The following is a 50,287-nucleotide window of genomic DNA, read 5'->3' as shown; positions in this document are numbered from 1 at the left end:
TGGTGATTTCTCCAATTGATTTTCCGGTGTAGCGGTTTCCGACGTCTCGGAAAACCAAGTAGTTCTCTCAAAGTTACCTCTATTAACGACACCAAATTCAGAAGCTTTAGAAAAAAGTTTAAAAAAATAACATTGCGAGATTTAGCTAATAAAATTGAAGAAAAGTAAGAAAAAGTGCTCAAGTTTCCACAAATCGAGCCGAGAGGGCCAGATTGTATAGAAAACCAGCAAAAGGAAACAATTGAAGATAAGTTCGCAGACGATAGACGTAAGAATTAGAAAAGAAAAAGCCCCTTTTCCTTTGAGAGAACTGGGGCTAGGTTGGTCGCCAGAGCCTATGTGAAGATCAAGAGAAATGAACACATTTCCGGCATACCGAGTGCAACTTTACATTGAAAATGATTGGCAGGTGAGAGATGAGAGAGCCGCTCATTCTATTGTAAAGTTGCTTGCCAAAAGCCTGCATTCCCATCCACGTCTGAATGTATTGAGTACAGGCTAAGTAAACTACTGCAATAGTGACATTGCAGAGTTTGGCAACTGTTTCGCTTGAGCAAGAATCGATGTACCTGCTTGTTGCAAAATTTGTGCTTTGGTCATTTGCGTGGTTTCTTTCGCAAAATCTGTATCTTTAATTCGGCTGTTCGATGCGTCAACGTTTTCTTGGATATTCGCCAAGTTGTTGATGCTGTGACTCAAACGGTTTTGCTTCGCACCTAAGTCTGCACGTTGCGAGTCTACGTATTTCAGTGCCGAATCCAGCACAGAAATCGCGTTTTGAGAACCTTGTACCGTGGTCATATCAATATCTTGTACTGACGTTCTGATAGGTTCGTCACTCAGGCCAAGCTCAGATGCTAATCCACCAGAAATAGAAATCTCACCCTGAACGTTTGGATGCGCGACAAAAACTTGCAACTTGCCATCTTCACTTACAGACGCATTAATCATATCAGACTGACCATTAATGTAAGTGGCAAGCTCTTCGATGTCGTCGCCCGCTTTGGCATTAATGTTGATTTCTAGATCATCAACATTGCCGTCTTCGTCTTCACCCATACCTGGTAGCGTAATCTTCAAGTCAGATTTAGCTGGGTCAACGCTCCAGTTTTTATCTTTACCGTTCTCAGATAAGAAGGTCACACCGCCCATGCGCGTATCGTCCGCACGAATGCTGGTAAGTCCCATGATCATGGCTTCACCTGAGCTCGCACCAATCTGGAATGCTGCTTCACCGAATGAGCCGTTCAATAGACGACGACCACCAAATGAAGTGGTTTCTGCAATACGGTTTAGCTCGTCAATCAATGCCATTGACTCTTCGTTGATCGCCTGACGCTCAGCCGGAGAGTTAGTACCGTTCGATGATTGAATCGCAAGGTCACGCATTCGTTGCATGACAGAGGTTGCCTCATTCATCGCACCTTCAGCGGTTTGTGCAATCGAGATACCATCGTTCGCGTTACGCATTGCGACATCTAGGCCACGAGACTGTGCAGTTAAGCGGTTAGAGATCTGTAGACCTGCCGCATCATCTTTTGCACTGTTAATCTTATGTCCTGAAGATAAGCGCTCCATCGACGTGTTTAATTCATCAGTCGCTTTGTTTAGGTAACGCTGCGCGGTCATCGCGGAGACGTTAGTACTAACTGTTACAGCCATTTTGCTCTCCTGTTGAGTTCGCAAGCTTTTGCGAAGCGGCCAGCTTTACTCTCATTTGGATAAGCACTGACCGTAAAAGTTACTTGCTAAATCTGCCTTAAACGCAGGGTTTAGAATCTCTAAATCTGTTCTGATATTTTCAATACAATTTGTGTGCCAACTTGCGTAAATTATTTAACTACTTTTAAAAGAATCAAATAAACAATAAGTTAGCTTTATCATTAAGCTATTTCCGGTTTGTCAGACTCATCTTAGCCCAAGGGTATTGAACGCTGCCCTGTTGCCGCCCGACTTGCCTCCCGCATCATTGCCGCTTTGGGTAAAATCGTGCCGCATGACATCTCAGACTCTCAGGTTACGTCGACTTATCGCGCTTAAGGCTTTGCACATAAGGCATCAAAATCAGACAATGTGTATGAGTGTCATACTAGATGTAGTTAAACAACGTTAGATCTTTGGTCTTACCGAATGCTTGTTGCGATGCCTGTAACGCTCGCGAGTTTTCACTGAACTCGATCACGGCTTTAGAGTAATCCAAGTCCTCAAAGTTGCTCTTCGCTTTTGCGAGAGACAAATTAAAGTCTTCATGATTTTGCTCTTGGATATCCAGCGTACTCAATCGAGCACCGGCATCTGTACGCGCTTTATTCAAATGGATAAAAGCAGCGTGGAATTCTTCTGTCATTTGGTGCAATTTGGCGGTCGCCGACGTATCCGAAACCGATTTGTCTGACCATGCCATTGCATCCTTGAAGGTATCGAAAATGCTGAACTCTGCCCGCTTTTCGATCTCAATGCTGTCACCAGGCGTAATTTGACCTTTTACGTGCACTTTCAGGCCTTTGTATTCAATCCCTTTCTCTGGAGAAAACTCATCGGCATCCACTACTTTGCCGTTACGCTCTAATTGGTAACCAAATTTGCCGTTATTCATATCGACAAATGTCACGCGATACGCCGCATCATCCTTCGTATCAACGTTAGTGGCTCTGTTTAATAGCAACTCAGAACCGTTTTGTAGATCGTAATTCGGCTGATAGTCGCCAAATGGGTTTGGTATCTCCATAAACAGCTTGCTGCCAGGATCGTTCATTGGCATCTCAAGCATGCTAGAAACTTTCATTTTGCGCTGATAATCGTCCCCAGCGTATTGCACGCTACCATCTTTATCGCGATAAAATGGTTGGCTTTTTGGCTTAGTGCCAGCAAACACGTAGTTACCAGATTCATCTTGCGAGTTCACCAAGTTAAGGAAGTTGTTCGCAATCTCTTCTAGCTCACGCTTCTTTGCTTGTCGGTCTTCAGCAGAAAAGGCACCGTTAATCATCTCCATCGTTAAGCGCTTCGACTCGTCGGCAAAATTCTCCGCATTGGCGATATTAACTTCGTGGTTTTCTAGACGATTACGCACCAACACTATCGAGCTAAGATATTGTTGTAGCTGTTCTTGTTGCTGACTAATGTTTTGGATGTAATGCGCAGCGAGGGGGTCGTCACTAGGTTTCAGTAACTTTTTCCCTGAAGCAAGTTGCTCTTGGTTGTGGTGAACCTTATTCTCTTGACGACGCAGATCATTTTGTACGGACTGATAGTTATGGAAACTAGAAATTCGGGTTAGCACTTATCTCTTCTCCTTACCTCAGTTGTAAAATGGTATTGAAGGTATCATTCGCCGCTTGCATCACACGTGATGAAGCCATGTACGCTTGTTGAAACTTCATCATGTTGGCCGCTTCTTCATCGAGGTTAACGCCAGAAATAGAAGCAACGCGCTCTTGCGCCGCTTCATGCTCTAAACGAGCGACGGAGGCTAAACGGTTTGCTGTAGAAGATTTCAGTCCAACTTCAGTATTGAGGTTATGATAAACATCGATCAAGGTACTGGATTTTCCATCCATCATCTTGTCTGTTTGGATCTTCTGCATTTTTCTCAAGTTGCCGTTACCACCTTCAGAAGGCACCAAGTTTGCGGTGAATTTATCATTCATCAGTGCGCCTTCGCTCAACTCAAACACGGTTGCATCGCCGTTTTTATACAGCGGATGGCTTTTCGGCACTGAGATTTCAATCATCGGGTTATCTTTATCTAACGGGTATGAGTATTTGTCCGATAGTAAATTACCCTTGTTATCCGTGATCTTTAACCACGGCTTGTCATGCTTCTCGTCGGCTGGTTGTACGGTAACCTCAAACTCTTTAACATCCCCCGCCTCACGAATTTTAAACTTGGCGTTACCTTGGGCAAAAGTGGTTGAGGCTTCATAACTTTGTGCGGCAATAGCTTTTGCGTCATTGGTTTCCATCTTTATGATGGCTGCACCACTTCTCGTTGGGCGGAGCAATACGCGCTCACCGGCGGCAAGGCCTTCACCAATTTGCACTTTCATACCATCCAGAACAAACGACGAATCCGAACGGTCGATGTTCAACGACATTTGCTCACCTTTCGGTGTTGTCACGCTGTATTGGTCGCCATCAAAACGCAGCGAATATTCACCACCTTTGATCGCGGAAATGTCCTCGATGTAAACCGCAACATCAGCTTGTGAGTCAGGCGCAGCAAAAACTCGAGATTTTGCCACCAGCTCAGAGTTCACGTCGGTAAATACGTCTTTACCTATCTTGCCGTTGAGATCCAGACCTTGAGATTGCAGCTGATTAATTTTGTAGGAAAAGCCCGTCGCTAAACGGCCCATTTCATCTTGCAGTTGTGGGATGTGTTTGTCGCGCATTTCAAGTAAAGCGCCGATTTTGCCATCCATATCATCAGACTTGATCGCTTTAATGCCATTCCCTTCCACCATTGCTAATCGTCTTTGATGAACATCCGGATAGCCATCGATCATTTTGAGCTGGCTTGCTTCCGTGCCAGAAACAAGAGTGTGTCCATTGCCGATATGAACATTAAACCCTTCCGCATTTTTGCGTGGGGTTACGGTAACTTTGGTGTACTCTGACAGCTCAGTAACCAGCTTTTCATGCTGATCCATCAGGTCATTATGTGGACCGGGAGTACGCATCATCAGTCGATGAATATCGCGAATTTCCAACGCAAGTTGGTTAACGCGCTCAATGCCCATATCCAATTTTTTATTGGTGACATCAGATTGCAGTCGCACGGTTTCGTGGAAATCATTTAATGTATCAGAGAAGATTTTCGCCTTTTCCAATACCACTTTTCGTGCCCCTAAATCGTTCGGGGTATCTGCCATGGTTTTTACCGCATCGAACCACTCATTCAGGTTCTCAGGAATTTTCTTCGATGCCACAGAGCTCAACATACTAGAGAGCATATCAAGATTGTCTTGGGTATCCGTTTTGTTGGCATTGTTGGTCGACGACAGGTTCAGTTCATTCACGGCAAACTGATCCCACGAGCGGCGAACATTTTCCACATGCACACCCATGCCGTAGGTAGAACCACCAAACATGCGCGGATCATTCGTGCCTTGGATAACAGACTGACGGCTATAACCCTCTGTATTAACATTAGAAATGTTATGACCAGTGGTGTTTAATTGTCTCTGAGCAGTAAGCACACTTTGAGTACCTACATTCAGAAGATCTGACGCCATACATGCCCCCGAAAACGAAATATAAATCGGCAAAACCGATCACCTAGACACATTAAAAGCAAAAGATGTGCCAAGTGATAGAAAGGCGTAGATGTTCAGATAAAGTGAAGGCTTGCACTATGGCAAGCCTTCGAGAACGTCATAAATTGTCGCAGAGACATTACATACTTTCGATTTTATCCTTCACCTGCAGGACTTTATCTGCGTAATTCGGATCGGTCGCGTAACCCGCACTGTGGATACCGCGAATAAACAACTCTGAATTCCCGCGTTTCTGCAATGCTGTCTCGTAACGTGGGTTGTCATTCAAAAATCGTACAAAGTCATTAAAGCTGTCTTCGTAACTTGAGTAGGAGCGAAACGCTGCCGTCTCTTTCACTGGCGTGTTATCGTGGAACTCTAAAGTTTGAGTCGTCACTTTGTCACCCTGCCAGCTTCGATCTGCTTTGATATTAAATAAGTTGTTGCTGCTGCCACGCGCGTTCTTCACGACCTTTTGTCCCCACCCCGTTTCCAAAGCGGCTTGCGCAAGTAGCAGAGATGGCTCGACTCCTAGGGCTTTCGCAGCTTTCTCCGCGTATGGCTTCATCGAGTTAACAAAGGATTCTGGTGAATCGAATCGAGTGGGTTCATTGCTTGGTCGAGATAGTTGACCAGATTCAATCAAGCGCTGTTCAATCTCGCGCGCTTTTTTCGGGTCAACACGACGATATTCCGCAGCATTGTTTGCCGCATCACGCATAGCCGTTTCTTTTTTGTCGTTCCCTTGCCCAGCCGTTAATTGCTTAACAATCATATCGGCCAGTCCCATTGAACCAGACGAACTCAATTCACTCGCCATCTGTTCATCCAACATTTGTCGGTAGAACTTCTCGTTTTGGCTGTTCATCATGTTGGACTCAAAGCCCTCATTGGCTTCACGCATGGATTTCAACATCATGGAGGTGAAGATCGATTCGAACTGACGAGCAGCCGCATGCAATGCTTCTTGCTCGCCATCTTTTCCCTCTTTCACTGCTTTTTGACGCAGAGTGTCCAGAGAACTGATGTCATGGATAAAACCAATGTCGTTAGGATTGTTCATTATACCTACCTCCTAACCATTAAATGATGATCAACTGGCCTTCAATGGCACCAGCTTGCTTCAATGCTTGTAAAATTGCCATCAAGTCCGAAGGCGCAGCCCCGACTTGGTTCACGGCACGGACCAAATCATCCAACGTTAAGCCTGGTTCGAACTTAAACATTTTGCCTTGCTCTTCGCTGACTTCGATATCCGAGTCTGGTACGACTACGGTTTGCCCACCAGAAAAGCCGTTAGGTTGGCTAACATTCAGGTTTTCTTTGATCGCAACCGTCATGCCGCCATGCGTTACTGCTGCTGGTTTAAGACGTACATGCTTACCAACTACAATGGTGCCCGTGCGAGAGTTAACGATGATTTTGGCTGCACCATCTGCTGGGTCGAACTCTAGGTTTTCGATTGCCGATAAGAACGCAACACGCTGGCTGACGTCACGAGGAGCACGCACGCGCACTGATGTCGCGTCAACAGCGCTCGCCATTTGTGGGCCAAGGAAGTTGTTTACAGCATCCGCCATACGTTGAGCCGTTGTGAAGTCTGACTCAAGCAAGTTGAACGTGATGTAATCACCACGACCAAATGGGTTTGGAATTTCTCGCTCTACTGTCGCACCACTAGAGATAAGACCAACGGTTGGATTGTTACCTACGATTTTAGAACCGTCAGCGCCTTCAGCACTGAAGCCGCTCACGACTAAGTTACCTTGAGCAACCGCGTAAACTTGACCGTCGAGACCTTTGAGGAACGTTTGTAGTAGCGTACCACCACGCAAACTTTTAGCACTTCCGATGGAAGAGACAGTCACGTCCACTTGCTGACCCGGTTTAGAGAAAGGCGGCAATTCTGCCGTAACCATGACTGCGGCAACGTTTTTAATTTTTGGCTTTGTGCCCGGCGGCATCTGAATGCCGAAGTTTTGCAGCATGGCGGCGAAACTTTGCTCTGTAAACGGGTTCGCTTCACCCGTACCAGGTAAGCCTGAAACCAAACCATAACCCACGAGTTGGTTGCTTCGTACACCTGCCACTTGCGCGACGTCTTTGATACGTGCGGCTTGGGCTACGGTAGAAAACAGAGCAACGCTCATCAGTACTAAAAGGAGTTTTTTCATGCTTACTTATCTCTTGCAGTCAAATTGCCGTCAGCACGGCGTGTTATAGCGCTACATTAAAGAATCGTGCCAAGAAGCCTGGCTCTTGCATATCTTGTTGCAAACCAGTGCCAGAGTACTGAATTCTTGCGTTAGAAACGCGATTTGATGCAATGGTGTTGTCGAAATTAATATCATCCGGACGAATAGTGCCACTTAAACGTATGTACTCATCACCCGTATTTAGCGTCATCCACTTCTCACCGCGGATCACGAGGTTGCCGTTTGCCAGTACTTCGATCACCTCAACAGTGATGTAACCACTGATGCTGTTGCTCTGCTTTGCAGAAGAGTCACCTGCAAATGAGTTGGAGTTGTTTAAGTCATAAGAGAAATTATATTTTCCGCCAATTTGCAGCTCTTCTCCGCCCACTTGAAGCGGGTCCATTTGCGCTTCATTGGTTTTCGATAAATCGGCATTTGCGCTTTTCGTCGCACTGGTTGTCTCATCCAGTGTTACGGTAATAATGTCGCCAATACCACGTGGTTTAGAATCGTCGTAGAGATCGGTAATGTGCTCGGCGCTAAACAACGAACCTGTTGCAGCAGCATAATGCTCAGGTTTGTTTTTCGGATGAATTGGAGCCCAAGCAGGATCGCCAGCAACCGGATCGCTTCTACCACGTAAAGTATCTACAATACCGCTGCTCTCTTCTTTCGATTTATCGCCTTCTACTGCGTCGACCACAGTGGTTGCTTGTGTCACTTCATCCGTTTCAATCGGTTCCAACATGGCACAGCCCGACATCGTAGCAATCAAAGCGAGTAGGCAAATACGTTTCATCGTGAGCTCCTCAAATCTTGCTCTTAATCGTTACAATTGCTGGTTAACGAAGCTCATCATTTTATCGACTGACGAGATCACTTTTGAGTTCATTTCGTAAACGCGCTGGGCTTCGATCATGTTGACCAACTCTTCCGTTACATTCACGTTGGACGCTTCCAGCATGGATTGACGAATTTCACCCAAACCGTCCAAACCAGGAACACCCTCTTGTGGATCGCCACTGGCACCCGTTGGTAAGTAAAGGTTCTGACCAATTGGCTCTAGGCCGCCCGGGTTAACAAAATCTGTAATGGTTAGCTGACCAACGACTTGGTTGTCTTGCTGACCTCGGACGCGAACCGACACTTCACCATCCGTACCGACAGTAATAGAAATCGCATCTTCTGGAATCACAATTTCAGGCTCTACAGGGTAGCCAGAACCCGACGTGACTAACGTGCCTTCACCATTGAGCGTGAACTGACCGTTACGGGTATAACCGATGTTGCCGTCCGGCAATGTCACTTGGAAAAAACCGTCGCCTTCCACCATCATGTCCAGTGCGTTGGTCGTTGTCTGTGCATTGCCGTGCGTGTGCACTTTTTGCGTCGCAACCACTTTAGAACCCGCACCTAACATCAAACCACTTGGCAGTTCCGTGTTCTGAGATGACTGGCCGCCAGGTTGGTTGATGTTCTGATAGAACAAATCTTCGAATACTGCACGGCTCTTTTTGTAGCCGACAGTAGAAGCGTTCGCCAAGTTGTTCGAAATCGTGGCAATGTTGGTTTGTTGGGCGTCTAGACCTGTTTTACTTACCCATAGTGCTGGATGCATAGTGAACCTCTAACTCTGTTAACTCATACGAAGCAGTGAATCTGAAGATTTATCCATTTCTTCAGCTGTGCTCATCATCTTGACTTGCATTTCAAACTGACGTTGTAAGTCAATCAATGCGGTCATTTCACCTACGGCATTCACGTTACTGCCTTCTATCGCTCCCGTCTGGAGACTAACAGTCGCGTCTGCTTCGTAAGGTTGGTTTGGAGTTTTATGGCGAAATAAGCCATTGGTGTCTTTAAACAAGCTTTGATCATTAGGCTTAACGAGCTTAATGCGATCAGCCGCTTGGAATTCTTCTGCCGGGGCACCTTGAGGAAGTACAGAGATGGTGCCATCCCGACCGATTTCAATTTTGGAGAGAGGGATAGGCAAAGTAATCGGCGCGTCGTTTTCACCCAGCACCAAATGACCACTTGCGTTGGTAAGCATGCCATTTTGATCGACTTTTAGGTTGCCGTTACGGGTCAACCCTTCTTTCCCTGTATGATCGAGTACCGATATCCAACCGCTGCCTTCAATCGTCACATCCAGATCACGCCCTGTTGTAATCACGCTACCTTGAGCAAAGTTATGCCCTGGACGCTCTGTCATGCTGAATACACGTGAAGGATGGCCTTCACCATAAGCCTGCATTGAGCGAGCCTGTGCTAAATCAGCCCGAAATCCGGTCGTGCTTACGTTAGCCAAGTTATTAGCGCGCAATTGTAGTGCCTGCATATTTTGCTTGGCGCCACTCATTGCGAGAAACAGTGCGCGATCCATAAATTACTCCAAAAAATCTCTCTGTACACGGAGTAAAAAGCAATAGTTATGCCAAAACAAAAATAGACTTATTAATCAATACTTTGAATTAAAAATCAACAATGAAAAGAGGTCAATAGAGGCAGAAAACTGTAACGAGAGGCAAGGTTTTGATCCATACGGCGGCAACAGCGGCAAATCGTAGATCAAAGCATGCTTAGCCTGAGTGAGGTGTATTCAGGCTAAGCATCAGATGAATGTCATGATGAAAATGAACAAAGCGGTAATTACTAAGAAGCAATCACACGCCATTGCTTACTCAAGCAGAGTATCGAATGACCCAGCTAGTGCTCTAGCGGATCTGTAAGATATTCTGTTGTAGTTGGTTGTGTACTTCTAGCGAACGTGAGTTTGCTTGGAAGTTACGCTGAGCAGAGATCAGGTCCACCAACTCCTGCGTCATATCAATGTTTGACTGTTCCAGCATACCGTTATTGATGGTGCCGAAAGAGCCTTTATTTGATTCACCCCAGATCTTGTCACCAGAGAACTGCGTTGAATCCCATTGAGTGCCGCCTTTCTTATCCAGACCTTGCTCGTTTGGAACACGTACGAGAGCAACACGACCCAATGTAACGTTTTCACCGTTTGAGTAAGTTCCCAATACGCTGCCGTTTTCATCGAAGTCAACTTTGGTTAGGAAGCCCGTCGTTGCACCGTCTTCGTCAAACTTAGTCAGTTCGAACGGAGCCGCAAACTGTGTTGCTGAGCCTAAGCCGAAGTTAAGCGTCTGCGCAGGATCGGCACCATTCATATCGACTGGTGTCGTGTTCGTCGCCGGATCGCCCAGAGCCACAGAAGTGATTGGCTGACCATTGTTCAAGCTCGCCAACGTACCATCGTTGTTGAACTTCATGGTATGCCCCACATGACCTGTTGGCGTTTGCGCATCACCAGCCGCAACATTTAAAGGCTTTTCACCTTCTTTATCTGTCACGGTGTAGTAAGTGTTCCATGTATTTGGCTGAGTCTGATCTTTCAAGTAATACGTCGTTAGCTTGTAAGACTGACCCATCGAGTCATAAATTGTCGAAGAGGTTGAACGGTTGTATGTATCTGGGTCTGAAAAATCAAACTGCGTTGGATCTTTCAAATCGCCGTTCGCTGGCAAGTTCACACCCACTTCAATGTTTGCTGTTTGTTTTGGCTTACCAAATTCAGCAGGAATATTGATGGGTTGTGGCTCGTATGAAGAAACCTCACCAGAGCTTGGGTCCACTTGGTAACCTAATAAGAACTCATCGTTCGCGGTCACCATGTAGTTTTCTTTATTTAAGTGAAATGCACCATTACGTGTCAGTTCATTCTGTTGTGGAGTTAGACGCTCTTTCGCTACAGCGAAAAAACCTGTCCCCGAAACACGCAAATCCATTGGGTTGTTGGTGTAAATGCTAGAGCCTTCATGGAACTGCTGTGCCACTTGGCTTGCTTGCGCACCACCACCCGGTGTGGTTTTTGCGTTAGTAAATAAAGAGTTAGAGTAGACATCAGCAAACTCAGCACGGGACTCTTTAAAGCCGTAAGTGTTGGCGTTCGCAATGTTGTTACTGGTGGTATTCAAATCCAGTTGGGCGGCGGACAAACCGCTTAAAGATACATATGACATTCCAAAATCTCCTAATCTAGCGAGCTATGACTACGCTTTGCCGACTTCCAATACTTCTGCAAGTCGAACTGGCGATTCAAAACCAGCCAGATTGAGTAATACGTTTCCGTCACCTTTGCCAAGCAATACGCTGTTTACGTTGGCGTATGTCGATACTGGGAACTCTTGCGACTCCCCTTCAACTAAGCCAGACGCTTTCACTTTGTATTTGCCAGCTGGCAGTGGATTTCCGCTTTCATCTTTACCGTCCCAAAGCACACGCGTGTCGCCGGCTGGTTTCGCCCCTACCTCAAAGGTACGAACCAGTTGGCCAGCTTCATCCTCTACACGAACAAACAGATTATCGATAGATTGTGAAAGCTTAACCATTGCCGCCATTGGTGCGTCGTCCTGCTTCACACCTGCTGCTCCTGGGACCAATACGTCACGCCCTACCAAAGAGGAAGCTTGTAACGCTTGATTTGATGTCATTGACGAATTCAAACTCTCAAACTGAGTGTTCATCTTGCCAATGCCATCAACGGTCGCAAATGAAGCCATTTGCGCAATCATCTGGTCATTACTTACCGGCTTAAAAGGGTCTTGCTGAGACAGTTGCTTCGTGAGCAATGATAAGAAGTCTTCCTGTTTTAGGTCCTGCTTACCCGTGCTCTCTTCCGCTTTCTTGTTACTCTCTTGTAGACTTTTAAGCTGGTCGATATAGGACAAGCCGCTTTGACCAACGTTGTTAATTCCGGCCATACGCTACCCCCTTATCCTTATTGACCCATCTGCAGCGTACGCAGCAGCATTTGTTTACTAGAATCAGCGACCTGTACATTAGTTTGGTATGCACGAGAAGCTGAAATCATGTTTGCCATTTCTTCCATTACATTGACGTTAGGCTTGTAAATGTAGCCTTCTTCGTTTGCAAGGGGATGGTCTGGGTTGTACTCCGCACTCAGCGGTTTATCACTTTCTACAATACCCATCACTTTCACTGGCACCGTATCACCGCCACGCATGGCGTTACTTAACTCTGCACCAAACACTGCATGACGCGCTTTGTAAGTGTCTTTCGCAGAGCTGCTGACACTGTCGGCGTTCGCCAAGTTGCTTGAGGTAGTATTCAGACGAACGGATTCAGCGCTCATTGCGGAACCTGTCACATTGAAAACGTTAAATAAGCTCATCTAAATTATTCCCCTTTGATTGCTTTGGTTAAGTTCTTGAATTTGCTGCCTAGAAAGTCGAGTGATGCTTGGTGTCTGATTTGGTTTTGCATAAACAAGTTACGCTCTAAATCCAAGTCTACCGTGTTGCCATCTCCCGTATCTGGTTGCGTAGGAAGACGATATAACTTGTCCCCAACCAACGTCGTAGTGGCAGGAATATGCCGACCATCTGTGCGACTAAGACCAATGCTTGCCCCAGATGTTGCCGCTTGCAATTCCTTCGCAAAGTCTAAACCTCTTGCTTTGTAACCAGGCGTGTTTGCTTGTGCGATATTGGTGGAAATCACCTCTGCATTGCGCTCACGTACGCCCACCGTGTGCTGGTGGATGCCTAGTGCATTGTCAAAAGATATAGCCATGTTTGCCTCTACAATTAAGAACTGACCGTGATTGATAACCAAAAAGCAATTAGCATGCCAAGACCTAAAGCATTACACCAACCTAGTGGTTACCGTGAATTGAAATAGCAATAAGTGAGCCAAAGTAACTGGAATGTCATGTCGTATCACTTTGCTCACTTAATAAAGATACACCGTGTTGAGGGCACAAGGCAAAAACGCGCTTCAACTAATTGAGTGATACATGAAACGCTCGGCGCAGAAAGGTAACAAACAAAAAAGCCTGACACGAAGTCAGGCTTTTCTATCAATGAAGAGATACCGCTATTTAAGCTTGTAAATGATGCCCGGATTACAGCGCACCATTTCAAATTTATCAGTCAGACCAGTTAGCGACTCTGATGCCCCTAACAGCAAGTAGCCACCAGGGTTTAAACTGCTCGCCATTTGGTTAAGCACTTTAGATTTCATTTCTGGAGAAAAGTAAATCAATACGTTACGACAGAAAATGATGTCGAACTTACCCATCAGTGCGTAACTGTCCATCAAGTTTTGTGGACGAAAGTTCACCAAACGCTTGACGTTATCTTTGACTTTCATGCGACCACCGTCCGCATTTTCAAAGAAAGTGCGACGACGTTCTGGTGAAAGCCCGCGACCCAAAGCCAAGTTGTCGTACACCCCTGCACGACACATCTCGAGCATACTTGCCGAAATATCTGTGGCTGTAATGGACACGTTTGGTAACAAGCCCGGCTTGCGCTGTTGCGTTTCCAGGATCGTCATTGCAATAGAATACGGTTCTTGGCCCGATGAACTGGCAGCAGACCAGATCTTAATTGGGCGCTTGCTTGCCGCTACTTCTGGCAATAATTTGTCAGCTAAAACCGTGAACGGATAAGTATCTCGAAACCACAAGGTTTCGTTAGTCGTCATCGCATCCACAGCGGCGACTCGTAATTCTCGATTACGCCCTGTAACAACATCACGTAGCAAATCTGATAACGATGCGAGCTTAAACTTCGTCACTAAAGGACTCAGTCGGCTACGCACGAGGTATTGCTTGCTATCACCTAACACGATGCCACATTGCGATTCTAGAAAACGGCTAAAGTCACGATACTCTTGATCACTGATTGTAATAGCAGTCATTAATGTCTCTTTTATTGTGTTAATGCAGATTTAACCGCGTTACCCAACTCATCTGGGTTAAATTTCGCAATGAAGGTGTTGGCACCTACACGCTCAACCATAGCTTGGTTGAATACACCACTTAATGAAGAATGGAGGATAACATAAAGGTCTTTCAAATCGGCATGTCTGCGAATTTCAGCCGTTAAGGTATAGCCGTCCATTTCTGGCATTTCAATATCGGAAATAACCAACGAAATTTGATCGTAGATATTGCCTTCTTGAGCCATTTCAATCAACTTATTGTACGCTTCTTTGCCGTCTTTGACAGATACGACCTCAAAACCGATGGATGTAATCGCACGCTCTACCTGTTTACGCGCGACCGTCGAGTCATCAGCAATCAGTATGCGGCGTACAATAGGCTTTTCTTGTTCTGCTTGTGCGATTTCTTCGCCAATAGCGGAATCCATCGTTTCATCAACTGGCGCAATTTCTGCCAGGATTTTTTCAACGTCAAGGATTTCAACCAGCTCATTGTCAATGTTTGTCACGGCAGTCAAGTAGTGCGCTTTACCTGCGCCGTCTGGCGGTGGCAAAATCGCTTCCCAATGCATATTGATAATACGCTCAACCGATGATACCAAAAATGCTTGGATCGTACGGTTAAATTCTGCAATAACAACAAAACATTTATCTAAATCAGTGGTTGGGCGGCCACCAATTGCCAGGCTCAAATCAATAACGGACACGGTATGGCCGCGGATATGAGCGATACCTTTAACCAGAGGGTGTAGATTTGGCATTGAAGTCAGCTTAGGGCACTGTAGTACTTCTTTCACTTTGAATACGTTAATGCCGTAGCGCTGTCGGCCCATCAGTCGAAAGGTCAATAATTCCAATCGGTTCTGACCGACGAGTTGCGTACGCTGATTCACCGAGTCAAGAATCCCCGTCATATGCTCATCTCCATCTCAAACTTTTTGTTTTTAAATGATACTCTACCACTGGCAAGCACGATACCAGGGAGACAGTATGGCGTATTTCACTTTCACTTCGACACCATTGACTATGACAATATGTAGAGCGCTAATTACAAAGTACGCTAAGTCTATCGGCATTTTGCTCAGTATGTTTAGCTTTTTTGTTCATTCAGCTTCAGATAATCAGATCGAGCAAATAAAAACAGCAGCAGAACAACATATTCTTGCTACGGTTGATCAGCCTGATGGTGGCGAGCTATCTGTTAATGCGGCAGAGATCGACTCGAGAATAAAAGCAACGGATTGCCCTGTTCCGTTAGATACATCTGCCTCTTCCACCAGCAGCACGAGAAGTAACATCAATGTGTTAGTGGAATGCCAACCGGATGACTGGAAAGTCTATGTCCCTGTGAGGATCTCGGTATCAGTACCAATGATCGTCGCTACACGAACACTAGGGAGAGGAGAAATCGTCAGCGCATCGGATGTTACCACTTCCATGATCGAGCTACAGCGCTTTCGTAAAGATGGATTTTCTAGCTACGATCAAGTGGTTGGGGCAAAGCTAAAGCGTAATGTTCGTTTAGGCGATGTCGTAGAGAGAAATGATGTTTGTGTGGTATGCCGAAATGAAAAGGTCATTATCAAAGCGGTGAATTCTGGCATGACGATCACAACGCAAGGCACAGCATTGCAGGATGGTTCAGCTGGCGATCAAGTAAGAGTGAAAAATGATAAGTCACAACGTATAATAGAAGGCATAGTGACTGACATTGCGGAAATCACTGTTAATTTTTAATACCCACTGGTAGCGTGTTTAAACTGATCAATAAAAATGCAAAAAATGACTAAAGTTATTTTTGCGCTGGTCGATAGTCTGGATACCAGTATTACGATACAAGGCAAAGGTTAAACATGGCAGGTATAGATAATATACGTTCAGGGCAAATGATGACGACAACAAGTCGCGCACCTGCACGTAACGATTCCAATGCTACCAGCACGACAGAATCAAAAAAGGCGCCAGCGCAACAAGACGCAGTATCACTCAGCCAGCAAAGTAAAGCCGTCAGTAAACTCCAGAAGGATATGGCAGCTTCTCCGGCATATGACAGCGCCAAAGTTGCAGCAATCAAAGAAGCTATCACAAACGGTTCATACAAAGTCGATCCTGAAAAATTGGCTGACAACATGATTAAGTTTGAAAACGAATTGCAAGGCAAAAGCTAACTGGCTTAGGCCGAAGGTAAGTGTTTTATGGCAGCATTAGTCGATCTCGTTAATTTCCAGCTAGAAAATGCTAAGGCACTTTCCGCTGTTTTACGCCAAGAAACACAAGCAATCACGGCGCGTGTCTCTACCGAGATTGAGAACATTGCCAAACAGAAGATGACGCTCATTGATCAGCTCAGAACAACTGATCAGCGAATCGCCTCTCACCCGCACGTCAATCAACTTACTGAAGATGAGCACCTAAGTCAGGTTGTTGCTCAGATCCAATCGATCGTCCTCGACTGTCAACAAGTTAACCAAGTAAATGGCGAATCGCTTAGTCGCGCACAGCTGAGCTTCAATAAACTCAACAACATGCTTCAGCGAACTCATGGCAAAGTTGGCATGACCTACAATGCGGGCGGAAAAACCCACACCATCTCGACGCTTGGCACCAATATAAAAGCTTAAACGTCACTCTTACCCTCAATTCCCGCGCTCACGTAGATATAAAAAAGCGACTCATTGTTACCAATCAGCCGCTCAAAAAGATTATCTGTCTAGTGAAATGGTTTAAAACAAGGTTTGCTGACGCTTCTCAGGCACCTGCTGAACTTCTCCATAATCACGTAGCTTATCCATCTTACGGATATCCAGGCGCAGCTCAGTCACATAACTGTCTTCAACAAGATAACTACGCACAACTTCTGCACCACGAATTACACCATCGACGGCACCAGTGGTGCTTTCAATACCCAAACGCTGGTCTTGCAGCTCTGCACGTCCACTAACACGCATGCCATAAACTTGCTCTGCTAGCTCACGATAAGCATCAATTTTTGATGCGCGCATTGCTCGTACACGCTTTTCTTCAACTGTGCGGCCTGTTTGCTCACTGACGCTGGCATAACCCACCGCCACTAAGATTTCATCTTGACGCATCTGTTGTAATGGCTGACACCCAACCAATATCAGTGTGGCAACAATAAATAATAACTTCTTCATGCTTCTATCCTATGGACGGAGAATCACAGTGTACGGCTGACGAATAGTAGGGTCAGAACGAATCAACACACCATCTTGTGTGCGGATGCTATTTAACGTATCTAAGTCACGCCCAATACGGTCAGCCGGAAGGAAACCTTGCGCTGTCGCTACAACTACACGGCTTTGCATGCCAACCACGCGTGCATTGACAAGCACTCCGCCCTCTTGGCGCAGCATTGTTCCGGTCAGTACATACTGAATTTGCTGCTCTTGAGCTAAATCTTGCCAATCACGACTTAAAGCAAAATCGCCCTGCTGCGTCACTTGAATAGAGCCCGTAGTTTTGAAATCAACCACTTTAAACCCTCGGCGCTGAAACTGATGGATAAAACCTTCAGAGACCGAGTTACCTAACCAGTTTGTTGCATCCATATTTTGTAGATCAACAAACGAGGTAATCGCAATCGGTGTCCGCGCTGATACTGCCACATTAGAAACCATCAGGTCTTCTGTCATGCTCTCAATGAAAAAGTCCATCGTATGACGCGGACTATCCATCAGCATGAACTGGCTTCCCGAGTACGGTTCTTTACCATTGTAAATCGGTGAGTACGCGCACGATGTCAGAAGCGTCATCATCGATGCGGCGACAAGCCACTTTTTCATGGTTTGATTCTCCAGATAATCTTAGGTGATACCGTTCTTTATTAATTCCTTTCCAAGAAAGTGAATATTGGAACAGTCTTTGCTTTTCTTTGTTTGCCTAACGAAGAAAAACCCACCAAACTTCACTGAATTTGTTAAAGCAATATTTATACCCGAACGGTTGTAACCAATGAAAAAAATATTAAACAGTCTGTTTTCAATCACTTTAGTGATGCTTGTGCCTTTTAAGGTAATGGCATCTTGGTATGAAGTCACAGGCGTTGCCACCATCGTTTCTTCAGAAGAGACGGCAAGGCTCCATGCGTTGGAAGACGCGCTGTTCAAAGCCGTCAATTTTTCGGGCGCAGATATTGGCAGTATTAGCAACTTGATGCCGCTGTTAGAAGAAAGCCGCAACGAATACCAGTTTACCAATCATGAAGTCCGTTACATTTTGGTCGAATCTGAACGCAAACGTCGCGGTAAAGTCGAGGTAAAAATCCGCGTTGATATTTATCCATCGGCAACGGGTTGCCACACCGATCAATACAAAAAGACAATGCTGGTCGGCAATATTGAGGTCGCATCACCACAACAAGCAGTGATGGGACAAATTTATCAAGTTGGTGACGATTTTAGCCACGTAGTGAACCGTCAACTTGATCAAACCTCACGCAGCTTTGTGTCTGTTGGTACAACGGACTACTCAATAAGCAGCAACTATCCTGCTCGCACTCAAATGATCGCGCAAGACAATGGCGCACAATACATCATTGGAGGGGTCATCACCGATCTCACTGCAACGGTCGAATCTCAACTATTGCAAGATGACATCATCAATCGTCAGTTTGCGTTAGAAATGAAAGTATTTGATGGTAAAACTGGCCATGAAATCTTCAACAAAGCCTACCGTGAGGTCGCGCGTTGGCCATTTGCTAAGACGAGTCAAGTGGACACTCGTAGTGCACGTTTTTGGGCATCGACCTATGGCGAGATGATGCTTCGCGTTAGTCGCAATATTATGTTGGATCTGGAGTCGGAGCTATCTTGCAAAATTACACTGCCAGAGGTTGTGGCAGTCTTCGGTAATACCGTAACGATGGATCTCGGCCGTATGCACGGCGTAAAAGAGGGAGACAAATTGCAGCTTTGGCACACCGCGTCGTTTATCGACCAAAATGGATTGCCAAGAAACAAAGTCTCGCAAAGCGAAATTACATTAACGGTATCACGCATATACGAACACGAAGCGGAACTGACGATTGATCAGCCAAATTTAGCGTCTAGCGTTCAAATTGGCGACGTAATGAACAAGATCCTATAAAAGCAAACATTAAGTCTTGAGATATGCTCACTTTTGAATATTATAGGCAGCGCATCTTATTTGATTATACCAATGACCGTAGCGAATCGTTCAACGTGATGCTGATACAGATCTAAGTAGATTGCTAGATTTGAACTCAGTAAAACAGTGCAATGAACTGCAACTATTGGTATTACGCCCCCATGGCACAGCTGGATAGCGCAGTCCCCTCCTAAGGGACAGGTCGTAGGTTCGAATCCTACTGGGGGCGCCATATCATAGCCTTAGCTCCCACTTGAGCTAAGGCTTTTTTGTATCTTCAATTTCAAGCCTCGCACTGCTCCCCCTAGTACACCGTGTTAGATAATCTTCCCAGTAATCAATATGATCGGATCGGGTGTTTCGGTTACGGGATAAAGCCTTCTACTGATCTGACTTCTTCCCCTTGAAATCATTTCAACAAGCCCTATTTACAGTTTTGTATTTTATTACTTTAATTATCTATGAGTTTTGCTTACCCTTTTAGCTATTAATAAAATTATTAGTTAGCACTATGTCTAAGAGCAATTTAATAACTAACACTGGACACCGCTTTATTTCTAAAGGCAAGACAGCCTTTAAGATACATATCCATACCCCCGAGGATACGGTACTACACCGCTCGGTAGGATTTGTTCGTATTGGAGAAAAGAAAGGCTTACAAAAAGCCATTAAGCTGAGAAACGAGTTAGGCCGGCAAATGTGGGGCAAATTCTGGCGACGTCTTTTGAAAGACCCTTACCTAATGACTAGGCTTCCACATAGCGTTGAGCCTAAAATCGTTCACAAGCCTAACCCTACTCTTGAAAACCCTGACAACCGAGATACGTGTTACATCGCCAAGTGGCGAGAGTTCAATGATGACGGTGAGTATAAATATAAAACGGTGGTTCGCTCTATTAGTAAGTACGGCAAACTTGCCGCCTACATGCAAACCAAAAAAGCGTTGTTAGAAGCACATAAAGATAACTTGGAGATCCTGACATTCATGGGGCGTTTAAACAGCATTGATCTTAAGTAATACCTAGCCACTTTGAACATTTCAGTCAGTTTTTAAAGAGAAATAAAAAGCCCCAAAGAGCGAACTCTTTGGGGCTTTCAGCTTCAGTCTTCTATACTACGGTCGAATAGGAGCTTATTGCTGAACTTGGTATTCAAATTTTGGAACAACGACTTCTACGCGACGGTTTTGTTGACGACCTTCACGAGTGTCGTTTGAAGCGATTGGGTTATTTTCACCTTCGCCACGAGCTTGGATACGTGATGAATCAATACCTTTTTCAACGAGTGCGTTAGCAACAGACTCAGCACGTTTTTCAGAAACCTTTAGGTTGTAAGCTGCTGGACCAGACGTATCTGTGTAACCTACAACTTCAACGTTCGCTTGTGGGTGCTCGTTTAGGAAAGCAACTAGGTTATCAAGTTTTGCAGCGCTCTCTGGTTTTAGAGTTGTGCTGTTTAGATCGAAGCTACCTGTGCCAATTGTTTGAGTTTCGAATGTTTTCGTAACTACAACTGGCTCTTCTACCACTTCTTCTACAACCACTTCTTCAACAACAACTGGCTCTTCTACGATTACTGGCTCATCGTTGCCGCCGAATTTGAAAGAAACACCTAGTGTTGCAGTGTTACCTGTCGCACGAGTTACATCGTTGCTGATGTCAGTCAGTGTTTGGTATTCCGCACGAGCTGTTACGTTTTGGCTTAGGTTGAATTCAAGACCAGCTGCGCCTAGGTAAGAGTAATCATCTTTGCCATCAAACATTACGTAAGCGCCACCCACTTTACCGTAAAGTGCGATGTCTTCAGTGATTGGTAGGCTAAATTTAGGAGCAAGAGTGATTGCTTCTACGTGGCCACCGAAAGAAGTTTGGTTAAAATCACCGATGTTGTCGAAACCCGCTTCTACTGCGAAGTATTTATTCATTTCGTAACCAACAAAAGCGCCAAGAGTAGAATCGTCTTTGTCACAAGCCTGGCCCGCTACACACGCGTCTTCCATCCATGACTTACCCATCTTACCACCAACGTATACTTCTGCTTGTGCTGCTGAAGCCATAAGTAGAGACGCTGAAATTACCGCTGCTAATTTTTTCATTATTGATTCCTCTAAAGAAGTTCTTTTGTTAGATGCCGAAATGCGCCGTCTGACTGACGTTGTATTTCAATTCTTTTTATTCATTCCTTGAGTGAGATACTTAGTCAGCTTCTTTTTATGCACATGCATTTTTTTTATGGAAGCAACTTACGTACATTTCCTGTTCAGAGATACATATCGCCATCTCGGTATCGCTGACGGGATGAACTATAACGCTAAGAAATCGCGAGAAAAATCCCAATTCTGTCAATTTATTGTCATCAAAAATCTCGACAACATGTGATCTTAAGCAAAAAAATCCCCACGCAACCACGACGCAAACGTTTGCTTTAATTTTTGGAACAACATAGCTAAAGCAAAGATTTTTCTTAAAAATGAGACAAATAAAATGGAACTTTAAGGAACATGGATAAAAATCAATCAGATATTTGATATGTAATCGCTCATTTTTTATTCATGCCAACGATATTTGGATTAAAAAATCTTATCCATATTGAGGTAAATTACAGGTGAAACCATCTCTTCATTCACCAATATGAGAGAAAGTTTCTCGTTATCTAAATTGAAGATACAAAAAAGCCGCGGTTGCTCACCGCGGCTTTGTGACTATTTATTCAAAAGAACGTTCAGTTCAAAGCAATTATGCGTTTGCTTCACGCTCAGCAATGAACTCAAGCGCCATCTTAATGCGAGCAATACAACGCTCTTTTCCAACCAGCTCCATTACTGCATCGACAGAAGGAGACTGACCCCCGCCTGTTACAGCAACACGTAATGGCATACCGATTTTGCCCATGCCGATTTCCAACTCTTCACATACTGCTGCGATAACGCCATCTTTGATGTTCGCTGTCGTCCATTCAGTTAGTGCTTCCACTTTCGCTAATGCAAGTTCTAGAGGCTCTTTAGCCACGCCACGCAGGTGTTTCTTCGCTGCGCCCGCTTCAAACTCAGAGAAATCTTCATAGAAGTAACGGATTTGCTCAGCTAGCTCAACTAGTGTGTTGCAACGCTCACCCACCAGCTTGATCACGTCAGTAATAGCAGGACCATTCGTTACGTCTAGTTTTTGTTGGTCTAGATGCCATTGTAGATGCTCAGCAACGTACGCAGGATCTGAGTTCTTGATGTAGTGGTTGTTCAACCATTGCAGTTTGTCAGTGTTAAAAGCAGACGCTGACTTAGATACTGCGTTTAGGCTAAATAGATTGATCATCTCTTCTTGAGAGAAGATTTCTTGGTCCCCATGAGACCAACCAAGGCGCACTAGGTAGTTGTTTAGTGCCGCAGGCAGGTAGCCCATATCGCGGTATTGCATGACTGATACAGCGCCGTGACGTTTAGACAGTTTCGCGCCGTCATCACCCAGGATCATTGCACAGTGTGCAAATGTAGGTACTGGCGCACCTAGTGCTTCGTAGATGTTGATTTGACGAGGCGTGTTGTTGATGTGGTCTTCGCCACGAACAACGTGAGTGATACCCATGTCCCAGTCATCCACTACTACACAGAAGTTGTAAGTAGGTGCACCGTCTGTACGACGAATGATTAGGTCATCCATTTGATCGTTGCGGATTTCAATGCGACCACGGATTTGATCATCAAATACTACGCTGCCTTCTTTCGGGTTACGGAAACGGATAACACATGGATCGCCATCTTTTGCCGCTTCGTTTGCTGCTTTGATTTTTGGATGGTTAGCATCGTAGCGAGGCATTTCTTTATTTGCTTCTTGCTCTGCACGGATTTCATCTAGCAGCTCTTTAGACGCGTAACATTTGTAAGCTTTGTCTTCAGCAAGAAGCTTATCAACCATTTCGTTGTAACGGTCAAAACGTTGAGTTTGGTAGTAAGGACCTTCATCCCACTCCAAGCCTAGCCATTCCATGCCTTCAAGAATTGCATCAACCGCTTCCTGAGAGTTACGCTCAAGGTCTGTATCTTCGATACGTAGAACGAATTCACCACCTTGGTTTTTAGCGTATAGCCAAGAGTAAAGTGCAGTACGCGCACCACCAACGTGTAGATAGCCAGTTGGGCTAGGAGCAAAACGAGTTTTAACCGTCATTTGAGTTCCTTAGGGGTAATGAGCAACGAGAGATCTCTCGTTGTAATGTCAAGGATAAAAGTGGCGACATTTTACCACCGTAAGTCAATTCTACAATCGGTTTGACAACAGAAATAAAAACAGGGCAGAACCAAAAAGGCACAGCCCTGCTATTTACTGTTAAAGCACGAGACGAAATTACTTCAGGTTACGCATTGCCCATTGCATAAATTCTTGCTGCTCTTCACGGCTCAATTCATTAAACGATGCTTTGATTGTTTTGGTTTCCGCTGGAGAAGACGCAATGCTTGCCTTAGTCGATTCTTTATTCATTGCGTTATTATAGTCGGCAACTTCTCGTTCATAATCACGAAAACCTTGCAAACCACCTTTACGAAGTTGAACCATAGAGAATGCCACTTCTTTTCCGTTTTTGTCTTTCAATACCACTTTAGGATCGAGTTCGAAGGCTCTCGCCTCTTCAATAGTACGGAATGTTTGATAAGTCAGAGAAAGCTCGGTGTCTTTTTCTGCATCAAACTCTAATACCAGCGGCTGCGAATCGAATTTACGGCGCTTTCCATCTTCAAATACGATTTGTCCAACCGTTACCGCCAATTGGTTTTCCCCATCCTTTAACTCGATGCTGTTGTTCTTGGATATCCACTCAGGGTAGACGAACTCGCCGTTGAGAACGCGAGGAACTAATTCAGATTGCAGAGTGAGTTGAGCAGCAAAAGCTGGCGCCGAAAGCATTGCGCAAAGTCCGAGAAGTGTCGTTGTTTTTTTCATCATGGTTTCTCACTTTATACCAATTTAGATAAGCCTCTAAAATTTACAGGCCAGTCATTTCAAAGGCTTATTTGAATAAGTATCAAGATAAAAAGGGCGTTTCCGCCCTTTTAGCTGCTTCTTTAGTTAGAAGTAGTATTCAACACCTACAGAGAACTCGTCGTAGTCAGCAGACTTCCAACGTGCTTCTGTTGGTTTATCTAATTGAGACGCACCGTCGCCAAAGTCTAGAGTACGAGCACGTACGTACAGCACTGCCGATGGGTCTACGAAATACATAACTTGTGCTGATAACACATCGTCCGCTGTATCGTTAATTTTCTTACCATCACGCTCGAGATCAAAGTTAGCGGCGTAAGCCAGTTTGTATTGCCAATCACCCGTGGTGTACATGATAGCGGCAGACATTGCATCTTGCTTTTCACTCACACCATTGCTTGCGTCCGCTTCCATATATTTGTATTGCGCGAAGAAAGAAATACCGTTATCAAACCAGCCTTGTGCCCCTACCAAGTACGTGTTGTTTTCCCACGTTTGGCTTTCCATCTTGATATTACGGTTACCTTCATATGCCGCATCTAACTGGATAGGACCAATTTTGTAGTGTGCTGCGATACCACCCCAGTAGTCATCCCCTTCACCTAGACCTGCTTTATCACCTGCACCAGCTGCGATATCTAGGGAAAATTTGTCAGCAAACATTGGAGAATCCCAGCGGATAGTGTTTGATTGACGGTCTTGGTACTTGGCGCCACCAATAGCACCACCCCAGTCGTATACATCGCCCAGGCCAGGGTTAGATGCTGGCCAGTCAACCAATTCGTACATAGGTGTCAAAACGCGACCCAGGCGAATTTGCCCCCAAGATGCACTTTCAAAACCGACGAATGTGTCACGTTCACCAAGACCTGCGCCCTCGCCACCAAAGCTAGGGTCTACATAACCGCCTTCGATTTGCCAAATAAAAGTAGGGTCGAAGTTAGCAAATTGTTTTTTACCACGGAAACCGATACGAGATTCGTTGTTTAGCTGCATGCCACCCAAGTCATCGTCCGTTGCTTTGCTGCCAGAATCGTAATCGCGGTACGCGGCCTGCATCGCGATGATTCCGTAAACTTCATAAGAAAATGAATCTTTGGTTAGAAACTCTTTTGCTGCGTCACTGTTTGCACCATCAGCAAATGCAGCACCACTGAACATCATGCCGGTAATTGCCGTGGCAAGTAGGCTTTTCTTTAGGTAAGACATTATAAACCCCTATATTTTTAGTTTTTTCCATTTTCAAATTCACTAACTAGGACATGGCAGGAACTTGAAACAGTGTTTGGACGGGGCAAATATGACAAACTTTTTTCGCACTAAAAAACTTTCCCTACAGCAATCTGAGCGACTTCAAAATGAGAAGATCAAAAATAAAATAAATCAATAAAAAACAATCATTTAACATCAAATATAAAAAATAAAAAACGTTAAAAGTACGTTTTAACACTGAACTGACATTGAGAGTATCTAAAAAACGTGAGCGACTTCATTCATCTTTTAGGTGTTTTAACGGAACTTTATATTCAAAGAGAAAAAACCTTGAGATCACTCGCAAGTAAAATGACCGTGCACTTGTGGGATTCGAGAGATTTTGACGAAATTGTTGTGAGTAGCAAATGGGTATTGACCTTACCCTTGCAGGAAGGTTTAAGCTCATAGCATCACTACTATTGAGGTGCAGATTATGTATCAGTTAGTTATACCTTTATCAGGGCTCAACTGCATGGGCTGTGCGAGAAAAGTTGAGAATGCTTTACATGCGAATCACGATGTGGAGATCCTCAACTTGTCCCCGACGCAAGTAGAGGTCAAAACCGAGTCTTCTCTTAAAGAGCTCGTCTCGTCGATTGAATCTCTTGGTTACCAAGCAGGAAATCACTACGAACTAAACCTTTCAGGCTTAAGCTGTGGCGGCTGCGTCAAAAAACTTTCATCTTTATTAGAATCTAATCAAGACGTTATTTCTTTTGAGGCTTCAACAACGCACTTAGAGATTCGTACCCTCCTCTCCGAGCAACAAGTGATCGACTTAATAGCAACACTCGGCTATACCGCCAACCTTGATTCTGTTGAAGTAGAGAACGAAAGCTCACCAGAGACCGAACAGGTAGAAAAGCAAAGCAATATTAAAGATACGCAGGTGCCACCAGCGAGTGTTCAATTGCAAATGCTGATTCAAGGCATGACGTGTGCGAGTTGCGTCTCTTCAGTAGAGAAAGCACTTACTAACGTAGAAGGCGTTGAGAAAGCACAGGTCAACCTCGCAGAACAAAGCGCACTAGTATTCGCAAGCCAAGACTCTGATGACCTCCTTAACGCAATTGTTGAATCGGTAAAACAAGCCGGTTACCAAGCAGAGATCCTACAAGACGCCGCAACCCAGCAAGAAAAGCAAGCACAGCAACAACGTCAGCAACAAAAATGCTTTAAGCTGGATGCTATTGCTGGCCTTGTCGTCGGTACCCCTTTAATGATTTGGGGCGTTGCTGGCGGCAATATGATGATTCGCAACACCAACGACCAATTAGCTTGGGGCGCGATCGGTATCGTATGTTTACTCCTTCTTGCCACAGCAGGGAAACACTTCTTCAGTAACGCTTGGTTAGCGGCTACTCACAAGCGAGCCACCATGGACACGTTAGTCGCGCTCGGTACTGGCGCAGCGTGGTTCTATTCGATGCTTGTGGTGATTTTCCCAGACTGGTTCCCTCTTGCTTCACGCCACGTGTACTTTGAAGCGAGTGCAATGATCATCGGCTTAATTTCTCTTGGTCACTATATAGAAGCAAAAGCCAAAGCAAACACAACACGTTCCTTACAAGCGTTGATTAACCTGCAACCTCAGCAAGCTACGGTAATTACGGAACAAGGCGATCAACAAATCGCGGTTGAGCAAATCACGCTAGGCATGAAACTGCGTATCAAACCAGGCGAGAAAGTGCCTGTTGATGGTGTTGTGATTCAAGGTGAATCATACATTGATGAGTCGATGCTCACTGGTGAACCAGTACCAGTGTTAAAAGCGCAAGAGGCTCAAGTGTCTGCTGGGACATTAAATACCGATGGTGGATTAGTCATTGAGGCAACGGGCATTGGCGCAAATACCATGCTGGCTCGTATCATCCGCATGGTGCGCACAGCGCAAAGCAGTAAGCCAGCCATCGCGAAACTGGCAGACCAGATTTCATCGGTGTTTGTCCCTGTCGTTGTTGGCATAGCAATACTGGCCGCGCTCGTTTGGTTTGCCGTTGGCCCAGAGCCAAAAGCGAGTTATATGCTGGTGGTCACCACAACCGTCCTGATCATCGCATGCCCTTGCGCTCTAGGCTTAGCAACCCCACTTTCTGTCACGGTGGGAGTGGGTAAAGCCGCAGAGCTCGGCATTCTGATCAAAGACGCCGACGCCCTGCAATTGGCAAGCAAAGTCGACACGGTTGTGTTCGACAAAACTGGCACGCTTACCCAAGGTAAACCTAGCGTTCAGCAAGTGTTTACTCACGCCACCAGCCAAGAAGATCTATTGGCTTTAGCGTATGCGGCAGAGCGTCAGTCTGAGCACCCACTGGCAAAAGCGGTATGTGATTACGCCAAACGACACGACGCAAAAGACGTCTCATTAGACAAGTTTGAGAACGTTCGCGGGCGCGGCATTTTGGCGACGTATCAAGATAAACCGCTGCTCATTGGTTCGCTTCAATTTATGCAAGCAGAGAACGTCGAGACTAGCGCACTAAAACCTGCCATCGATGAATGCGCAAAAAATGCGTGGACTCCGGTAGCTGTGGCATTGAACGGCGAACTGATCGGTCTGATCGCCATTGCCGACCCGATCAAATCAGATGCGAAACAAGCGCTCTCTGCATTAAAATCGCAAGGCATCAAAACGGTAATGCTGACGGGCGATAACCAACACGTTGCCAATGCTATCGGCCAAGAACTTGGTATTGATGAAGTGATTGCCCAAGTAATGCCAGATGAGAAAGCTCAGCACATTGAGCAACTTCAATCTCAAGGACATGTCGTGGCAATGGTGGGGGATGGCATTAACGACGCCCCTGCTCTCGCGTTATCCAACCTCGGTATTGCTATGGGTAGCGGCAGTGATGTCGCCATTGAAAGTTCGCAAATGACCATCCTGAACACGTCACCAATGGCGGTAGTACATGCGATTGAACTCTCTCGCGCTACACTTAAGAACATGAAGCAAAACCTATTTGGTGCCTTTGTTTACAACTCGTTGGGTATTCCAGTTGCCGCTGGTGTGCTTTATCCAGCGTTTGGCTTTTTGCTCAGTCCTGTTGTCGCAGGAGCGGCAATGGCACTGTCTTCAATTACTGTCGTTAGTAATGCAAATCGACTACGACTGTTTTCAGTAAAATAACCACTTCTTTTTGAGGGTATTATGAAGTTGAAACTATTGACCTTTGCAATGCTTGCGACCGTGTCCGCCAACGTATTGGCAGCCGATGTCATTAACCATAAATCACCATACTGTGGCTGTTGTGGAGAATGGACAAAACACATGGAAGAGAACGGCTTTACGGTCGAAGAAAAATTGCACGATGATATGAACGCCATCAAACGCGATCTAGGCATCAAGAATGAACAGCTTTACTCTTGCCACACGGCAGAGATCAACGGCTATCTGTTTGAAGGTCACATTCCAGCCGAAGACATTAAAGCGTTTTTGAAAAATCCACCACGTAACGCAAAAGGCTTATCAGTACCGGGCATGCCAATGGGCTCCCCTGGTATGGAATATGGCGACAAAAAAGACAGCTACACCGTTTACGCCTTTAACGAAAAAGGCCAAGTGTTCGAATATAGCCACCACGAAGGCAACGACCAATAAAAACAAAGCCCAGCGAGATAAACCGCTGGGCTTTTTCTTAATGGACAGTTAAGACAAATATAAAATTAGAAGCCGTAAGAGGCACCAAATACAAAAGCGTTATTCACTAGGCTGTCACCACTCGCGTTTTCTGCACCGTGTGCTTGACTACGGAACTCAAAGTAAGGTTGAACACCTTTACGAGTCCACGTTGCACGAAGCTCGTGGTCCATGGTTTCCGCTTCAATCATGTAGACGTTGTTGTAGCTTAGCGTCACATCCTCATTCATCACGTAACCGATGCGGTTGTCCATGCGGTAATCTGTATCCGCATCTGCGTCTGTCGCATCAATGTGCGCACGAGTACGGTTACTTAAGGAGATGCCGTTATCGAAGTTGTAACCGATCTTAACCAATGGACGGTACTGTACATTCTCGCCAGCAGAGAACAGGTGTTGATAACCCGCGGCAACCCATAAATGATCGGTAATATTAAATGACTGCTCACCACCCACAGTGATTGCTGGTGTTGTGTTACCTGCGCCACCGTTTTCTGTTTCCAGTTTACCCAACTGAATACCATCAAATTCGGTGTAAACCGTAAAGCCGCCGAATTGGTTATCAAAAGTATGACCAGCTTCCAGTGTAGACGTAACGTCCGAACCATGAATTCGACCATCATCGTGGAATTGAACATTACCTGTTACGTAAGAAGAACCAGCAAAAGCGCTAGAAGCGAAAGCGAGAGAAAGAGCACTCAGTGCAAAAATGTTTTTCATAATTACTGCCTTTATTTATTCACGTTATGCGATAGTTTTAGAGGGCATCTCTTCCCTTTTATCGCAAACTTTGGAATGTGCCTCCTTGGCGTTCGCAATATTGTTTTAATTAATTCGCGATGGAAAATAAAACATTTTAAAAAGTGATCTTGTTCAAACCGAAGCTCAACAACCCTGATAAAAACATGGGAAATACAGGCACTTATCGTATTTTTATAAAATTATTCAAAAAATAGAAGTGTGATCATAAACAGGTTGTTTATTGATATTTAGCAGATTAAGTCGATCCAGTTCACAATAACCTTGACCATTACAACCAAAAACTTATTTATCAATGAAAAATAATTAGACATCGATCACGCTTAATTTCCTCAAAAAATAAAGAAAGCCCCAACATGATGTTGAGGCTTTGCCAAAAAATTAACTTACAAGAATCGAGTTATTTCACGCTGGTCACTCGACTTGCTTTCTCACCGGTTGCTGACACAGAACGGATAAACACTTCACCTTTCACATTTGGACGAGCATTATCTGCGTAAGTTAGCCAGTTCTTGCCGTCTAGAGAGTATTGAAGCTTCACACCTGGGAACTGAACGTTCATTGCCAGTTTACCCTCTTCAACTTTCGCGCCTGGTACAGGTAGGCGGTAGTCGATACCTGATTTTTCTAGCTTAGCCAGTTCGCGTTGGCCAAGTACGTTCGCAAAGCGGTTGTAGTCTTGGTTTAGCGCAGCTTTGTTTACTAGATTAGAGTTTTGCGAGTATTCAACACCCACTTTGTAGTCGTTTTCCCAATCAGCGCGGTGCCATGCACGTTCAGCGGCTGCCAGTACGCGAGGGAATACCATGTACTCGTATTGCTCGTCGTTACGTACTGTCTCAGACCACAGCTGTGCTGATAGACCATAGAAAGGTTTCGCTTTGATTTCACCTTTACCAGTGAAGCCGTTACCATCGCGGTCTACAGAGGTTTCTGCGTTCTGAGGCATGTTCTCTGGTGCAAAACCAAACATCTTACGAGTATCTGTTGCACGCGTCGCCCAGTAGTAACCACGCTCTTTCGGGTCAACTTCGTACGGCATGTCCATGTATACGTAGTCTGGGTTAGAAACGATAACGTCGTAACCTTTCTTAGACCATTCGTACACTGATGATGTGCCACCCCAGTAAAGAACGTCCCAGAAGTTAACACGTGTGTTTTCTGTTGCGAACGCTTTCTCACCTTCACTGTACTTAAGGCCATCTTGCCAAGCTTGGAAGTTTGGAATGCCTTTCTCTGCCACCATCTTCGACACTTCTTCTGCAAAGTGGCTTGGTAGATGAGCAAAATCGCTTACCGTACCGTCTGCAATTAGCGTCTGACATTGTGGTGACTGTGCGAATGGCTTGTCTTGCTTAGACAAATCAATGTTACCCTTCCAGCTTACTTTGTCTTCTGCGTTGATGTCTTGCAGACCAGCGCCTAGCTTGATGTTCTTCGCTTCGTCACCACCAAAGTGCCATGTTGTTAGCGGCGTGCCCGCTTCTTGGTGCATTGCTGCTACTTCTGAAATCACTTTATCAACAAAGCGAGTTGAAGATTCCATACATGGGTTGATGAAGCTTTGCTTATTGTAGAACTGAACCGTCGTTACGTTCGATGTATCTTGAGGATCCATCAGGCGGTACTCGTTCGCTTCTGCTTCTTTACCTTCTTCCATTAGACGGTCGTAACGTGCTTCCATTGATACCACTGCTGCACGAGCGTGTGCTGGCATATCGATTTCAGGAATCACTTCGATGTTACGCGCTTTCGCGTACTTCAAGATGTCCACGTAGTCTGCTTTGCTGAAGAAGCCAGAACCAAAGTTGTCTGTCGTTGCACCTGAGCCAAGCTGAGGCAGTAAACAGCTTTTCTCTTCCAAATCGAAACAACGGTTAGCACCCACTTCAGTCAGCTCAGGCAGACCCGGGATTTCTAAACGCCAGCCTTCATCATCCGTTAGGTGAAGGTGTAGTTTGTTCATCTTGTACGCGGCCATTTGGTCAAGCGTTGCAAGAATCGCGTCTTTAGAGTGGAAGTTACGAGCCACGTCCACCATCACACCACGGTAATCAAAACGCGGCGCATCTTTAATAGACAGTTGTGGTAGAGAATCAGCATTTTGGCTATCTACCAGGCCAAAGATAGATTGTACTGCGTAGAAAGCACCTGCTTGGTCAAACGCTTTAATCGCAATACCGTCGCCTTTGATGCTCATTTCGTAAGCACCAGATTTTGCCAATTCACCGGTGAAGTCTGCAGGAACAACAGTGATGCTTACAGGAAGATCACCACGAACATCCACACCTACCACTTCTGCACGACCTTGAATTGCTGCGTATTGAGCCGCATCGAATGCGTCTTTAGGCAGCGCAATACCCGCCGCGATATCTACCGTACCTTTACCTGCTTCAACAGACATTGGCGTTGGTAGTAACGTGGTTGATACGTCTTGTTTTGCTAGATCTTCGTTCTTCTCGAAACGAGACACAGCGCTCGCAAATACGTTGTTGTCATCTGGCGTACGTTTTAGGTTGTTACCCTCAAGGCCAGTCACGAAAGATGCAACGTCTTCTGTGTTAAGAGAAGCGATCATCTTAGGCTCTGCATTTGGTGCAGCAACGAAAGCGCCTGGCATGAAGTCAGTTTCAAATAACTGCCAGTATTCAGCAACAAGAGGAAGCACAACCTCTTCACCCGCAGCAAAACCATCAAACTTATCTGTTGGTTCTAGTTTGTGTAGATCACCCGTTACGCGAGAGATTTTAAACTGTTCGTTTTCAACATCCAGAATCAGACGAATGCTATGGAAGTAAATAGCCCAATCTTTTGAGTCAACCGCTTCACCTTGGTTAACCAGCGTCATGTTTACCTTGTTACAAGACGCCCACTCAGCCCCTAAGTCCTGACAAGCAAGACCTTCGTTTGCACCGTGGTTAGTCAACACTTGGTATTGAATATCAAGATTATTAGCCAACGAATTTACAACTTGTTGTTCAGAGCTTTGCAGCGCAGAGCAACCTGCTAATGTAGTGATAACAGAAACAGCAATCAGACTAGGTTTAAACATCTTACTTCCCCAAAAAAGTCAGTGGTTCAAAACGACAATGATAAAAATCTCGGCCCCTCAAATGCGAGGTACCTAACCGTTACATTCAACATACAACCTGTTATTTCTAAGCGTAAAATAAATAGAAATAGGAAGTGATCCAGCTCAAAAAATGACACTCAGCAAAAACAATAAAAACCTAATTTTCATGGAGTTACAATACACGTCAAAATCGAACAACTTGTTTTGACGAGTTTGCTGCGATCTAGGTCACTTATATTCATGAGTTACGACTGATTTTGTAAGATTTGGATCACGCCTAATTATTTTGTGAACCATTAGTAAGCGAATTACCTATTTACCTTTCGTGAAGTGACTCTCATTTATTCGTCGTCAAAACTCGTCAATATTTTTAGAAATGACGATTTTGTCGAATACCCCACTGGAGAAATTGCACTTAACCTCACGCTATTTTGCGTATAAAGTTTAAAGGTATCTTATCTGAGGACCATTCTATGTTTCGTCTCTTGACGCTCATATCATCTCTACTTGTTACTTTGACTCCTTTTTCCTCTTATGCAGAGCCACAGCATTGGTTAGCGAAAAAAGGGGAAACCGAACTTATGATTATTGGCTCGGTACATGTGGGGGATAAAACGATGTACCCACTCCCTAGAACGGTCATCCAGCATTTAAGCCAAAGCGCAGGGTTGATTATTGAAGCAGACGTCAGGAATTCTGAAGGCTTGGTTTACCCACAAACAACCATTCTTTCTAAAGATGTTTTAGACAGAGCTCAACGTCGCCACTTAATTGAAATTGCCCAAGATTTAGGTTTGCCAGAAACTCAACTCCTAAATTCCCCACCTTGGATGGCAGCATTCACCATCCAACTCGCTTTAGTCAACAAACTGGGGTATGTCTCTGATAAAGGGGTCGACATGCACTTAATAGGACTCGCTGATAAAAAGCAAATCCCGGTCATTCCACTGGAGTCCGTGCAATTCCAAATCGATTTAATCGCAGGTCAATCAGAAGGCGGTAAAGAGATACTTCTCTCATCAATTGAAGAATATGATGGCGGAGAAGAGTTGGTTCAATGCTTGATAGAGAGTTGGAAGAGTGGTGATGGTAGCATGTTGGTCGAAGCCTCTTTGACCGATCATACAACAGAAGAGTTTAACCAAGCCTTTTTATACGAGCGTAATCGAGATTGGGCTAAAAAACTCGACACTGGCAGTGTTCTACCTCAGCAATCGGGTCGTTACACCGTTGTTGTTGGTGGCTTGCATTTAGTAGGTAAAGATAACCTGATTGAACTGCTTAAAAATCGGGGATTTAACATCAAACCACTGGGTAAGACGCGCCAAGCAAATTGTGATATCTAGTGATTGTTTGAAAAATGCCATTTAAATACAATTATTTAAATACAACCATTTAAAATTCATTCAAACTTTCTTATAAAACGCCGTTAAGCTAAGTGGATACAAAACAACTCATATGAAATTTAAATATTTATTCCTATACACGATTGGAATTATGCTCACTTCTTCGCTGTCTTATGCTAAACCGCCATGCAACGTAGAAGCTTTTCAAGCTATTGATATAACTCCGGAAGTAAAAGGCGGTGTTTTAGATAAAGAGAGTGGTCAATTTCTTATTACCGAAAAACCAATGATGCGTTGCGCGAACATCACGTTTTCAACAGCCCACACTAGAAATCGCGTTGCACATATGATGAACCAAGGCTTTGAAGCGGTTTACTATGATGGAAATACAAGCAAATCTCACTCAGTAACGTTTGATGAAGACGATTTAAAAGCGGGTTACGTCAAGATTGGGCCAAATCACCCAAAGACCGCTTATGTCTGTTTCACTACTTCTGAAACTCCTATCAATACTATCTCGTGTGACATCAAGTAATAAATTTACTCGCTCTAAAAAATGAAAAGGCCCTACATTTCTGTAGAGCCTTCCTCTCAATATGTGTCGATGAAGAGCCATATTCTAACTTCAGGCGAACCCCATTTGGTTCGATACTATTGAAGTCTAAAATTACTAGCACTAAAAACGACGAAAGCCTGCTCATTGAGCAGGCTTTCTAAAAGTGGTCGGTGAAGAGGGATTCGAACCCCCGACCCTCTGGTCCCAAACCAGATGCGCTACCAAGCTGCGCTATTCACCGAGATGTTTAACTGAGGAATTGTCCCCGTCAACGAGTGCGTATATTACGGATTCTGAACTGTGGCGCAAGTGCTTTTTACAAAAAAACCTTAGGTCTTAATTCGTTTGATGAATAACTGAACACTAGCACGTAAAATGTGACTGATAACTCACAACAAAATACAGTTTATTAACCTTAGCAACATAATTGATCCAGATCAGTGTGCAACAAGACACCGCCATTTAGTTTAATCCTGTCGGGAACATCTTGGAGGAAACGTATGGACTTTTGGCTTGATCTCCTATTTGGTAATGCAGTGGGTCTATCGTCAATGATAGTAATTTTTGGGGCAATTGGTCTGATGTTATTTTACGGCGGTTTCTTCATATACAAGATCATGAACGACAAATCTCCTCACTAGATCTCGCTTAGCTCTAGAAACGCTTTGCACCGGAGTCGGTTACTTGCCTACTCCGGTTTTTTATTTGATCTCAATGCACCACTCATTGATATAATCCTATTATTCTTCCCTGTTCTTAATGAGATTACTGCTATGTCTCACGACGACGATTTTGATCTATTTCAACAGATGATGGGCGATGTAAAGCCAATCACTCAAGACACCACCGAACACAAAAAAGTACACCAAGTAACAGAAGCACAGCTCGCAAAACGAGAAGCAGCAATCTGGTTAACGGAAGATGACCCAGAATACCTATCACTTGATCACGCTGAAATGCTCAAGCCAGAGGACTTTGTTGAGTTCAAACGTGATGGTGTACAGGACGGGGTTTACCGCAAACTTCGCCTTGGTAAGTATCCAATCCAAGCTCGCTTGGATTTGCACCGTAAAACATTGAAAGAAGCACGTGATGAAGTCGTGACGTTTTTAAAGCAATGCCTATCAATGGACATTAGAACGGTCGTTATCGTCCATGGTCGAGGAGAACGCTCAAATCCACCTGCAATGATGAAAAGCTTTGTTAGCAGTTGGCTACGACAAATAAAGGAAGTCCAATGCGTCCATAGTGCGCAACGCTTTCACGGTGGAACTGGAGCCGTTTACGTCCTACTTAGAAAAAGTGCGGAAAAGAAATTAGAAACCCGCGAACGTCACCAAAAACGGTTAGGCTAAATTTCACCCTAATGCTAGAATGCCCGCCCTTATTCTTCCTTCCCCTTAAAGGAAGGGAGCTTCATTCGCCGTTGTGAAACGTTAGGAGACAAAAATGTCACAAGACAACGCTAAACGATTAAATAAATTCATCAGTGAAACGGGGTTTTGCTCACGCCGTGAAGCAGACAGACTAATTGAGCAAGGCCGTGTCACCATTAATGGCAACAAACCTGAAATGGGGACAAAAGTGCTACCTGGTGATGATGTTTGTGTGGATGGTAAGCCAGTGGCAGCAAAAGAGAAGCCGATTTATATCGCTCTCAATAAACCAACAGGCATCACCTGTACAACTGAGAGAGACGTCCCTGGAAACATCGTTGATTTCATCGGCCACCAAAAACGTATCTTTCCGATCGGCCGCTTAGACAAACCCTCTGATGGTCTGATCTTTTTGACCAACGATGGCGACATCGTGAACAAAATCCTTCGCGCAGGCAACAGCCACGAAAAAGAGTACGTCGTACGCGTGGACAAGCCAATTACAGGCGAGTTTCTCAAACAGATGTCGAGTGGCGTTAAGATTCTCGACACAGTCACCCTACCTTGTAAGGTAACGAAAGAAACTAAATTCTCTTTCCGTATTGTGCTCACTCAAGGACTTAACCGTCAGATCCGTCGCATGTGTGAAGCGCTGGGCTATGAAGTATTCAAGCTGCGTCGCGTACGCATCATGAATATCTCTCTTGATGGTATTCCCAATGGGAAATGGCGTTATCTAAGTGACGAAGAAGTGGCAGAGATCCTAGCAATGTGTGAAGGCTCGGTAGGTACAGAAGAAGCATCAAAAACAGACTCTAGAGGTCGCAACATTCGTAAAGCGACCGACGCGAAGCTGTTTGATAGCCGTGAAGAAAACCAAGATTCTACTGCTCGTCGTAACCAGAAGACACGAACTTTCCGTGGTAACAATGCTGATCAATTCCGTCATGCACCAAACTCGAAAAAAGGTCAACAAAAGCGTCGTCAGTGTGATGATGAAGGCGGACGTCCAGCTAAAGAACATTACAAAGCGAAACCACAAGGTGAACGCAGCAGACCGCAAGGCGAGCATGGTAAATCACACCGTAAACCAGATGCATCGAGCAATACGCATTCAGTAAACAAGCCTCAATCACCGAGTAAGCCCAAGCAGCATTACATGAACCCAAATGCCGCGAAACCAAGTAAACCAGCTAAACGCACTGGTGGTACATTGAGTCTGAAGAAGTAACGCTTCACTGACAGGCAAGATCAAAAAAGGACGCTCATGAGCGTCCTTTTTATTTGTCATGAGTTTACAAACAAAGAGGTGCAAACTGACCGCGAGTTAAGCTCAGCAAATCTCTCGGGGCTAACTCAATTTCTAAACCACGTTTACCAGCACTCACACAGATTGTGTCTTGCTCTGCTGCGCTTTCGTGCAAAAAAGTAGGTAAGGCTTTCTTCTGCCCTAGTGGGCTAATTCCACCAACGACATAACCTGTGGTCTTTTGGGCGATTTCCGGATCAGCCATATCGGCCTTTTTGCCCTTCGCTGCTTTCGCCGCCAGTTTTAGGTTCAGCTTTTGATCAACAGGGATAATCGCAACCGCAAGGTTCTTTGGCTCCCCGTTCAAGCAGAACAACAAGGTTTTAAATACTGTTTTCGGATCCTGCCCCAGTACTTCAGCAGCCTCCAAGCCATAACTATCGGCTCTAGGGTCATGCTCATACTGATGAATCGTGTGTGGAATTTTTTTCTTTTTCGCAAGATTAATGGCCGGAGTCATCAAGATTCTCCTCATAAAAACAAAAAGCGCAGATTGAATTGGATCTGCGCTTTTAGTTAATGATATCAGCGAGTTTGAGTCAATCGCTTTTTCTCTGTTGGGTTACTGATCAATCGCCGTATCAACTAAATACGTGATTTCACCTGAAGGGGCATACTCATTAACATCAATAGGGCTGTGTGTTTCTAAATAATCCTTCAAAACCTCAGCATCGGTAAAACCTGTATTTACATACCCTGGATGATCGTCGATTTTAGGGTAACCATCACCACCAGCAGCATTATAGCTTGGTACGGTAAAGCGGTAATTACCATCTAAGCGAAGTTGCTTATTACCAATGAACACATTGGTTACCTCACCATTATTGATACTCATCGCAATACCCGCAAACTGCGCGTAAGCTCCAGAGTCGACAGGTTTAGTTGCAACGACATTTAGGTAATCCAATACTTCTTTGCCCGTCATATCAACGTAAGAGACCATATTGCCAAATGGCTGAACAGTCAGCACATCTTTGTAGGTAATCTCACCTGCTGCAATCGAATCGCGAACGCCGCCAGAATTCATTACGGCGAAATCTGCTTTCGCACGTTCCATGTGAGCCGTTGCAATTAATCGACCTAAGTTTGTTTGCTGGTAACGAACCACATTGCGGTCACCCTCAAGCTTACCGTTAGATTCTGCAATCTTCACGTTTAGTTTGCCCTGACCTTTTTCTTGATAAGGACGAAGAAACTCAAGCATCATTTCGTCTTGTTTAATCTCATCTTGGATCAAGACTCGTTGCGACTGACCATCAACTTTAACTTTCTTTTTCAAGTTTACAGGGATTAGATCGTAGCTCACCATCGAGAGTTCGCCATTACGAAACTCGTAATCGGCGCGTCCCACATATTTCCCCCACTCATGTGCCTGAACAATAAAGGTACCATTTTGTTTATCGGGCTGACATTCATCACCTGGTTTAAAGTTCTTTTTGATAACGTTTGGACCTTCCATGCACACAGGTTCTTGTGAGTGTCCTCCAACTATCATGTCGAGATCGCCGTCATTCAAATAACGAGCTAACGCCACATCGCCAGGAGCATTGATGCCTCTATTACCATTTTCATAGTGTCCCATATGCGTGACAGCAAAAATCAGATCTGGATACTCTGTTTCTTTAAGTTCTGCAATCAGCTTCTTGGCTTCTTCTTTTGGGTCACGGAAGTCAATTTGTTCAATGAATTCAGGGTTGCCAAGTTTCGCTGTGTCTTCGGTTGTAAGGCCAATGACCGCAATTTTAATGCCCTGCTTTTTAAACATCGCATATGGTTGGAATAAACGCTTGCCAGTATTTTTATCGTAAATATTGGCAGACAACATCGGAAAGTTTGCCCACTCTTGCTGCTTGAATAGCACGTCCAATGGATTATCAAACTCATGATTACCTAGAGCCATCGCATCGTAACCAATTTTGCTCATGCCTTTAAAATCCGGCTCGGCATCTTGTAAATCAGACTCAGGTACTCCTGTGTTGATGTCACCACCAGAAAGCAGTAACACGCTGCCCCCCTCAGCCTGTATTTCTTCGCGCAAATCATCGATTAACGTTTTACGCGCCGCCATGCCATATTCACCGTATCGATTTTGCCAAAAGCGACCATGATGATCGTTAGTGTGCAACACGGTCAATTTATAGGTTGTATCGGCATTCCATTCTGGTGCAGGTTGCGTAGCACACCCAGCTAACGAGGCCAAGATAGCGGCACTCAAAACAGTTTTGATCATCAGACGCTGATTCATTTATTTACCTTTTTCTTATTGGGATTACTGAAGCACATTTTAAGCATTCGATCTATTTGAAAACCACGTGCACCCTAACACATTGATTTAATAATTATGATGCATTGTTTAGCAATAACAAATTCATCAGTAACAAGTTTGAGAATTCACGGCTTTTCAGATAAAAAAATAGCCAACACTCGGTTGGCTATAGTATTTGTTACCACCAGTCATCTGGCGTTTACTTGATATCTATATCTGCAAAGCTCTTGATCAGATCATCAAGCGATTTCATTTGTGCTAAGAATGGCTCTAACTTGTCTAGAGGCAGTGCAGATGGGCCATCACAACGCGCTTGGTCTGGGTTTGGGTGCGCTTCGATAAATAGACCTGCGATGCCTGTCGCTAGACCCGCTTTTGCAAGCTCAACTGTCTGCTCACGACGGCCGCCAGATGCTGCGCCTGATGGGTCACGCATTTGTAGTGAGTGCGTTACGTCAAAGATGATTGGGCTACCTTTCGAAGCATTTTTCATCACACCAAAACCAAGCATGTCTACAACTAGGTTATCGTAACCGTGGCAAGAACCGCGCTCACATAGGATGATCTTGTCGTTACCGCACTCTGCGAACTTCTCAACGATGTTTCCCACTTGACCAGGGCTCATAAATTGAGGTTTCTTCACGTTGATAACCGCACCTGTTTTGGCCATAGCTTCAACAAGGTCAGTTTGGCGAGCTAGGAATGCAGGAAGCTGAATAACGTCTACCACGTCAGCGACAGGTTGAGCTTGCGCTTCAGTGTGAACGTCCGTGATGATCTTTACACCAAAAGTGTCTTTCAGCTCCTGAAGGATTTTCATACCTTCTTCCAGACCTGGACCGCGGTATGAATGAACAGAACTGCGGTTTGCTTTGTCAAACGACGCCTTAAATACGTAAGGAATACCAAGTTTTTCCGTTACTTTTACGTAGTGCTCACAGATCTGCATCGCAAGATCACGAGACTCAAGAACGTTCATACCTGCAAATAGGGTGAATGGCTTGTCGTTAGCAACCTGAATGTCGCCGATATTAACGATTTTCTGTTCCATTTTGATTCTCTTTTTCTGTCCACGATACGCCACAGTTCGGCACATCGATAAAATTAGTGAAGTGTGACGTGCGTTTCACTCATCACATTAACTTGTGATTTTAGTAGCTCGGAAGCCGGATCGTCAGGGCATTGGTCAATAAAGTACTGAAAATCTGATACCGCTACTTGAGGGCACTCTAGCTGTTGGAAAATAAAACCACGGTCACGAATTTCGTATGGGTCATCTGGCACAAACGTTAGAGCAAGGTTTGTACAACGTAATGCCAGCGTATAATGCTCTTCACGCAACATCGCACTTTTAATCAATGCCAACCAGCGACCAATAATTGTTGGGTTGTCAGCTTCCTCAAAATGTTCAGCCTTTAGCTGAGCTAGCGGTCCTTCCTGGCCAATAAGCCAAGCTTGAAGAATCCTTTCACCTACATACTCACCATTAAATGGGTTGATGTAGTCTGGCTTCTTATGCATCCAGTCGACTTTTAACAGGAACTGAGTAGGGAAAGTAACTCCCTTCAACGGGAACCCCAGCTTTTTGCCTAGGTATAACAAAATCGAACCTAAGCTCACAGGAATACCTTTTCTGCGCTCCAACACTTTATCGATGAAGCTGTTGTCCGAAATAAAGTATTCCTGCTCGTCGCCTTTGAATCCCCACTCGTGGAAAAACAGTCGTAGGAATGCATCAAATCGTTGCTCTTCATCGGTTTCATGAACAAGCGTGGCTTCTGCATCTTTGTAAAGACGCTCTAACTCTTGTTTCGCCCAATGTACTTTGGTTTCTGGGTTAATCGCTTTGTTTAGCTCAAGCGCACCTTCCACCAACGGTATATTGTCAAAATCTTCGTCAAAAAACTCTAACATGACGTCTATCCAAATAACGTAGGGCTCTTAGACACAGCAATGTTTGCAGCCATGACCAACCAACCTAATGCGCCGAAAAAGCCAAATATCTTCAGTAGGTTGTTTTTCGCAAGTTTCAATGAGAAGAATCCAAGCGCAATGTACGCCAGTACGCAGGTGATTTTGTTTGTTAACCACGGTGCGGCATCGGTAAACGGGATGAAACCCGTAATGAAAATAAGCGCGATACCTGACACTAGCAATGCAGTATCAACGATGTGGGGAAACACTTTCAAAAAGCGATTATTTCGCTTCGGTGAGTTCATCATCATTAACACGAATCGGATCGATAGTAGCGTCGCGCTGAGAGCGATCGTCACTAAGTGTATGTGTTTTAGAGCTACGTACATTTTTCTTCTCTTTTTAGTTAGTGTTTGCTGACTTCCATGATTAACTGGCCAGACAACCAAGCGTTACTCGATCGTTACCGCCATAATCTTTTTCCGTAGCGACCTGTTGGTAACCAAAGCCACGCATTATCTCACGCACCGCCTCACCTTGATCATAACCATGTTCAAATGCCAGCCAACCGCCCACTTCAAGATACTGACGAGCAAGATCCGAGATATGACGAATATCAGCTAAGCCATTCTCTTTAGCAACTAATGCAGATTTTGGCTCAAAGCGCACATCACCTTGGGATAAATGTGGATCTTTTTCATCAATATATGGCGGGTTGGAGACAATTAAAGCAAACTTCGTACCTTCTGTAATAGGCTCAAACCAACTGCCTTGAGCAAAGGTCACATTTTTGATGTTTAGCTGCTCAGCATTGTACTCTGCAAGTGCTTTCGCTTCTTGTTTGAGATCTACGCCCATCACTTGACGTTTTGGCATTTCAGATGCGAGTGCGATAGCAATTGCCCCCGTCCCCGTTCCAAGATCTAAAATAGGTCCTGTTTGCTCATAGGTCTTATCGAGTGCAACCTCGACCAAACGTTCTGTATCCGGTCTTGGGATCAAGGTAGAGGGAGAAACTTTGAACGGTAAAGACCAAAACTCTCGCTCACCAATAATATAAGCGACGGGTTCACCAGTTAAACGTCGTTCAAGTAGAGCGTCGAATTTCGCTTGTTGCTCTGCTTCTAATGCTTTTTCTGGCCAGGTCAGTAGATAAGTTCGTGGTTTGCCAAGGACATGGCAAAGGAGTACAGCTGCATCGAGAGAAGGCGACTCTTTGCCGCCTTCTGCCAGTTTCGCCGTCGCACTTTTCAGTGCTTGCTCAATCGATTGAACTTGGTTCATCGATTAGCCGTTCTCTGCAAGCGCCGCAAGTTGGTCTGCTTGGTGCTCTTGAATCACAGGATCAATCAAGCTCTGCAGGTCACCTTCCATCACTTCGTTCAAACGATAGATGGTTAGGTTGATACGGTGATCAGACACACGACCTTGTGGGTAGTTGTATGTACGAATACGATCACTACGGTCACCAGAACCTAGAAGGTTACGACGTGTATCAGACACTTCTGCGGCACGACGCTCTTCTTCCGCTTGAACGATACGAGCAGCAAGAACCGCCATTGCTTTCGCTTTGTTCTTGTGCTGTGAACGCTCATCCTGACACTCTACTACCGTACCCGTTGGTAAGTGGGTAATACGGATTGCAGAATCCGTGGTGTTAACGTGCTGACCACCTGCGCCAGATGCACGGAACGTATCGATTTTCAGGTCTGCTGCTTTGATTTCTGGCAGATCCGCTTCAGGGATTTCCGCCATTACTGCTACTGTACAAGCAGAAGTATGCACACGGCCTTGAGATTCAGTTGCAGGAACACGCTGTACACGGTGACCGCCTGACTCAAATTTCAACACGCCGTATGCACCGTCGCCGCTTACTTTCGCGATCATCTCTTTGTAACCACCGTGCTCTGCCTCGTTAGAAGACATGACTTCGATGCGCCAGCCACGCTTTTCTGCGTACTTGCTGTACATACGGAATAGATCACCCGCGAAAATGCCCGCTTCGTCGCCACCCGCACCTGCACGAATTTCTAGGAAACAGTTACGATCATCGTTCGGATCTTTTGGCAGAAGAAGAATCTGTAACTCATCAGTAAGACGCTCAATCGTCGCTTTCGCTTCTTTGATTTCTTCTTGCGCCATTTCACGCATTTCTTCGTCGTCTTCGTTTGCCATCTCTTCAGCGGCGACAAGATCTTCTTGTGCTTGTTGATAAGCTTGGAAGCACTTGGTTACTTCTTCTAGCTGAGAGTACTCTCTTGATAGAGCACGGAATTTGTCCTGATTTCCAATTACATCAGGATCACCAAGAAGATGTTGAACTTCTTCGTAACGTTCTACTAGCGTTTCTAGCTTAGTCAGAATAGAGGCTTTCATAGTGTCGTTTTCTTAATAAAAAGCGTGAGTTATAGATCATCCAAGCCAAGTGTTTGGCGGATAATCGTTAATTTTGCTGGTTCGCCTTGCTCAGCTGCACTTTGCAATGCGCGAGTTGGAGCGTGAATCAGTTTGTTGGTGAGTTTATTACTCAGCTCGCGCAGCACTTTCTCCGGATCTGCGCCTGCCGCTAAAGATTGCAAACTTTTGCTCAGTAACTCTTCACGAATTTCGTTGGCTGATTTGCGATAGTCGCGAATACTATCGACGGCTTGCAGTGAACGCAACCATGTCATAAATGCAGCGCTTTCTTCACTAACAATCGCTTCAGCTTGAATCGCTTCGACTTTACGCTGCTCAATGTTGCTGTCGATGATAGATTGCAAGTCATCAACAGAATACAGATATGCGTCGTTCAGTTCACCGACTTCCGACTCTACATCTCGCGGCACCGCAATATCGACTAACAAGATAGGTTGATGTCGGCGCTGCTTTAGAGCCGTTTCGACCATACCTTTGCCAATAATAGGCAATGGGCTCGCCGTTGAGCTAATCACAATGTCCGCTTTCGCCAAATGTTCAGGAATTTCGTTCAAACTGATCACTTCTGCGCCAAATTGGTCCGCTAAGCCTTGCGCGCGCTCTTTAGTGCGGTTCGCGACAATCATTTTTGTGCAACCGTTGGACGCTAAATGCTTCGCGACCAATTCAATCGTCTCACCCGCACCAACTAAAAGCACGGTTGAATCTGATAACGACTCAAAAATATGTTTTGCCAGTGTACATGCCGCATAAGCCACGGACACGGCATTACCACCAATATCTGTCTCTGTTCTCACCCGTTTGGCGACTGAGAACGTCTTTTGAAACAGTTTATCAATCGAGGCATCGACAGCTTGATGATCTCGCGAGTCAGAAAATGCTTGCTTTACCTGCCCCAGAATTTGAGGCTCACCCAACACCAGAGAGTCAAGACCGCACGATACGCGCATCAAATGCTTTATTGCAGCTTGTTCTTCATGAACATACAAACTCGGCATTAAATCTTCGCGGCTCACTTGATGAAATTGAGCAAGCCAATCGATCAACTTGTTTCGCGCTCCTTGCTTAACATCGCAGTACAACTCAGTTCGGTTACAGGTTGAAACAATCACACTGCCGTTAACTGCTTCGTGCTCTCTAAGTTGCTCGAGTGCAGGGCCGAGTTTATCCGGACCAAACGCCACCTTCTCTCGCAAGTCGACAGACGCTGTATTGTGATTAATTCCAATAGCAAGCAAGGACATCTAACGTGGTATCTCTGGGATAGGTTATAAAATAGGTCCAGAATTTTACTGTAAGCACGCATTTATTGAAAGGGTAAGCCGGATTTGTTTTCCTAAGTGCGACTTTTCAATGCTATAGTTGTGAGCGATTCCCGATGAAACTGATTAATAAGCCATCAAACATGACGTTACGCTCCTTTATTCTTTTTTTCTTGTCGAGCTTACTGCTCGCTGGTTGTTCGTCCGTTCCTGAAAGTGTTACCAGCGTTGAATGGCAAGCTCATGAGCAGCGACTCGAAACCATCCAAGATTTTCAAGCAACGGGGAAACTTGGTTATATTGGCCCAGACCAAAGACAAAATTTAAACTTCTACTGGAAACATTCTTCAACACTAAGCCAGTTGCGTTTAACAACGATTCTCGGACAAACGGCATTAAAGCTCACCATCACCCCACAAGGCGCCACAGTAGAAACTTACGACGATCAGGTCCTTTCTTCTCGCAGTGCTAACCAGCTGATTTACCGTCTTACAGGGTTAATGATGCCCGTCGATCACATGCCTGACTGGCTATTAGGTCTACCTACCGATGCCGACAAATTCCAACTGTCTCCAACCAATACACTGCAAGCGTTAAACAAACAAATTGGTTTAAATGATTGGAGTATCGCTTATCAACGATATGGCGACGTTCAATGGCATGAACAGTCTCTCCCTCTGCCAAATAAGCTGAAACTCACTACAGCTGATGTCAAAATAAATCTAGTGATCACAAAATGGAACATCACCCAATGATTGAACTTTCAACACGCTGGCCATCACCAGCGAAATTGAATCTCTTTCTATATATCAACGGCCGTACAGAGAATGGCTACCACGAGTTACAAACCTTATTCCAATTCGTCGATCACGGCGATGAGCTCACCATTCAAGCGAACCATTCTGGTGATATTACGATTTCTCCAGAGATAGAAGGTGTGCCTCTTCAAGACAATTTAATTTGGAAAGCAGCAACCGCGCTTCAAGCTTACTCAAACTGCCCTTTTGGCGCGCATATTGAGCTACAGAAAGTGCTGCCTATGGGTGGAGGCATTGGCGGAGGCTCATCGAACGCAGCTACAGCATTAGTGGCACTGAATTACTTATGGCAACTGAATCTAACTGACGACGAACTGGCTGAAATAGGTTTAAAACTAGGCGCAGACGTGCCCGTATTTGTGCGCGGATTTGCAGCTTTTGCTGAAGGTGTTGGTGAAAAACTCTCTCCTGCTTATCCCGAAGAAAAGTGGTATTTAGTCGTCAGACCGAATGTATCTATCGCAACCGTCGACGTTTTTTGTCATCCAGATCTGACGCGAAACACCCCAAAACGAGATCTAGAAACACTTTTAAATACGCCAAGCGTAAACGATTGCGAAAAAATTGTACGAATGCTCTACCCAGAGGTTGATAAGCAACTTTCTTGGCTGCTACAATACGCGCCGTCAAGATTGACGGGGACAGGATCTTGCGTTTTTGCTGAATTTTCGAGCAAATCTGAAGCAGAAACTATCCTTGCACAACTCTCTGATAAAGTCTCGGCATTTGTCGCTCAAGGGCGCAATATTTCGCCATTAAAAGAGACTTTGGCTGAATACCAATCAGCCTCACACCGACCTATTTAAACTGGACGCAAACCCGAGGTTTCCACCGTGCCTGATATGAAGCTATTTGCTGGTAACGCAACACCTGAACTAGCCCAACGTATTGCTGATCGTCTTTACATCTCTCTTGGTGATGCATCTGTTTCTCGCTTTTCTGATGGCGAAGTTGCAGTTCAAATCAATGAGAATGTTCGTGGTAGCGATGTTTTCATCATTCAATCCACTTGTGCACCGACTAACGACAACCTAATGGAATTGGTTGTTATGATTGATGCAATGCGCCGTGCTTCAGCAGGCCGTATCACTGCAGTTATCCCTTACTTCGGCTACGCTCGCCAAGACCGTCGTGTACGTTCTGCGCGTGTGCCAATTACTGCAAAAGTTGTTGCTGATTTCCTATCTAACGTTGGTGTTGACCGCGTTCTAACTATCGACCTACACGCAGAGCAAATTCAAGGCTTCTTCGATGTACCTGTAGACAACATCTTCGGCACGCCAGTGCTACTTGAAGATATGCAGGCTCGCGGTCTAGATAACCCTGTTGTGGTATCTCCTGACCTAGGTGGCGTTGTTCGTGCTCGTGCAACAGCAAAAGCACTAGGCGACATCGACATCGCAATCGTAGATAAGCGTCGTCCACGTGCAAACGTTTCTGAAGTAATGAACCTAATCGGTGATGTTGAAGGTCGTGACTGTGTGATCGTTGATGACATGATCGACACAGGTGGCACACTATGTAAAGCAGCTGAAGCACTAAAAGAGCGCGGTGCTAAGCGTGTATTCGCTTACGCTACTCACGCAGTATTCTCAGGCAACGCTGCGGATAACATCAAGAACTCAGTTCTTGACCAAGTTATCGTGACTGACTCTATCTCTCTGTCTAAAGAGATGGCTGCAACAGGTAAAGTGACAACACTAAGCCTATCTCGCATGCTAGCTGAAGCGATTCGTCGTATCAGCAACGAAGAGTCAATCTCTGCAATGTTCAACTAATACGAACATTTCAGTTAAACTGATTTCAAAAGCACCCCTCTTTGGGGTGTTTTTTTATTTGTATCGATAGGCAGAAAATCCCTTGGTCGCCCACTGCGAGAATTCTGTGCTATCATACTGCGCTTTTTGAGATTCCAGAGAGATCCTAACCTTGACTCAACCAATCAAACTTCTTGTTGGTCTTGCTAATCCGGGACCAGAATACGCCAGAACTCGTCACAATGCGGGCGCTTGGGTTGTAGAAGAATTAGCACGCGTTCACAACGTTACACTGAAGAACGAACCAAAGTTTTTTGGTCTAACAGGACGCATTATGGTCAATGGCCAGGATCTCCGTTTGCTTATCCCAACCACCTTCATGAATCTATCAGGTAAATCGATCGCAGCGCTTGCGAAATTTTATCAAATTAAACCTGAAGAGATCATGGTTGCTCATGACGAGCTAGACTTACCGCCAGGTGTCGCTAAGTTTAAAAAAGGTGGGGGTCACGGTGGACACAACGGTCTGCGTGACACCATTAGCAAACTGGGCAATAACAAAGATTTTTATCGTCTTCGTATTGGCATTGGTCATCCGGGACACAAAGATAAAGTGGCGGGTTTTGTATTAGGTAAAGCGCCAGCTAAAGAGCAAGAGCTTTTAGATGCAGCAGCTGATGAGGCTGTTCGTTGTCTAGATATCCTGATTAAGGATGGCCTATCTAAAGCACAAAATCGCCTCCACACGTTCAAAGCTGAATAAGGTTACTATCATGGGTTTTAAATGTGGCATCGTTGGTCTACCTAACGTAGGTAAATCAACTCTGTTCAACGCACTAACTAAAGCGGGTATCGAAGCAGCAAACTTCCCGTTCTGTACCATTGAACCAAACACTGGTGTGGTTCCTGTGCCGGATCTACGTCTAGACGCACTAGCTAAGATCGTTAACCCACAGAGAGTTCTTCCAACGACGATGGAGTTCGTGGACATCGCAGGTCTTGTTGCTGGTGCATCACGTGGTGAAGGTTTAGGTAACAAATTCCTAGCTAACATCCGTGAAACAGACGCGATTGGCCACGTTGTACGTTGTTTTGAAAACGAAAACATTGTTCATGTTTCAGGTAAAGTTTCACCTATCGAAGATATCGAAGTGATCAACCTCGAACTTGCAATGGCTGACCTAGATTCTTGTGAGCGAGCGATTCAACGTAACGCGAAGAAGGCAAAAGGCGGCGATAAAGACGCAAAATTTGAACTAACCGTACTAGAGAAACTGTTACCAGTACTAACTGAAGGCGGCATGGCACGCACAGTTGAGCTATCTAAAGAAGAGTTAGCAGCGATCGGCTACTTAAACTTCCTAACACTGAAGCCAACTATGTACATTGCAAACGTAAACGAAGATGGCTTCGAAAATAACCCATATCTAGATGCGGTTCGTGAGTTCGCTGAAAAAGAAAACAATGTCGTTGTACCTGTATGTGCAGCTATCGAATCTGAACTATCTGAACTAGAAGATGAAGATCGCGAAGAATTCCTAGCAGATATGGGGATCGAAGAGCCGGGTCTGAACCGTGTAATTCGCTCTGGTTACGAACTACTGACTCTACACACCTACTTCACAGCAGGTGTTAAAGAAGTACGTGCTTGGACAATCCCTGTTGGTGCAACTGCGCCTCAGGCGGCAGGTAAGATCCACACTGACTTCGAGAAAGGCTTTATTCGTGCAGAAGTAGTCGGTTACGACGATTTCATCCAATTCAATGGTGAAAATGGCGCAAAAGACGCAGGTAAATGGCGTCTAGAAGGTAAAGACTACATCGTAAAAGATGGTGATGTTGTACACTTCCGCTTCAATGTTTAATTAAATGAATGAATTCTAAACACTTCATTTACACTAAAAGCCAGCTGTTAAGCTGGCTTTTTTAATACCTTAAGTAAATGAACAAAAATAAATTACGCAACTGCAAGCTAATTTATTTCCAGTTTTAGATCATAAACACGCCTCTTTGTTTAAAAAGGAAGCGAACGAGGTTTTTTCCGAAATTTATTAAAAAAAACTGTTGACGGATCTCACTCAACTTCGCATAATGCGCGCCGTTCCCAACGACAAGGCAACAAAGCGTTGAGAACAAAAAATATGGTTTTGGCTACGTAGCTCAGCTGGTTAGAGCACATCACTCATAATGATGGGGTCACAGGTTCGAATCCCGTCGTAGCCACC

Annotated in this window: 47 protein-coding genes and 3 tRNA genes; 19 read left to right on the top strand and 31 right to left on the bottom strand. The window is 44.9% G+C overall.

What is annotated here, in order from left to right:
- Positions 1-507 precede the first annotated feature (507 nt).
- The 14 genes from R7P72_RS21655 to R7P72_RS21590 all read right to left on the bottom strand — a co-directional run bounded on the left by R7P72_RS21655 (position 508) and on the right by R7P72_RS21590 (position 15,129).
- Positions 508-1,662 carry a flagellin gene (locus R7P72_RS21655; RefSeq protein WP_005382038.1) on the bottom strand — a complete coding sequence of 385 codons (1,155 nt, stop codon included), beginning with the start codon at positions 1,660-1,662 and terminating at the stop codon, positions 508-510.
- A gap of 427 nt (positions 1,663-2,089) precedes the next feature.
- Positions 2,090-3,283, bottom strand: coding sequence for a flagellar hook-associated protein FlgL (gene flgL, locus R7P72_RS21650; protein WP_047102907.1), 1,194 nt, complete (start codon positions 3,281-3,283; stop codon positions 2,090-2,092).
- Between the two features lie 13 nt (positions 3,284-3,296).
- Positions 3,297-5,237: a flagellar hook-associated protein FlgK gene (flgK, locus tag R7P72_RS21645; protein WP_136976123.1), complete on the bottom strand. Its 1,941-nt coding sequence runs from the start codon at positions 5,235-5,237 to the stop codon at positions 3,297-3,299.
- A 160-nt stretch (positions 5,238-5,397) separates the two neighbouring features.
- Positions 5,398-6,324 carry a flagellar assembly peptidoglycan hydrolase FlgJ gene (gene flgJ, locus R7P72_RS21640; RefSeq protein ID WP_042522768.1) on the bottom strand — a complete coding sequence of 309 codons (927 nt, stop codon included), beginning with the start codon at positions 6,322-6,324 and terminating at the stop codon, positions 5,398-5,400.
- Between the two features lie 16 nt (positions 6,325-6,340).
- Entirely contained in the window at positions 6,341-7,432 is a 1,092-nt protein-coding gene (locus tag R7P72_RS21635; RefSeq protein WP_005393118.1) for a flagellar basal body P-ring protein FlgI, read from the bottom strand.
- A 43-nt stretch (positions 7,433-7,475) separates the two neighbouring features.
- Entirely contained in the window at positions 7,476-8,255 is a 780-nt protein-coding gene (flgH, locus tag R7P72_RS21630) for a flagellar basal body L-ring protein FlgH (RefSeq protein WP_005382033.1), read from the bottom strand.
- 30 nt (positions 8,256-8,285) lie between these two features.
- The gene (gene flgG, locus R7P72_RS21625; protein ID WP_005382032.1) at positions 8,286-9,074 is read right to left on the bottom strand and encodes a flagellar basal-body rod protein FlgG; all 789 of its coding nucleotides are present in this window, start codon (positions 9,072-9,074) and stop codon (positions 8,286-8,288) included.
- A gap of 18 nt (positions 9,075-9,092) precedes the next feature.
- The gene (locus R7P72_RS21620) at positions 9,093-9,842 is read right to left on the bottom strand and encodes a flagellar basal body rod protein FlgF (RefSeq protein WP_136976124.1); all 750 of its coding nucleotides are present in this window, start codon (positions 9,840-9,842) and stop codon (positions 9,093-9,095) included.
- A 331-nt stretch (positions 9,843-10,173) separates the two neighbouring features.
- Positions 10,174-11,487, bottom strand: a complete 1,314-nt coding sequence (flgE, locus tag R7P72_RS21615) for a flagellar hook protein FlgE (protein WP_005382030.1) — start codon at positions 11,485-11,487, stop codon at positions 10,174-10,176.
- A gap of 30 nt (positions 11,488-11,517) precedes the next feature.
- The gene (gene flgD / locus R7P72_RS21610) at positions 11,518-12,228 is read right to left on the bottom strand and encodes a flagellar hook assembly protein FlgD (RefSeq protein WP_005382029.1); all 711 of its coding nucleotides are present in this window, start codon (positions 12,226-12,228) and stop codon (positions 11,518-11,520) included.
- 17 nt (positions 12,229-12,245) lie between these two features.
- Positions 12,246-12,659: a flagellar basal body rod protein FlgC gene (gene flgC, locus R7P72_RS21605; RefSeq protein WP_005393132.1), complete on the bottom strand. Its 414-nt coding sequence runs from the start codon at positions 12,657-12,659 to the stop codon at positions 12,246-12,248.
- Positions 12,660-12,664: 5 nt separating this feature from the next.
- Positions 12,665-13,060 (bottom strand): flagellar basal body rod protein FlgB, encoded by a 396-nt coding sequence (flgB, locus tag R7P72_RS21600; RefSeq protein WP_005382026.1) that lies wholly within the window; start codon positions 13,058-13,060, stop codon positions 12,665-12,667.
- A gap of 303 nt (positions 13,061-13,363) precedes the next feature.
- Entirely contained in the window at positions 13,364-14,191 is an 828-nt protein-coding gene (locus R7P72_RS21595; RefSeq protein WP_005382024.1) for a CheR family methyltransferase, read from the bottom strand.
- An 11-nt stretch (positions 14,192-14,202) separates the two neighbouring features.
- A complete protein-coding gene (locus R7P72_RS21590; RefSeq protein ID WP_005382022.1) occupies positions 14,203-15,129 on the bottom strand; it encodes a chemotaxis protein CheV in 927 nt (308 codons plus the stop codon).
- A gap of 76 nt (positions 15,130-15,205) precedes the next feature.
- Here R7P72_RS21590 and flgA point away from each other — a divergent pair, with 76 nt between their 5' ends.
- The 3 genes from flgA (at position 15,206) to R7P72_RS21575 (ending at position 16,836) form a co-directional block, all read left to right on the top strand.
- Positions 15,206-15,952 carry a flagellar basal body P-ring formation chaperone FlgA gene (gene flgA / locus R7P72_RS21585; protein ID WP_005382020.1) on the top strand — a complete coding sequence of 249 codons (747 nt, stop codon included), beginning with the start codon at positions 15,206-15,208 and terminating at the stop codon, positions 15,950-15,952.
- Positions 15,953-16,068: 116 nt separating this feature from the next.
- A complete protein-coding gene (gene flgM / locus R7P72_RS21580; protein ID WP_005382018.1) occupies positions 16,069-16,383 on the top strand; it encodes a flagellar biosynthesis anti-sigma factor FlgM in 315 nt (104 codons plus the stop codon).
- 27 nt (positions 16,384-16,410) lie between these two features.
- Positions 16,411-16,836 carry a flagella synthesis protein FlgN gene (locus R7P72_RS21575; RefSeq protein WP_005382015.1) on the top strand — a complete coding sequence of 142 codons (426 nt, stop codon included), beginning with the start codon at positions 16,411-16,413 and terminating at the stop codon, positions 16,834-16,836.
- Positions 16,837-16,938: 102 nt separating this feature from the next.
- On the opposite strand, the gene flgP is transcribed toward R7P72_RS21575, so the two are convergent.
- Together flgP and R7P72_RS21565 are read right to left on the bottom strand one after the other, a co-directional pair.
- Entirely contained in the window at positions 16,939-17,370 is a 432-nt protein-coding gene (flgP, locus tag R7P72_RS21570; protein WP_005382014.1) for a flagellar assembly lipoprotein FlgP, read from the bottom strand.
- A gap of 9 nt (positions 17,371-17,379) precedes the next feature.
- Positions 17,380-18,018 (bottom strand): FlgO family outer membrane protein, encoded by a 639-nt coding sequence (locus R7P72_RS21565; RefSeq protein ID WP_005382013.1) that lies wholly within the window; start codon positions 18,016-18,018, stop codon positions 17,380-17,382.
- Positions 18,019-18,187: 169 nt separating this feature from the next.
- Here R7P72_RS21565 and R7P72_RS21560 point away from each other — a divergent pair, with 169 nt between their 5' ends.
- The 3 genes from R7P72_RS21560 to R7P72_RS21550 all read left to right on the top strand — a co-directional run bounded on the left by R7P72_RS21560 (position 18,188) and on the right by R7P72_RS21550 (position 20,360).
- A complete protein-coding gene (locus R7P72_RS21560; protein ID WP_005382012.1) occupies positions 18,188-19,321 on the top strand; it encodes a flagellar assembly protein FlgT in 1,134 nt (377 codons plus the stop codon).
- 176 nt (positions 19,322-19,497) lie between these two features.
- A tRNA-Arg gene (locus tag R7P72_RS21555) sits at positions 19,498-19,574 on the top strand.
- A gap of 279 nt (positions 19,575-19,853) precedes the next feature.
- Positions 19,854-20,360, top strand: coding sequence for a hypothetical protein (locus R7P72_RS21550; RefSeq protein WP_005382011.1), 507 nt, complete (start codon positions 19,854-19,856; stop codon positions 20,358-20,360).
- Between the two features lie 114 nt (positions 20,361-20,474).
- Here the strand turns inward: R7P72_RS21550 and R7P72_RS21545 are convergent, their stop codons facing one another.
- The 4 genes from R7P72_RS21545 to chiP all read right to left on the bottom strand — a co-directional run bounded on the left by R7P72_RS21545 (position 20,475) and on the right by chiP (position 25,524).
- Positions 20,475-21,437 carry an OmpA family protein gene (locus R7P72_RS21545; protein WP_285437741.1) on the bottom strand — a complete coding sequence of 321 codons (963 nt, stop codon included), beginning with the start codon at positions 21,435-21,437 and terminating at the stop codon, positions 20,475-20,477.
- 640 nt (positions 21,438-22,077) lie between these two features.
- Positions 22,078-23,505 carry a glutamate--tRNA ligase gene (gene gltX, locus R7P72_RS21540; protein ID WP_238972138.1) on the bottom strand — a complete coding sequence of 476 codons (1,428 nt, stop codon included), beginning with the start codon at positions 23,503-23,505 and terminating at the stop codon, positions 22,078-22,080.
- A gap of 177 nt (positions 23,506-23,682) precedes the next feature.
- On the bottom strand, positions 23,683-24,279 hold the full coding sequence (locus R7P72_RS21535; RefSeq protein ID WP_005382008.1) for a DUF2057 domain-containing protein: 597 nt from the start codon (positions 24,277-24,279) through the stop codon (positions 23,683-23,685).
- A gap of 123 nt (positions 24,280-24,402) precedes the next feature.
- Complete coding sequence (gene chiP / locus R7P72_RS21530) at positions 24,403-25,524, bottom strand: chitoporin (protein ID WP_005382007.1); 1,122 nt, start codon at positions 25,522-25,524, stop codon at positions 24,403-24,405.
- Between the two features lie 478 nt (positions 25,525-26,002).
- Here chiP and R7P72_RS21525 point away from each other — a divergent pair, with 478 nt between their 5' ends.
- Together R7P72_RS21525 and R7P72_RS21520 are read left to right on the top strand one after the other, a co-directional pair.
- On the top strand, positions 26,003-28,699 hold the full coding sequence (locus R7P72_RS21525; protein WP_213907455.1) for a heavy metal translocating P-type ATPase: 2,697 nt from the start codon (positions 26,003-26,005) through the stop codon (positions 28,697-28,699).
- A gap of 21 nt (positions 28,700-28,720) precedes the next feature.
- On the top strand, positions 28,721-29,170 hold the full coding sequence (locus R7P72_RS21520; RefSeq protein WP_005382005.1) for a DUF411 domain-containing protein: 450 nt from the start codon (positions 28,721-28,723) through the stop codon (positions 29,168-29,170).
- Between the two features lie 65 nt (positions 29,171-29,235).
- On the opposite strand, the gene R7P72_RS21515 is transcribed toward R7P72_RS21520, so the two are convergent.
- A complete protein-coding gene (locus R7P72_RS21515) occupies positions 29,236-29,928 on the bottom strand; it encodes an oligogalacturonate-specific porin KdgM family protein (RefSeq protein ID WP_005382004.1) in 693 nt (230 codons plus the stop codon).
- Positions 29,929-30,367: 439 nt separating this feature from the next.
- Positions 30,368-33,019, bottom strand: a complete 2,652-nt coding sequence (locus R7P72_RS21510) for a beta-N-acetylhexosaminidase (RefSeq protein WP_213907456.1) — start codon at positions 33,017-33,019, stop codon at positions 30,368-30,370.
- Between the two features lie 494 nt (positions 33,020-33,513).
- On the opposite strand from R7P72_RS21510, the gene R7P72_RS21505 reads away from it, so the two are divergent.
- Complete coding sequence (locus R7P72_RS21505; protein WP_005382001.1) at positions 33,514-34,386, top strand: TraB/GumN family protein; 873 nt, start codon at positions 33,514-33,516, stop codon at positions 34,384-34,386.
- A 151-nt stretch (positions 34,387-34,537) separates the two neighbouring features.
- Positions 34,538-34,921, top strand: coding sequence for a hypothetical protein (locus R7P72_RS21500; RefSeq protein WP_005384085.1), 384 nt, complete (start codon positions 34,538-34,540; stop codon positions 34,919-34,921).
- Between the two features lie 185 nt (positions 34,922-35,106).
- On the opposite strand, the gene R7P72_RS21495 is transcribed toward R7P72_RS21500, so the two are convergent.
- A tRNA-Pro gene (locus tag R7P72_RS21495) sits at positions 35,107-35,183 on the bottom strand.
- 259 nt (positions 35,184-35,442) lie between these two features.
- Here R7P72_RS21495 and R7P72_RS21490 point away from each other — a divergent pair.
- From R7P72_RS21490 to rluF, 3 genes are all read left to right on the top strand, one after another.
- Complete coding sequence (locus R7P72_RS21490; RefSeq protein WP_005382236.1) at positions 35,443-35,583, top strand: DUF3149 domain-containing protein; 141 nt, start codon at positions 35,443-35,445, stop codon at positions 35,581-35,583.
- A gap of 132 nt (positions 35,584-35,715) precedes the next feature.
- The gene (gene smrA, locus R7P72_RS21485; protein WP_005382233.1) at positions 35,716-36,297 is read left to right on the top strand and encodes a DNA endonuclease SmrA; all 582 of its coding nucleotides are present in this window, start codon (positions 35,716-35,718) and stop codon (positions 36,295-36,297) included.
- Between the two features lie 94 nt (positions 36,298-36,391).
- A complete protein-coding gene (gene rluF / locus R7P72_RS21480) occupies positions 36,392-37,549 on the top strand; it encodes a 23S rRNA pseudouridine(2604) synthase RluF (protein ID WP_054729763.1) in 1,158 nt (385 codons plus the stop codon).
- A 64-nt stretch (positions 37,550-37,613) separates the two neighbouring features.
- On the opposite strand, the gene ybaK is transcribed toward rluF, so the two are convergent.
- The 8 genes from ybaK to hemA form a co-directional block, all read right to left on the bottom strand.
- Positions 37,614-38,087, bottom strand: a complete 474-nt coding sequence (ybaK, locus tag R7P72_RS21475; RefSeq protein ID WP_005382231.1) for a Cys-tRNA(Pro) deacylase — start codon at positions 38,085-38,087, stop codon at positions 37,614-37,616.
- A gap of 102 nt (positions 38,088-38,189) precedes the next feature.
- A complete protein-coding gene (ushA, locus tag R7P72_RS21470; protein WP_005382230.1) occupies positions 38,190-39,872 on the bottom strand; it encodes a bifunctional UDP-sugar hydrolase/5'-nucleotidase UshA in 1,683 nt (560 codons plus the stop codon).
- Positions 39,873-40,092: 220 nt separating this feature from the next.
- Positions 40,093-40,944 (bottom strand): 3-deoxy-8-phosphooctulonate synthase, encoded by an 852-nt coding sequence (gene kdsA, locus R7P72_RS21465; protein ID WP_005382229.1) that lies wholly within the window; start codon positions 40,942-40,944, stop codon positions 40,093-40,095.
- Between the two features lie 53 nt (positions 40,945-40,997).
- Positions 40,998-41,807: a SirB1 family protein gene (locus R7P72_RS21460; protein ID WP_042524122.1), complete on the bottom strand. Its 810-nt coding sequence runs from the start codon at positions 41,805-41,807 to the stop codon at positions 40,998-41,000.
- A gap of 5 nt (positions 41,808-41,812) precedes the next feature.
- A complete protein-coding gene (locus R7P72_RS21455; protein WP_005382225.1) occupies positions 41,813-42,196 on the bottom strand; it encodes a SirB2 family protein in 384 nt (127 codons plus the stop codon).
- A gap of 40 nt (positions 42,197-42,236) precedes the next feature.
- A complete protein-coding gene (gene prmC, locus R7P72_RS21450) occupies positions 42,237-43,091 on the bottom strand; it encodes a peptide chain release factor N(5)-glutamine methyltransferase (protein WP_005384102.1) in 855 nt (284 codons plus the stop codon).
- 3 nt (positions 43,092-43,094) lie between these two features.
- Positions 43,095-44,183: a peptide chain release factor 1 gene (prfA, locus tag R7P72_RS21445; RefSeq protein WP_005382222.1), complete on the bottom strand. Its 1,089-nt coding sequence runs from the start codon at positions 44,181-44,183 to the stop codon at positions 43,095-43,097.
- Positions 44,184-44,212: 29 nt separating this feature from the next.
- Positions 44,213-45,469 (bottom strand): glutamyl-tRNA reductase, encoded by a 1,257-nt coding sequence (gene hemA, locus R7P72_RS21440; protein ID WP_005384104.1) that lies wholly within the window; start codon positions 45,467-45,469, stop codon positions 44,213-44,215.
- A gap of 134 nt (positions 45,470-45,603) precedes the next feature.
- Between hemA and lolB the strand changes: the two genes are divergently transcribed.
- The 6 genes from lolB to R7P72_RS21410 all read left to right on the top strand — a co-directional run bounded on the left by lolB (position 45,604) and on the right by R7P72_RS21410 (position 50,285).
- Positions 45,604-46,242, top strand: a complete 639-nt coding sequence (gene lolB, locus R7P72_RS21435; RefSeq protein ID WP_005384106.1) for a lipoprotein insertase outer membrane protein LolB — start codon at positions 45,604-45,606, stop codon at positions 46,240-46,242.
- On the top strand, positions 46,239-47,111 hold the full coding sequence (ispE, locus tag R7P72_RS21430) for a 4-(cytidine 5'-diphospho)-2-C-methyl-D-erythritol kinase (protein WP_005384108.1): 873 nt from the start codon (positions 46,239-46,241) through the stop codon (positions 47,109-47,111). Before lolB ends, ispE begins: the two co-directional genes overlap by 4 nt.
- Before the next feature lie 27 nt (positions 47,112-47,138).
- Entirely contained in the window at positions 47,139-48,083 is a 945-nt protein-coding gene (locus R7P72_RS21425; protein ID WP_005393176.1) for a ribose-phosphate pyrophosphokinase, read from the top strand.
- A 151-nt stretch (positions 48,084-48,234) separates the two neighbouring features.
- On the top strand, positions 48,235-48,825 hold the full coding sequence (pth, locus tag R7P72_RS21420; protein WP_042524127.1) for an aminoacyl-tRNA hydrolase: 591 nt from the start codon (positions 48,235-48,237) through the stop codon (positions 48,823-48,825).
- 10 nt (positions 48,826-48,835) lie between these two features.
- Positions 48,836-49,927, top strand: coding sequence for a redox-regulated ATPase YchF (gene ychF, locus R7P72_RS21415; protein ID WP_005393178.1), 1,092 nt, complete (start codon positions 48,836-48,838; stop codon positions 49,925-49,927).
- A gap of 284 nt (positions 49,928-50,211) precedes the next feature.
- A tRNA-Met gene (locus R7P72_RS21410) sits at positions 50,212-50,285 on the top strand.
- Positions 50,286-50,287 lie beyond the last annotated feature (2 nt).

Source organism: Vibrio sp. Vb0888, assembly GCF_033338835.1.
Lineage (GTDB): Bacteria > Pseudomonadota > Gammaproteobacteria > Enterobacterales > Vibrionaceae > Vibrio > Vibrio alginolyticus.
This window is presented reverse-complemented; position numbering and strand designations above follow the sequence as displayed.

Bases quoted from the DNA above. Each gene is read 5' to 3' on its own strand.
- R7P72_RS21655 (WP_005382038.1), bottom strand. From the start codon at position 1,662: ATGGCTGTAACAGTTAGTACTAACGTCTCCGCGATGACCGCGCAGCGT.
- flgK (WP_136976123.1), bottom strand. From the start codon at position 5,237: ATGGCGTCAGATCTTCTGAATGTAGGTACTCAAAGTGTGCTTACTGCT.
- R7P72_RS21635 (WP_005393118.1), bottom strand. From the start codon at position 7,432: ATGAAAAAACTCCTTTTAGTACTGATGAGCGTTGCTCTGTTTTCTACC.
- flgH (WP_005382033.1), bottom strand. From the start codon at position 8,255: ATGAAACGTATTTGCCTACTCGCTTTGATTGCTACGATGTCGGGCTGT.
- flgG (WP_005382032.1), bottom strand. From the start codon at position 9,074: ATGCATCCAGCACTATGGGTAAGTAAAACAGGTCTAGACGCCCAACAA.
- R7P72_RS21620 (WP_136976124.1), bottom strand. From the start codon at position 9,842: ATGGATCGCGCACTGTTTCTCGCAATGAGTGGCGCCAAGCAAAATATG.
- flgE (WP_005382030.1), bottom strand. From the start codon at position 11,487: ATGTCATATGTATCTTTAAGCGGTTTGTCCGCCGCCCAACTGGATTTG.
- flgD (WP_005382029.1), bottom strand. From the start codon at position 12,228: ATGGCCGGAATTAACAACGTTGGTCAAAGCGGCTTGTCCTATATCGAC.
- flgC (WP_005393132.1), bottom strand. From the start codon at position 12,659: ATGAGCTTATTTAACGTTTTCAATGTGACAGGTTCCGCAATGAGCGCT.
- flgB (WP_005382026.1), bottom strand. From the start codon at position 13,060: ATGGCTATATCTTTTGACAATGCACTAGGCATCCACCAGCACACGGTG.
- R7P72_RS21595 (WP_005382024.1), bottom strand. From the start codon at position 14,191: ATGACTGCTATTACAATCAGTGATCAAGAGTATCGTGACTTTAGCCGT.
- R7P72_RS21590 (WP_005382022.1), bottom strand. From the start codon at position 15,129: ATGACGGGGATTCTTGACTCGGTGAATCAGCGTACGCAACTCGTCGGT.
- flgA (WP_005382020.1), top strand. From the start codon at position 15,206: ATGGCGTATTTCACTTTCACTTCGACACCATTGACTATGACAATATGT.
- flgM (WP_005382018.1), top strand. From the start codon at position 16,069: ATGGCAGGTATAGATAATATACGTTCAGGGCAAATGATGACGACAACA.
- R7P72_RS21575 (WP_005382015.1), top strand. From the start codon at position 16,411: ATGGCAGCATTAGTCGATCTCGTTAATTTCCAGCTAGAAAATGCTAAG.
- flgP (WP_005382014.1), bottom strand. From the start codon at position 17,370: ATGAAGAAGTTATTATTTATTGTTGCCACACTGATATTGGTTGGGTGT.
- R7P72_RS21565 (WP_005382013.1), bottom strand. From the start codon at position 18,018: ATGAAAAAGTGGCTTGTCGCCGCATCGATGATGACGCTTCTGACATCG.
- R7P72_RS21560 (WP_005382012.1), top strand. From the start codon at position 18,188: ATGAAAAAAATATTAAACAGTCTGTTTTCAATCACTTTAGTGATGCTT.
- R7P72_RS21550 (WP_005382011.1), top strand. From the start codon at position 19,854: ATGTCTAAGAGCAATTTAATAACTAACACTGGACACCGCTTTATTTCT.
- R7P72_RS21545 (WP_285437741.1), bottom strand. From the start codon at position 21,437: ATGAAAAAATTAGCAGCGGTAATTTCAGCGTCTCTACTTATGGCTTCA.
- gltX (WP_238972138.1), bottom strand. From the start codon at position 23,505: ATGACGGTTAAAACTCGTTTTGCTCCTAGCCCAACTGGCTATCTACAC.
- R7P72_RS21535 (WP_005382008.1), bottom strand. From the start codon at position 24,279: ATGATGAAAAAAACAACGACACTTCTCGGACTTTGCGCAATGCTTTCG.
- chiP (WP_005382007.1), bottom strand. From the start codon at position 25,524: ATGTCTTACCTAAAGAAAAGCCTACTTGCCACGGCAATTACCGGCATG.
- R7P72_RS21525 (WP_213907455.1), top strand. From the start codon at position 26,003: ATGTATCAGTTAGTTATACCTTTATCAGGGCTCAACTGCATGGGCTGT.
- R7P72_RS21520 (WP_005382005.1), top strand. From the start codon at position 28,721: ATGAAGTTGAAACTATTGACCTTTGCAATGCTTGCGACCGTGTCCGCC.
- R7P72_RS21515 (WP_005382004.1), bottom strand. From the start codon at position 29,928: ATGAAAAACATTTTTGCACTGAGTGCTCTTTCTCTCGCTTTCGCTTCT.
- R7P72_RS21510 (WP_213907456.1), bottom strand. From the start codon at position 33,019: ATGTTTAAACCTAGTCTGATTGCTGTTTCTGTTATCACTACATTAGCA.
- R7P72_RS21505 (WP_005382001.1), top strand. From the start codon at position 33,514: ATGTTTCGTCTCTTGACGCTCATATCATCTCTACTTGTTACTTTGACT.
- R7P72_RS21500 (WP_005384085.1), top strand. From the start codon at position 34,538: ATGCTCACTTCTTCGCTGTCTTATGCTAAACCGCCATGCAACGTAGAA.
- R7P72_RS21490 (WP_005382236.1), top strand. From the start codon at position 35,443: ATGGACTTTTGGCTTGATCTCCTATTTGGTAATGCAGTGGGTCTATCG.
- smrA (WP_005382233.1), top strand. From the start codon at position 35,716: ATGTCTCACGACGACGATTTTGATCTATTTCAACAGATGATGGGCGAT.
- rluF (WP_054729763.1), top strand. From the start codon at position 36,392: ATGTCACAAGACAACGCTAAACGATTAAATAAATTCATCAGTGAAACG.
- ybaK (WP_005382231.1), bottom strand. From the start codon at position 38,087: ATGACTCCGGCCATTAATCTTGCGAAAAAGAAAAAAATTCCACACACG.
- ushA (WP_005382230.1), bottom strand. From the start codon at position 39,872: ATGAATCAGCGTCTGATGATCAAAACTGTTTTGAGTGCCGCTATCTTG.
- kdsA (WP_005382229.1), bottom strand. From the start codon at position 40,944: ATGGAACAGAAAATCGTTAATATCGGCGACATTCAGGTTGCTAACGAC.
- R7P72_RS21460 (WP_042524122.1), bottom strand. From the start codon at position 41,807: ATGTTAGAGTTTTTTGACGAAGATTTTGACAATATACCGTTGGTGGAA.
- R7P72_RS21455 (WP_005382225.1), bottom strand. From the start codon at position 42,196: ATGTACGTAGCTCTAAAACACATACACTTAGTGACGATCGCTCTCAGC.
- prmC (WP_005384102.1), bottom strand. From the start codon at position 43,091: ATGAACCAAGTTCAATCGATTGAGCAAGCACTGAAAAGTGCGACGGCG.
- prfA (WP_005382222.1), bottom strand. From the start codon at position 44,183: ATGAAAGCCTCTATTCTGACTAAGCTAGAAACGCTAGTAGAACGTTAC.
- hemA (WP_005384104.1), bottom strand. From the start codon at position 45,469: ATGTCCTTGCTTGCTATTGGAATTAATCACAATACAGCGTCTGTCGAC.
- lolB (WP_005384106.1), top strand. From the start codon at position 45,604: ATGAAACTGATTAATAAGCCATCAAACATGACGTTACGCTCCTTTATT.
- ispE (WP_005384108.1), top strand. From the start codon at position 46,239: ATGATTGAACTTTCAACACGCTGGCCATCACCAGCGAAATTGAATCTC.
- ychF (WP_005393178.1), top strand. From the start codon at position 48,836: ATGGGTTTTAAATGTGGCATCGTTGGTCTACCTAACGTAGGTAAATCA.